The organism is Vreelandella populi (assembly GCF_003989825.1).
GTDB lineage: Bacteria > Pseudomonadota > Gammaproteobacteria > Pseudomonadales > Halomonadaceae > Vreelandella > Vreelandella populi.
In genome coordinates this window covers 113,432-169,186 of the sequence record NZ_RZHE01000006.1, presented here as the reverse complement: position 1 = coordinate 169,186, position 55,755 = coordinate 113,432, and the positions used below count along the sequence as shown (strand labels likewise).

At 54.2% G+C, this 55,755-nt stretch carries 56 protein-coding genes and 1 pseudogene (2 of these 57 only partly in view); 33 read left to right on the top strand and 24 right to left on the bottom strand.

Annotated elements, in window-relative coordinates; genetic code table 11:
* Both ELY25_RS05830 and ELY25_RS05825 read left to right on the top strand, forming a co-directional pair.
* Positions 1-659, top strand: the 3' portion of a protein-coding gene (locus ELY25_RS05830) for an alkaline phosphatase family protein (RefSeq protein ID WP_126950346.1). The gene continues 937 nt to the left of window position 1, outside the view; 659 of the gene's 1,596 nt are visible here — the last part of the coding sequence; its start codon lies off the left edge, out of view; its stop codon occupies positions 657-659.
* A gap of 22 nt (positions 660-681) precedes the next feature.
* Positions 682-2,091, top strand: a complete 1,410-nt coding sequence (locus tag ELY25_RS05825) for a mannose-1-phosphate guanylyltransferase/mannose-6-phosphate isomerase (protein ID WP_126950820.1) — start codon at positions 682-684, stop codon at positions 2,089-2,091.
* A gap of 2 nt (positions 2,092-2,093) precedes the next feature.
* On the opposite strand, the gene ELY25_RS05820 is transcribed toward ELY25_RS05825, so the two are convergent.
* The 3 genes from ELY25_RS05820 to ELY25_RS05810 form a co-directional block, all read right to left on the bottom strand.
* Positions 2,094-3,029 (bottom strand): lysophospholipid acyltransferase family protein, encoded by a 936-nt coding sequence (locus ELY25_RS05820; RefSeq protein WP_126950345.1) that lies wholly within the window; start codon positions 3,027-3,029, stop codon positions 2,094-2,096.
* A 3-nt stretch (positions 3,030-3,032) separates the two neighbouring features.
* Positions 3,033-3,434 (bottom strand): DUF4870 family protein, encoded by a 402-nt coding sequence (locus ELY25_RS05815; RefSeq protein WP_126950344.1) that lies wholly within the window; start codon positions 3,432-3,434, stop codon positions 3,033-3,035.
* A gap of 118 nt (positions 3,435-3,552) precedes the next feature.
* Positions 3,553-3,933, bottom strand: a complete 381-nt coding sequence (locus ELY25_RS05810) for a VOC family protein (RefSeq protein ID WP_126950343.1) — start codon at positions 3,931-3,933, stop codon at positions 3,553-3,555.
* Between ELY25_RS05810 and ELY25_RS05805 the strand changes: the two genes are divergently transcribed.
* From ELY25_RS05805 to ELY25_RS05780, 6 genes are all read left to right on the top strand, one after another.
* Positions 3,932-4,612, top strand: a complete 681-nt coding sequence (locus ELY25_RS05805; RefSeq protein ID WP_126950342.1) for a class I SAM-dependent methyltransferase — start codon at positions 3,932-3,934, stop codon at positions 4,610-4,612. The two genes, ELY25_RS05810 and ELY25_RS05805, sit on opposite strands and share 2 nt — an antisense overlap.
* Before the next feature lie 156 nt (positions 4,613-4,768).
* On the top strand, positions 4,769-6,142 hold the full coding sequence (locus ELY25_RS05800; RefSeq protein ID WP_126950341.1) for an MFS transporter: 1,374 nt from the start codon (positions 4,769-4,771) through the stop codon (positions 6,140-6,142).
* A gap of 121 nt (positions 6,143-6,263) precedes the next feature.
* Entirely contained in the window at positions 6,264-8,051 is a 1,788-nt protein-coding gene (locus ELY25_RS05795) for an acyl-CoA dehydrogenase (RefSeq protein ID WP_126950340.1), read from the top strand.
* A 172-nt stretch (positions 8,052-8,223) separates the two neighbouring features.
* Positions 8,224-9,852, top strand: a complete 1,629-nt coding sequence (locus ELY25_RS05790) for an acyl-CoA synthetase (RefSeq protein ID WP_126950339.1) — start codon at positions 8,224-8,226, stop codon at positions 9,850-9,852.
* Positions 9,853-9,875: 23 nt separating this feature from the next.
* Positions 9,876-10,721: a 3-hydroxyacyl-CoA dehydrogenase family protein gene (locus ELY25_RS05785; protein ID WP_126950338.1), complete on the top strand. Its 846-nt coding sequence runs from the start codon at positions 9,876-9,878 to the stop codon at positions 10,719-10,721.
* A 112-nt stretch (positions 10,722-10,833) separates the two neighbouring features.
* Entirely contained in the window at positions 10,834-11,607 is a 774-nt protein-coding gene (locus tag ELY25_RS05780; protein WP_126950337.1) for an enoyl-CoA hydratase-related protein, read from the top strand.
* A 66-nt stretch (positions 11,608-11,673) separates the two neighbouring features.
* Here ELY25_RS05780 and ELY25_RS05775 read toward each other — a convergent pair whose 3' ends face one another.
* Genes ELY25_RS05775 through ELY25_RS05765 form a run of 3 tightly spaced genes read right to left on the bottom strand, consistent with a single transcriptional unit; the run spans position 11,674 to position 14,870 of the window.
* Positions 11,674-12,684 (bottom strand): L-idonate 5-dehydrogenase, encoded by a 1,011-nt coding sequence (locus ELY25_RS05775; RefSeq protein ID WP_126950336.1) that lies wholly within the window; start codon positions 12,682-12,684, stop codon positions 11,674-11,676.
* Positions 12,685-12,710: 26 nt separating this feature from the next.
* Positions 12,711-13,481 (bottom strand): SDR family oxidoreductase, encoded by a 771-nt coding sequence (locus ELY25_RS05770; RefSeq protein WP_126950335.1) that lies wholly within the window; start codon positions 13,479-13,481, stop codon positions 12,711-12,713.
* A gap of 9 nt (positions 13,482-13,490) precedes the next feature.
* Complete coding sequence (locus ELY25_RS05765) at positions 13,491-14,870, bottom strand: GntP family permease (RefSeq protein ID WP_126950334.1); 1,380 nt, start codon at positions 14,868-14,870, stop codon at positions 13,491-13,493.
* 221 nt (positions 14,871-15,091) lie between these two features.
* Here ELY25_RS05765 and ELY25_RS05760 point away from each other — a divergent pair, with 221 nt between their 5' ends.
* The 5 genes from ELY25_RS05760 (at position 15,092) to ELY25_RS05740 (ending at position 18,654) form a co-directional block, all read left to right on the top strand.
* Complete coding sequence (locus tag ELY25_RS05760; protein ID WP_126950333.1) at positions 15,092-15,781, top strand: glutathione S-transferase family protein; 690 nt, start codon at positions 15,092-15,094, stop codon at positions 15,779-15,781.
* Positions 15,782-15,837: 56 nt separating this feature from the next.
* Positions 15,838-16,377 (top strand): YaeQ family protein, encoded by a 540-nt coding sequence (locus tag ELY25_RS05755; RefSeq protein ID WP_126950332.1) that lies wholly within the window; start codon positions 15,838-15,840, stop codon positions 16,375-16,377.
* 283 nt (positions 16,378-16,660) lie between these two features.
* The gene (locus ELY25_RS05750; protein ID WP_126950331.1) at positions 16,661-17,653 is read left to right on the top strand and encodes a lipid A deacylase LpxR family protein; all 993 of its coding nucleotides are present in this window, start codon (positions 16,661-16,663) and stop codon (positions 17,651-17,653) included.
* A gap of 53 nt (positions 17,654-17,706) precedes the next feature.
* Positions 17,707-18,030: a hypothetical protein gene (locus tag ELY25_RS05745; protein WP_126950330.1), complete on the top strand. Its 324-nt coding sequence runs from the start codon at positions 17,707-17,709 to the stop codon at positions 18,028-18,030.
* A gap of 99 nt (positions 18,031-18,129) precedes the next feature.
* Positions 18,130-18,654: a DUF421 domain-containing protein gene (locus tag ELY25_RS05740; protein WP_126950329.1), complete on the top strand. Its 525-nt coding sequence runs from the start codon at positions 18,130-18,132 to the stop codon at positions 18,652-18,654.
* Positions 18,655-18,757: 103 nt separating this feature from the next.
* Here the strand turns inward: ELY25_RS05740 and yghU are convergent, their stop codons facing one another.
* Positions 18,758-19,618 (bottom strand): glutathione-dependent disulfide-bond oxidoreductase, encoded by an 861-nt coding sequence (gene yghU / locus ELY25_RS05735; protein WP_126950328.1) that lies wholly within the window; start codon positions 19,616-19,618, stop codon positions 18,758-18,760.
* Positions 19,619-19,791: 173 nt separating this feature from the next.
* On the opposite strand from yghU, the gene ELY25_RS05730 reads away from it, so the two are divergent.
* Complete coding sequence (locus ELY25_RS05730; protein ID WP_126950327.1) at positions 19,792-20,487, top strand: aspartate/glutamate racemase family protein; 696 nt, start codon at positions 19,792-19,794, stop codon at positions 20,485-20,487.
* 7 nt (positions 20,488-20,494) lie between these two features.
* Here the strand turns inward: ELY25_RS05730 and ELY25_RS05725 are convergent, their stop codons facing one another.
* Both ELY25_RS05725 and ELY25_RS05720 read right to left on the bottom strand, forming a co-directional pair.
* Entirely contained in the window at positions 20,495-20,920 is a 426-nt protein-coding gene (locus ELY25_RS05725; RefSeq protein WP_126950326.1) for an organic hydroperoxide resistance protein, read from the bottom strand.
* Between the two features lie 116 nt (positions 20,921-21,036).
* Positions 21,037-21,486: a MarR family winged helix-turn-helix transcriptional regulator gene (locus tag ELY25_RS05720; RefSeq protein WP_126950325.1), complete on the bottom strand. Its 450-nt coding sequence runs from the start codon at positions 21,484-21,486 to the stop codon at positions 21,037-21,039.
* Between the two features lie 260 nt (positions 21,487-21,746).
* Between ELY25_RS05720 and ELY25_RS05715 the strand changes: the two genes are divergently transcribed.
* The 3 genes from ELY25_RS05715 to ELY25_RS05705 all read left to right on the top strand — a co-directional run bounded on the left by ELY25_RS05715 (position 21,747) and on the right by ELY25_RS05705 (position 24,219).
* Positions 21,747-22,289, top strand: a complete 543-nt coding sequence (locus tag ELY25_RS05715) for a gluconokinase (protein ID WP_126950324.1) — start codon at positions 21,747-21,749, stop codon at positions 22,287-22,289.
* A 13-nt stretch (positions 22,290-22,302) separates the two neighbouring features.
* Entirely contained in the window at positions 22,303-23,298 is a 996-nt protein-coding gene (gene gntR / locus ELY25_RS05710; protein WP_126950323.1) for a gluconate operon transcriptional repressor GntR, read from the top strand.
* Positions 23,299-23,370: 72 nt separating this feature from the next.
* Positions 23,371-24,219: an MOSC domain-containing protein gene (locus ELY25_RS05705; protein WP_126950322.1), complete on the top strand. Its 849-nt coding sequence runs from the start codon at positions 23,371-23,373 to the stop codon at positions 24,217-24,219.
* Here the strand turns inward: ELY25_RS05705 and ELY25_RS05700 are convergent.
* Complete coding sequence (locus tag ELY25_RS05700) at positions 24,173-25,078, bottom strand: DMT family transporter (protein WP_126950321.1); 906 nt, start codon at positions 25,076-25,078, stop codon at positions 24,173-24,175. The two genes, ELY25_RS05705 and ELY25_RS05700, sit on opposite strands and share 47 nt — an antisense overlap.
* Before the next feature lie 265 nt (positions 25,079-25,343).
* On the opposite strand from ELY25_RS05700, the gene ELY25_RS05695 reads away from it, so the two are divergent.
* Complete coding sequence (locus ELY25_RS05695; protein ID WP_126950320.1) at positions 25,344-25,766, top strand: OsmC family protein; 423 nt, start codon at positions 25,344-25,346, stop codon at positions 25,764-25,766.
* A 177-nt stretch (positions 25,767-25,943) separates the two neighbouring features.
* On the opposite strand, the gene ELY25_RS05690 is transcribed toward ELY25_RS05695, so the two are convergent.
* The 3 genes from ELY25_RS05690 to ELY25_RS05680 all read right to left on the bottom strand — a co-directional run bounded on the left by ELY25_RS05690 (position 25,944) and on the right by ELY25_RS05680 (position 28,141).
* On the bottom strand, positions 25,944-26,381 hold the full coding sequence (locus tag ELY25_RS05690; RefSeq protein WP_126950319.1) for a PRC-barrel domain-containing protein: 438 nt from the start codon (positions 26,379-26,381) through the stop codon (positions 25,944-25,946).
* A 426-nt stretch (positions 26,382-26,807) separates the two neighbouring features.
* Positions 26,808-27,476, bottom strand: a complete 669-nt coding sequence (locus ELY25_RS05685) for a 2OG-Fe(II) oxygenase (RefSeq protein WP_126950318.1) — start codon at positions 27,474-27,476, stop codon at positions 26,808-26,810.
* On the bottom strand, positions 27,473-28,141 hold the full coding sequence (locus tag ELY25_RS05680; RefSeq protein WP_126950317.1) for a CoA pyrophosphatase: 669 nt from the start codon (positions 28,139-28,141) through the stop codon (positions 27,473-27,475). Before ELY25_RS05680 ends, ELY25_RS05685 begins: the two co-directional genes overlap by 4 nt.
* A 92-nt stretch (positions 28,142-28,233) precedes the next feature.
* Between ELY25_RS05680 and ELY25_RS05675 the strand changes: the two genes are divergently transcribed.
* Positions 28,234-28,791 (top strand): NUDIX hydrolase, encoded by a 558-nt coding sequence (locus tag ELY25_RS05675; RefSeq protein ID WP_126950316.1) that lies wholly within the window; start codon positions 28,234-28,236, stop codon positions 28,789-28,791.
* Between the two features lie 6 nt (positions 28,792-28,797).
* On the opposite strand, the gene ELY25_RS05670 is transcribed toward ELY25_RS05675, so the two are convergent.
* On the bottom strand, positions 28,798-29,109 hold the full coding sequence (locus tag ELY25_RS05670) for a YqfO family protein (protein ID WP_126950315.1): 312 nt from the start codon (positions 29,107-29,109) through the stop codon (positions 28,798-28,800).
* Positions 29,110-29,434: 325 nt separating this feature from the next.
* Here ELY25_RS05670 and ELY25_RS05665 point away from each other — a divergent pair, with 325 nt between their 5' ends.
* The 4 genes from ELY25_RS05665 (at position 29,435) to ELY25_RS05650 (ending at position 36,331) form a co-directional block, all read left to right on the top strand.
* Positions 29,435-30,910 carry a TolC family outer membrane protein gene (locus ELY25_RS05665; RefSeq protein WP_126950314.1) on the top strand — a complete coding sequence of 492 codons (1,476 nt, stop codon included), beginning with the start codon at positions 29,435-29,437 and terminating at the stop codon, positions 30,908-30,910.
* Between the two features lie 69 nt (positions 30,911-30,979).
* A complete protein-coding gene (locus ELY25_RS05660; protein WP_126950313.1) occupies positions 30,980-32,257 on the top strand; it encodes an efflux RND transporter periplasmic adaptor subunit in 1,278 nt (425 codons plus the stop codon).
* Positions 32,257-35,442, top strand: a complete 3,186-nt coding sequence (locus tag ELY25_RS05655; protein ID WP_126950312.1) for an efflux RND transporter permease subunit — start codon at positions 32,257-32,259, stop codon at positions 35,440-35,442. The genes ELY25_RS05660 and ELY25_RS05655 overlap by 1 nt, the downstream gene beginning before the upstream one ends.
* Positions 35,443-35,656: 214 nt before the next feature.
* Positions 35,657-36,331, top strand: a complete 675-nt coding sequence (locus tag ELY25_RS05650; protein WP_126950311.1) for a hypothetical protein — start codon at positions 35,657-35,659, stop codon at positions 36,329-36,331.
* A gap of 161 nt (positions 36,332-36,492) precedes the next feature.
* Here the strand turns inward: ELY25_RS05650 and ELY25_RS05645 are convergent, their stop codons facing one another.
* Positions 36,493-37,104: a TetR family transcriptional regulator gene (locus ELY25_RS05645; protein WP_126950310.1), complete on the bottom strand. Its 612-nt coding sequence runs from the start codon at positions 37,102-37,104 to the stop codon at positions 36,493-36,495.
* A gap of 223 nt (positions 37,105-37,327) precedes the next feature.
* On the opposite strand from ELY25_RS05645, the gene ELY25_RS05640 reads away from it, so the two are divergent.
* Together ELY25_RS05640 and ELY25_RS05635 are read left to right on the top strand one after the other, a co-directional pair.
* Positions 37,328-38,359 (top strand): succinylglutamate desuccinylase/aspartoacylase family protein, encoded by a 1,032-nt coding sequence (locus tag ELY25_RS05640; protein WP_126950309.1) that lies wholly within the window; start codon positions 37,328-37,330, stop codon positions 38,357-38,359.
* Between the two features lie 195 nt (positions 38,360-38,554).
* Positions 38,555-40,009, top strand: a complete 1,455-nt coding sequence (locus ELY25_RS05635; protein WP_126950308.1) for a catalase — start codon at positions 38,555-38,557, stop codon at positions 40,007-40,009.
* 46 nt (positions 40,010-40,055) lie between these two features.
* Here the strand turns inward: ELY25_RS05635 and dusA are convergent, their stop codons facing one another.
* From dusA to ELY25_RS05615, 5 genes and pseudogenes are all read right to left on the bottom strand, one after another.
* Entirely contained in the window at positions 40,056-41,120 is a 1,065-nt protein-coding gene (dusA, locus tag ELY25_RS05630; protein WP_126950307.1) for a tRNA dihydrouridine(20/20a) synthase DusA, read from the bottom strand.
* Positions 41,121-41,487: 367 nt separating this feature from the next.
* A complete protein-coding gene (locus ELY25_RS05625) occupies positions 41,488-41,799 on the bottom strand; it encodes a hypothetical protein (RefSeq protein ID WP_126950306.1) in 312 nt (103 codons plus the stop codon).
* A gap of 190 nt (positions 41,800-41,989) precedes the next feature.
* Positions 41,990-42,598: a LysE family translocator gene (locus ELY25_RS05620; RefSeq protein ID WP_126950305.1), complete on the bottom strand. Its 609-nt coding sequence runs from the start codon at positions 42,596-42,598 to the stop codon at positions 41,990-41,992.
* A gap of 14 nt (positions 42,599-42,612) precedes the next feature.
* Positions 42,613-42,840, bottom strand: a pseudogene (locus tag ELY25_RS18140) (helix-turn-helix transcriptional regulator); the annotation flags it as partial.
* A gap of 12 nt (positions 42,841-42,852) precedes the next feature.
* Entirely contained in the window at positions 42,853-43,446 is a 594-nt protein-coding gene (locus ELY25_RS05615; protein WP_335808159.1) for an AraC family ligand binding domain-containing protein, read from the bottom strand.
* A 229-nt stretch (positions 43,447-43,675) separates the two neighbouring features.
* Between ELY25_RS05615 and ELY25_RS05610 the strand changes: the two genes are divergently transcribed.
* A complete protein-coding gene (locus tag ELY25_RS05610; RefSeq protein WP_126950819.1) occupies positions 43,676-44,722 on the top strand; it encodes an SDR family oxidoreductase in 1,047 nt (348 codons plus the stop codon).
* Positions 44,723-44,918: 196 nt separating this feature from the next.
* On the top strand, positions 44,919-45,812 hold the full coding sequence (locus ELY25_RS05605) for a dihydrodipicolinate synthase family protein (protein WP_126950304.1): 894 nt from the start codon (positions 44,919-44,921) through the stop codon (positions 45,810-45,812).
* 18 nt (positions 45,813-45,830) lie between these two features.
* On the opposite strand, the gene ELY25_RS05600 is transcribed toward ELY25_RS05605, so the two are convergent.
* Positions 45,831-46,766 (bottom strand): glycerophosphodiester phosphodiesterase, encoded by a 936-nt coding sequence (locus ELY25_RS05600; RefSeq protein ID WP_126950303.1) that lies wholly within the window; start codon positions 46,764-46,766, stop codon positions 45,831-45,833.
* Positions 46,767-46,890: 124 nt separating this feature from the next.
* Here ELY25_RS05600 and ELY25_RS05595 point away from each other — a divergent pair, with 124 nt between their 5' ends.
* Together ELY25_RS05595 and ELY25_RS05590 are read left to right on the top strand one after the other, a co-directional pair.
* Positions 46,891-48,483: a PQQ-dependent sugar dehydrogenase gene (locus tag ELY25_RS05595; RefSeq protein WP_126950302.1), complete on the top strand. Its 1,593-nt coding sequence runs from the start codon at positions 46,891-46,893 to the stop codon at positions 48,481-48,483.
* 279 nt (positions 48,484-48,762) lie between these two features.
* The gene (locus ELY25_RS05590; protein WP_236995653.1) at positions 48,763-48,951 is read left to right on the top strand and encodes a LysE family translocator; all 189 of its coding nucleotides are present in this window, start codon (positions 48,763-48,765) and stop codon (positions 48,949-48,951) included.
* 34 nt (positions 48,952-48,985) lie between these two features.
* Here ELY25_RS05590 and ELY25_RS05585 read toward each other — a convergent pair whose 3' ends face one another.
* The 3 genes from ELY25_RS05585 to pdxR all read right to left on the bottom strand — a co-directional run bounded on the left by ELY25_RS05585 (position 48,986) and on the right by pdxR (position 52,897).
* Entirely contained in the window at positions 48,986-50,392 is a 1,407-nt protein-coding gene (locus ELY25_RS05585; RefSeq protein WP_126950301.1) for an aminotransferase family protein, read from the bottom strand.
* Between the two features lie 32 nt (positions 50,393-50,424).
* The gene (locus tag ELY25_RS05580) at positions 50,425-51,198 is read right to left on the bottom strand and encodes a sulfite exporter TauE/SafE family protein (RefSeq protein WP_126950300.1); all 774 of its coding nucleotides are present in this window, start codon (positions 51,196-51,198) and stop codon (positions 50,425-50,427) included.
* Between the two features lie 166 nt (positions 51,199-51,364).
* Entirely contained in the window at positions 51,365-52,897 is a 1,533-nt protein-coding gene (pdxR, locus tag ELY25_RS05575) for a MocR-like pyridoxine biosynthesis transcription factor PdxR (RefSeq protein ID WP_126950299.1), read from the bottom strand.
* Between the two features lie 240 nt (positions 52,898-53,137).
* Between pdxR and ELY25_RS05570 the strand changes: the two genes are divergently transcribed.
* From ELY25_RS05570 to ELY25_RS05555, 4 genes are all read left to right on the top strand, one after another.
* On the top strand, positions 53,138-54,067 hold the full coding sequence (locus ELY25_RS05570) for a transporter substrate-binding domain-containing protein (RefSeq protein WP_126950298.1): 930 nt from the start codon (positions 53,138-53,140) through the stop codon (positions 54,065-54,067).
* Positions 54,068-54,161: 94 nt separating this feature from the next.
* A complete protein-coding gene (locus tag ELY25_RS05565; protein ID WP_126950297.1) occupies positions 54,162-54,803 on the top strand; it encodes an amino acid ABC transporter permease in 642 nt (213 codons plus the stop codon).
* 47 nt (positions 54,804-54,850) lie between these two features.
* Positions 54,851-55,516 carry an amino acid ABC transporter permease gene (locus tag ELY25_RS05560; RefSeq protein WP_126950296.1) on the top strand — a complete coding sequence of 222 codons (666 nt, stop codon included), beginning with the start codon at positions 54,851-54,853 and terminating at the stop codon, positions 55,514-55,516.
* Positions 55,509-55,755, top strand: partial view of an amino acid ABC transporter ATP-binding protein gene (locus ELY25_RS05555; RefSeq protein ID WP_126950295.1) — the 5' portion only. The gene runs 521 nt beyond the window's last position; the window shows 247 of its 768 coding nt (coding positions 1-247); the start codon lies at positions 55,509-55,511; the stop codon falls past the right edge of the window. Before ELY25_RS05560 ends, ELY25_RS05555 begins: the two co-directional genes overlap by 8 nt.

The following is a 55,755-nucleotide window of genomic DNA, read 5'->3' as shown; positions in this document are numbered from 1 at the left end:
TGAGTGTCATGCCGGCGATTACCCTCGCCTGGCCGGAGGGCGAAGCCTACGGGTTTGACGATATCGCGGTAGCCGAGGATATTGAATACGCAGGCCCCCCGCTTAACTGGGTGACCATGCCTGACCAGTTCACGCTTGACTACTTACAGCGCCACCTGCTCGGCGATTCGCCCGTCTTTATCCAGATGGCGCTTATTTCAAGCCATGCCCCCTGGACACCTATCCTGCCGGTGATCGACGATTGGGAAACCATCGGCGATGGCACTATTTTCGCGCCTTGGGAGCATGCCGGTGACCCGCCTGAAGTGCTTTGGCAGGATATCGAGCGGATTCGCGATCACTACGCCTGGTCGGTCAACTACGCTGTAGAGGTAACCGGACGCTGGGCCGAACGGGTGGTGGACGATAAAACACTGCTAATCATGCTGGGCGACCATCAACCAGCGCCGCTGATCACCGGCGATGGCGCCAGTGCCACGGTACCCGTGCATATTATCAGTGGCGACCCTGAGCTATTGGCGCCTTTTTACGCCTATGGTTTTGTTGACGGTACCCTGCCAACTCTCGAAAACCCAGAAAAAGCCGCCCGGATGAGCCAGCTGCGTAGCTGGCTTCAAGAAGGGTTTGGAGCAGTAAGTGGAACTGAAGCGGCGCAATAGCTTCGCCTACAAGGACGACACCATGATTCAGCCGGTCATTTTATGCGGGGGTAGTGGTACACGGCTGTGGCCACTCTCGCGTGAACAGATGCCCAAGCAGTTTTTGCGATTAACGTCATCGCAAAGCCTGCTTCAACAAACGCTCGATCGCTTAACAGGCTTAACCACCAGCTCGCCTATTATTATGGGGCATCAGGCCCATCGGTTTTTAATGGCCGAACAGCTGCGCGAAATAGGCCAGGAGGCGCGCATTGTTCTCGAGCCTGAAGGGCGTAATACCGCACCGGCGATTGCCTGTGCGGCGTTATTGGCAAGCGACGCCGGTGAGGACCCGCTGCTGCTGGTGCTACCCGCCGATCACGTTATTGGCGATATGCACGCCTTTCAGGACAGCGTGAATAAGGCTATTAGCCTGGCTGAGGAGGGCTATCTGGTAACGTTTGGTGTCGTGCCCACGCACCCCGAAACCGGCTATGGCTATATTGCCTGCGGGGAGGCGCTGGGTAACGGGCAAAAGCTTACGGCCTTTATTGAAAAACCAAATAGTCAACGTGCCACCGAACTCATTGAACAAGGCAATACGCTGTGGAACAGCGGTATGTTCCTGCTCCGCGCATCTACCTACCTTGGGCAACTTAAGCGCCTTCAGCCCGCTATGCTGGCAGCTTGCCAAAAAGCGGTCAGCCTGGCGCAGCGTGACCTGGATTTTCTGCGCCTTGATGAACAGGCGTTTTGCGACTGCGCGTCAGACTCCATTGATTATGCCGTGATGGAGCACTGCAGTAACGCGGCGGTCGTTTCGCTTGATGCGCAGTGGAGCGATATCGGCAGCTTTGATGCGTTGTGGAATATAGCCACACCGGATGAGGCGGGCAATGTTACTCAAGGCGACGCGCTGCTTGAATCAACTACGGATTCGCTGGTGATTGCAGAGCATCGGCTAGTGGCCACATTGGGCGTCAAGGATCTTATCGTGGTGGAAACCCCAGACAGCGTGCTGGTGGCTCATCGCGACAGGGCCCAGGAGGTCAAGCAACTGGTGGCCGCGCTTACTCAGGCTGGACGCAGCGAGCCGCAGTTGGCACCTCAGGTTCATCGTCCTTGGGGGAGCTTTCAGGCCATTGATACCGGCGGGCGGCATCAGGTAAAGCATATTACCGTCAAACCGGGCGGTCGGCTGTCGTTGCAACGCCACCATCACCGCGCTGAACATTGGGTGGTGGTCAGCGGTACGGCGCGGGTAACGGTCGATGAGCGCTGCTTTCTGGTGAGCGAAAACCAGTCAACCTATATTCCTATTGGTGCGCTGCACCGGCTGGAGAACCCCGGCAAGATTCCACTTGAGCTGATTGAGGTTCAATCCGGGGCATATCTGGGGGAAGACGATATCGAACGGTTGGATGACGTGTACGCCCGCCAAAATGATGAGTAGGCTCAGTAAAGCCGAAAATCGTTGGCATCCGGGTGACCCTGCTGCTCTTCGATCACCTTGCGGTAGCGCTTGTATTCCCATTGGTACTGGGCCGGATCAAGCGCAATGGATGCTTCTACACTTGCGTTCACGCCGCTGGCGGATTGCACCTCATCGGGGCTGTAGACCCGCTCATCGGCATCCAGAAAATGAATCGCAAAGCCGCGACCGGGAAGACGCAAGGCAACGCCGGTGACCACTCTTGCCTGAGTGCGCGCGACCAGCTTGGGTAAAAGCGTTGCGGTGTAGGCATTATGACCATAAAAAGGTGCAAATACGCCGCTGCCCCAGTCGGGTTCCTGATCCGGAAGAATGCCAATGGCTTCACTGCGTTTGAGCGCCTTGAGAAGCGCTGCCACGCCGCGCGGGTTGGTCGGAACCAACTGGGCGCCCATACGCTCGCGGCCATGGCGAATAATTGGCTCAAGCGCGGCGATCTTGGGCGGCTCGTACATGGCGGTAAACGGAAAGTGGCTTGAAAGCCAGAAATTGAGCACTTCCCAGTTGCCAAAATGCGGCGCCAGCACGATGACTCCCCGACCTTCGGCGCGGGCGCTGTCCAGCTTGTCGCGGCCATGAACCTCCACAATGCCCGCTTCAATACGCGAAGGCTCGGCCATCCAGGCATAGCCAAGCTCCATCATGGTGGCGGTAGAGTGGCGCAGGCTCTGCTTGGCGAGCGTATTGCGCTCGTTTTCGCCAAGCGTTGGATAGACAACCTCAAGGTTGAGATCCGTGACCTTGCGCTCGCGCTGGCTAAACCGGTAGACCAGGGGCCCAAGGGTTGAGGCAAACCGCCAGAGCCTTGGCAGGGGCCAGCGGGAAAGTGTGCGCCAAAGCCAGGCAATTGCCTTGGCTTTAGAAAAGCGCCGGGAGAGTGCCGTTGTGTGTTCGGTCATACGTTACAGTAACCAGCTGCCTACATTGCTTGGGGCGCGCTTTTCCTGCAAGCCTTTGAACCCTTTGACGCAGCGGACGATAAACCAGACCGCAAGCGCCAGGAGCAGCGGAAAGCCAATGAGTACCAGCGTTAATACCGAGGCAATAATGCCGTAGAGCAAGCCGATCCAGAACGTACGGATTTGATAGCGGTAGTGTTCGTCCAGCCACGCAGGGCCTTTACCTTGATACATATAGGCGATAATCACCCCGATCACTGAGGTAAAACCCACCACAAAACTTGCCAGATAAAGCACATAATTGACCATGGCAATGGTGGTATCGGGCTCTTTTGCAGGCTCTTTCGTCGTGTACTCGGAGATGATTTCGCCTTCTATCGGCGCTTCATTACGACTGTCGTGCATGTTTTCCTACCCTTTACGGATGAATCAATAAAGCGGATACGCTTTCAGCGCACTATGATACCGTGCGTGGCGCGGCTAAGCATTAGTAGCCAGCCTGAGCAGGTATCCGCGATTATGTCTATCGGGCCGGGCGGCAAATCTCCAGGAGATTCCCATCGGGGTCGCGCAAATAAACCGACTCGATCGCGCCATTGGCTCCCTGGCGGGCAACCGGCCCAAGCTCGACTTCGATGCCCAGTACGTCCAGGTGCTGCTTGAATTCATCCAGCGGCAGCTGGCAGCGCAGGCACAAATCCAGGCTGCCGGGCGTTGGAGTCGCTGAAATGGGTTCAATGTCCGTGTCGGTTTGATGCAAGCGCAAGGCTGTATCGCCAAGCATCAAATCTACCCGCTGGGCATCGCGGTAGCGTACATCAAGCCCCAGAACGCGTGAATAAAAGTCAACTGCGCGACCTATATCCGTCACGGTTACAACAAGATGGTCCAGACCTGTGAGCATGCCACTTTCCTTAATCCAAAACCGAAAATCCGAGAAGACGACGATGCGATGCTGCCCGCTATGCGATGCAACGACTGTTACACACTATCACCAGGATCGTCGTCGTGATTACTACCAGTGTGCCACGTGTCTACTGGTGTTTGTGCCGCCTGAACAGCATTTAAATGCTAGAGACGAAAAAGCCGAGTACGACCGGCATCAAAACTCCCCCTATGATACGGGATACCGGCACTTTTTAGGGCGTTTGTTTACGCCTTTGCTGGCCAAACTGCCCGCCGGCGCTAACGGGCTGGACTTTGGCGCAGGGCCGGGGCCAACGCTTTCTTTAATGTTCGAGGAAGCGGGGCATCCCATGGCGATCTACGATGTCTTTTATGCCCCGGATACCCAAGTTTTAACGCAGCCGTATGCGTTTATTACCGCCACCGAAGTGCTTGAGCATCTGGCCCAGCCAGGCAAGGTGCTTGACCAGCTACTGGGGCTGCTCTTGCCCGGCGGCTATCTGGGGCTAATGACCAAACGGGTAACCACGCCGGCTGCCTTTGCATGCTGGCATTATATCAATGACCCTACGCACGTATGCTTTTTCAGTGAGGCTACCTTCAGGTGGTGGGCGGAAAAACATCAGCTGGCAGTCGAATTTCCTGGTAATGACACCGTTATTCTACGAAAACACTGAACAGTAGGCAGGGGAAGTGAAAAAGCATTGACTTTGTGCTATCCAAAGCAATAATTGCGCGCCCGTTTAATGCCTGCTGGTGGTGTAGGAGGCGAAAATGGTTCTCAAGCAGAATGCGCTTCTTAACAACTCGTTCGGTAAGGTGAGGTTTTTTTCATGTCGCGGCAACTACTGGCCATGGCGCTTGCGCCTCTTCTAGGCCTGTTTATCCTGGGTATTGGCAACGGTTTTCTGGCGACCTTGATCACCGTGCGCCTGGACGCTGCTGGCGAGTCCGCCACGGTGATCGGAATTGTCTCGTCGGCCTATTTCATTGGCCTGGCGCTGGGCGCGATGTTCAACGACCGCCTGCTGCTGCGTATTGGGCATATTCGTGCCTACGGCAGCTTTGCCTCCTTAGTGGCCGTCACGGTGCTGCTTCAAGGACTCTTTTTCGACCCCTGGGCTTGGTTTGTGCTGCGCCTGATTGGCGGCTGGGCTACGGTCGGCGTTTATCTGGTTATCGAGAGCTGGCTTTTGACGGCGGGTGAGCAGAAGGTGCGTGGTCGCTTGCTCGCGCTGTACATGATTTCATTGTATGCCGCAGGCGTCATCGGCCAGTTGCTGCTCGGGGTGACCAACGCCATGGGGGTTACGGCGCCGTTTATGGTGATTGGCATGCTGGCATCACTCTCTGTACTTCCCATGGCGATGATTCCACGAGTGTCGCCCTTGATTGAACACGCCGAGCCGCTGCCGCCGTATCGTTTGATCATGCTGACGCCGACCGGCGTGTTGGGCAGCCTGGGCTCAGGCATGGTGGTCGCCGCTGCCTATAGCCTGCTGCCGCTTTACCTGCAGCGTATTGGCATGAGCGTTAACCAGGTAGGCCAGATGATGGCGCTGGTAATTTTAGGGGCGATGCTGCTGCAGTACCCGATTGGCCGCTGGTCCGACCGGCATGATCGCCAGATGGTTCTTATCGGCATCAGCGGGTTTTGCGTGCTGATTTCGGCGGCCATGCTGTGGTTGCCGCTTTCAACGCCATTACTGGCGGTCTTGCTGTTCCTGCTGGGCGGCGGCGTGTTTGCGCTTTACCCGGTAGCGGTGAGCCACGCGGCCGACCGGGCGCCAGCCGGGGCGCTTGTCCGTATGAGTCAGGGGCTCTTGCTGATCAACTCGATTGGCGCAACGCTCAGCCCGTTGATGATTTCCCCGGTCATGACGGCAGTCGGTGATGCCGGGCTCTTCTGGTCATTTGGCGGGCTCAGCCTGATATTTTTACTGTTCTTCTCCTGGCGGCGTAGCGTTCGCCCGGCGCCCATGCCGGTGGCACCGTTTACGGCCACTACGCCCATGTCTAACGCTGGGGCAGAGCTTGTAATCACCGAAGAGCTGATTCAGGGCGCACTTGAGCACGAGCACCTGGAAGATCTTTCCGAAGCAGTGCCCGATGTGGGAGTAGCCGAGCCAGTGGTGGGTCCGCCTGCCGAAGAGGATAACCATATTGCCTATTACGATGACGTAGAGCAGGTGAGCGTGCGTAAATAAGCCACGGGCTTCGCAACCGGCGTGAGACGTTGGGCTAATGGTGTGGCTAAAGGTGAGAAACTACTATCGGACAGAACGTTTATAACAAACGACTGTTTTATTTTCTCATCGAGGTGTTGCCATGAACCACTACGCCGCGCCGGTACGCGACTTGCGTTTTGTGCTCGAAGAGCTGCTCGGGCATCGCTCGCTCAACCTGCCTGACTTCAGCGATACCACCCCCGACGTCGTGGAAGCCGTATTGGATGAGGCAGCCAAACTTGCAAGCGATGTCTGGGGGCCGCTAAACGCCACCGGCGACCGCCAAGGCGCCAAACGCCAACCCGACGGCAGCGTGACCATTCCGGACGGGTTTGCCGCTGCTTATCAAGCCTACGTTGATGGCGGCTGGAACGGTATCGGCGTATCCGAGGCGTTGGGTGGCCAGAACCTGCCTGAAGTTGTCGCAAGCGCGGTTCAAGAGATGCTTCACGGCGCCAATATGGCGTTGGGGCTTTGTCCCATGCTCACCGCTGGTGCTATCGAAGCGCTGGCCCACCACGGCAGCGAGCAGCTTCAAGCCACGTATCTTCCCAAGCTTGTGGAAGGCACCTGGACCGGGACCATGAACCTGACGGAGCCCCAGGCGGGGTCGGACCTTTCCAAAGTACGCACCAAGGCCGTGCCGGAAGGGGATCACTACCGGATAAGCGGTCAGAAAATCTATATCACCTGGGGCGAGCACGACGCCGCTGAGAATATTATCCACCTGGTACTGGCGCGCAAGCCCGATGCCCCCGAAGGCAACAAGGGCATTTCGCTGTTTCTGGTCCCCAAGTTTCTCGTCAACGCCGACGGCTCGCTGGGCAAACGCAATGACGTTGTCTGCGCCTCTATTGAGCACAAGCTGGGCATCCACGGCTCGCCTACCTGTACATTAAGCTTTGGCGAACAGGGCGGCGCGATTGGTTACCTGGTAGGAGAAGAAGGGCGCGGTCTAAATCATATGTTCACCATGATGAACGAAGCGCGCCATAAAGTGGGCATTCAAGGTATCGGCGTGGCTGAGCGGGCCTGTCAGCATGCGTTGGCTTATGCCCGCGACCGCCAGCAGGGGCGCGTGTCGGCTGCTCGCGGGGGGCAGGAGTGCTCGATCAGCGAACATCTGGACGTTCGCCGTATGCTGCTTTCCATGCGCGCCCGTACCGATGCTCTGCGCGCCTTGGCACTCTACTGCGCCGCGCAGTTGGATACCGCCCGTCACGGCAATGAGCCGAGCGAGCGCCAGGCAGCTCAAGCCCGCGCTGACGTGCTGATTCCCGTGGTCAAGAGTTTTTCGACCGACCAGGCGGTAGAGATCGCATCAACCGGTATTCAGGTGCATGGCGGCATGGGCTACGTGGAAGAAACCGGTGCAGCCCAGTTGTTGCGTGATGCGCGCATTGCACCGATCTATGAAGGCACCAATGGGATTCAGGCACTGGATTTAGCGGGCCGTAAGCTGCAGCGCGACCGGGGCGAGGCGTTCGGCGGTTTGTTAAGAGAAGTGGCCGCCACGGTTGAAAAGCTGAATGCAAATGCTGCATTGGCACCTTTAGGACATGCGCTGGCCGCGGGTCTTGAGGATTTGACCGCTGCCCAACAGCAGGTGCTTGAACAGGGCAGTGACCCTGCAACAGGCCCCGATGCCGTACAAGGCTATGCCACCCCCTTTCTAACGCTAACCGGCCATGTTTTATGCGCTTGGCAAATGGGCTTGGCCGCCCTTAGCGCTCAGGCGGCCGTTGATCAGGGCAGTGCCGACCCTTTCTATACCGCCAAGCTACAAAGCGCTCGCTTTGCCATTACCCAATGGCTGCCGGTGGGGCGTGCTCAGCGGGCGGTAATTGAGGCGGGAATACAGTGTTTAAGTGACTATGAGGTTGCCTAGCCCGCTAATCACCATTGACCGCCGCCTTAAAGGCGGCGGTACTGCTTCTGGACTATATACAGCGCGCAAAGCACCCTATACAACAGTGGCTATCAGCAGATTATAAAAATAGGCGTTTACCGGCTGGGCTATGTTTCAGCGCCGGCAAACGCTGCTTATAAAGGAGCCCTGCATGCCTTCCATCTTTGAACAACATCTTCCCGCGACACCCGCGAACCACGTGGCGCTTTCGCCGCTTACCTTTATGGAGCGTTCGGCTTCTATTTACCCCGATTACCCCGCTGTGGTGCATGGTCAGATTCGCCGTAGCTGGGCCGAAACCTGGGCGCGCTGTCGTCAGCTTGCTTCGGCACTTGAACGGCGCGGCATACAGCCAGGGCAAACGGTGGCCGCCATGCTGCCCAATATTCCAGCCATGTTTGAAGCGCACTTTGGTGTGCCGCTGGCGGGCTGCGTGCTGAATACGCTCAATATTCGCCTGGATGCCGACGCGATCAGCTATATGCTTGAACATGGCGAGGCCCAGGCGATTCTCGTCGACCCCGAGTTTACTGAGGTGATTCAGACGGCCGTTGCCCGGCTTGAGCACAAGCCGTTGATCATTGACGTCGCGGATACAGAATTTCTGGGCGACACCCAGGCGATAGGAGAAGTTGAGTACGAGGCGCTGCTTGCCGAGGGCGATGCGGAGTATGCCTATCGGCTGCCCGAAGATGAGTGGCAGGCCATCTCGCTTAATTACACCTCCGGCACCACCGGCAAGCCCAAGGGCGTGGTCTACCACCACCGGGGCGCTTACCTGAACGCGGTGAGTAATGTGATGGAGTGGGCGATGCCGCACCACCCGGTCTATCTATGGACCCTGCCGATGTTTCACTGCAACGGCTGGTGCTTTCCTTGGACCATCGCGGCCAATGCGGGCGTAAATGTCTGCCTGCGCAGAGTCGATCCTAAAAAGATCATGCAACTGATTGATGAGGAACGCGTTACCCACTTTAGCGGCGCGCCGATCATTCTTAACGGCCTAGTCAACCTGCCTGCCGAAGATAAGCGAGAATTCGATCATCCGGTGAAAGTGACCACCGCAGGTGCCGCGCCCCCGGCATCGGTGATTGCCGGCGTGGAAACCCTGGGTATCGAAGTCACCCATGTATATGGGCTAACCGAAGTGTATGGCCCGGTAACCGTATGCGCCTGGCACGAGGCCTGGAATGAACTGCCGCTGGAGCAGCGCGCCACCATCAAGGCCCGCCAGGGCGTGCGCTACCATATGCTTGAAGCGCTGTGTGTGGCTGACCCGCTAACACTGGCACCCGTACCCAAAGACGGCGACACCATTGGTGAAGTGCTTATGCGCGGCAACACGGTGATGAAAGGCTACCTGAAAGATCCGCAGGCCACCCAGCAGGCCTTTGAAGGCGGCTGGTACCATACCGGGGACCTGGCCGTCTGGCATCCAGACGGCTATATCGAAATAAAGGATCGCTCCAAGGACATCATTATTTCCGGTGGGGAAAATATCTCGACCATTGAGGTGGAAAGCGCTATTTACGCGCATCCCGCGGTAGAGGAAGCCGCCGTGGTCGCCAAGGCGGACGAGAAGTGGGGAGAAACCCCGTGTGCCTTTGTAAAACTCAAAGTGGGCTATGGTGAAGTCACCGAGGCTGACATTATTGCCCACTGTCGCGAGCATTTAGCCAGCTATAAGGTACCCAAGACGGTCGTGTTCAGCGAGCTGCCCAAAACCTCGACGGGCAAGATACAAAAATTCGTACTGCGCGAAGAGGCCAGGCGGCATTAATCAATCAACAAGGAGAGGCGAGCATGAGTGACAGGATCGGCGTGGTAGGCGCGGGCACCATGGGCCAGGGCATTGCCCAGGTGGTAGCGGCCAGCGGGTTTGATGTACACCTGTACGATGTGGCTGAGGAGGCGTTAAGCCGGGCCAGGGCCAGTATTGAAAAGGGCCTGGGCAAACTGGTTGAAAAACAGAAGATTAGCGAAGAGGATAAACAAGCGGCACTTGAGCGCCTCTCGACGACCACTTCTCTTGATGCGCTTGGTGGTTGTGGCGTGATTATTGAAGCGGCCCCTGAGCAGCCAGCCCTCAAGGAAAAGCTGTTTCACGAGTTAAGCAGACTAAGCCCTGATGCCATTCTGGCATCCAACACCTCATCACTATCACTGACCCGCCTGGCAGCCGTATGCGAGCGCCCTGAGCGCGTTGTCGGCATGCACTTTTTCAACCCGGTACCGGTGCTTAAACTGGTGGAAGTGATTCGAGCCGAGCAGACCTCCGATGCCACTGTTCAACGTATCGAACAACTTGCCCAGGCGCTGGGTAAAACGGCGGTTCCCATCGGTGATTCGCCCGGGTTTGCCGTCAACCGCCTGCTGGTGCCGATGATCAATGAAGCGGCGTTTATTGTTCAGGAAGGAGCCGCCACACCGGAAGCCATTGATGACGCCATGAAGCTGGGCGCAGCTCACCCCATGGGCCCGCTGGCGCTGGCTGACTTGATTGGCCTGGATGTTTGCCTGGCCATCATGAACGTGCTGCAAGAAGGCTTTGGCGATCCCAAATACCGCCCCTGCCCACTGCTCAAACGAATGGTGGACGCCGGTTATCTTGGCCGCAAAACGGGGCGGGGCTTTCATCGCTACGATTAAAAAAATAGGCTCAACAAGAGCGCTAAAAGAAGCCATTGCCTGTCAATCAAGCGTTCGCTAGGGTGATGGGCAGAGGCAAGCCTAATATCGCGATAACAATTAAGGAATCAACATGAGCGAAGCAGTGATTGAAAAAACCGATAACGATGGGGTAGTGCGACTGACCATTAACCGCCCCAAGGCACTGAACGCCCTGAACAGCGAGGTGCTTGCCGCGCTGGAAGCCCACTTGGTTGAGCTTGAAGCCCAAGCCAACCTACGCGCCGTATTGATTACCGGGGCAGGCGAGAAATCCTTTGTGGCTGGGGCCGATATTACGGAGATGCGCGATAAGACCCCGGAAGAGGCGCGCGCCTTTGCAAGCCAGGCGCTGCGTACCATCAAGCGTCTTGAAACATTGCCGGTGCCGGTGGTCGCGCTGGTGAATGGGTTTTGCCTTGGCGGCGGCTGCGAACTGGCGCTGGCCTGCGACTGGGCGGTAGCCAGCGATAACGCCGTATTCGGCCAGCCTGAAGTGCTGCTGGGCGTTATTCCCGGCTTTGGCGGCACCCAGCGCCTGCCTCGCCGCGTTGGCCCTGCCATGGCCATCGACCTGGTAACCACGGGGCGCAAGATCGACGCCCAGGAAGCGCTGCGCATCGGCCTGGTCAACCGCGTCATGCCCCAAGCCGAGCTTGAAAACTATGTGGAAGAGCTCACTAAGCAGCTTAAAGGCAACGGGCCGCAATCCGTACGTGGGGCCAAACAAGCGGTTCACGCCGGGATGGATCAGGATCTGGATAGCGCCCTTGCCTTGGAAACCGCCCTATTTGCCGTCTGCTTTGCTGGCGAAGAGCAGAAAGAGGGCATGAGCGCGTTTGTCGAGAAGCGCAAGGCCAACTTTTAAACGCAGGTGTTAGCCAAAAGAAGCGGGCTCATGGCCCGCTTCTTTTATTATTTGACCCTTGGCGCGTTACGGCCAAAGTTCGATAAGCACCTTGCCGGAGGTTTCAGAATCCTTGGCGATGGCGAAGGCGTTCTGAGCATCACTGGCGGGCAGCACATGGGTGATGATGTCATCAAAACGAGGGTCGGCGGCCAACAGTGCAATGGCTTCATTGATTTCATCATAAAAACGGAAGCAGCCACGCATCTGGATTTCCTTAGCTATCAGCGGCGCCAAGGCAAGCGGCTGTGGGGTCGCGGGCATCATGCCGATCTGGGCGATGATACCTGCACGTCGAACCGCCAGAATGGCACCGTTGATGGACGCCGGCACCCCTGTACACTCCAACACCACATCGAAAGCTTCTTGGGGAACCTCATCCACACCTACACGATAGGTATACTGCACGCCGAGCGCGCGTGCCCGTGATAGCGGGCCTTTTAGCACATCAGTAATGCTCACTTCGCTAGCACCTTTGGCGAGTGCCGCCGCCGCGGCGAGTAGCCCGATGGGGCCTGCCCCGCAGACCAGAACACGCTGTCGCTCAACGCCACCTGCCACTTTAATGCCGTGCAGGCCAACCGCCAGAGGCTCGGCCAGAGCCGCCCGCTTGAGCGGAAGGGACACGGGTAGAACCCGCACCATGCCGGGGTCTACATCCAAATACTCGCTCATGCCGCCTTGGGTATGTGGCCAGGTGGAAGCGGAGCCCAGGTAGGCGCCTTCCGGCCATAAGTGCGGCTTGTCCTCGATACCTTGTTGGGGGGTGCCAAAGGTGGCGGGGTGCAGGGTGACTGACGTTCCCGGCGCCAGCTTGCCGCTTGGGTCGTGTTCGACCACGCCGGCCATCTCATGGCCAGGTATCAGCGGCTCGCGCACGACAAAGGCTCCGTTGGCACCTTCATGGTAATAGTGAAGATCCGAGCCACAAATCCCGCCAAACGCCATGCGCAGCCTGATTTTTCCAGCTGCCAGCTCGGGGAGGGCGAGCGTTTCTTCGCGCAGATCCTGTTTACCGTGAATGACTAATGCTTGCATAGCGCTGCTTCCTATGGGGGCGGCCGTTACACGACCGAGGTCATGCCACCGTCAACGAAAATATTCTGCCCGGAGACGAAGCTTGAGGCGTCAGAGCACAGATACACCAGGGTGCCAACCAGTTCATCGAAGTGCCCCCAGCGCTGGGCGGGGGTACGTTTCTCGACCCACTGATTGAACGCCGGGTCCTGCCAGAGTGCGGTGTTCATCTCGGTCTTGAAGTAGCCTGGAGAGATACAGTTGACCTGGATATTGAAACGCGCCAGATCCGCAGCCATGCCCTGAGTGAGCAACGCAACGCCGCCCTTGGTGGCAGAGTAGGGAGCGATGGTTTCGCGGGCCAACTTGGACTGCACCGAGCCAATGTTGATGACCTTGCCCGAGCCGCGCTCGCCCATGGCACGGGTAATTACCTGGGAGACATAAAACAGGCTCGACAGGTTGGTGGCGACCAGCGCGTCCCAGTCGGACGGGGTAAATTCATTGAACGGAGCGCGACGTTGCAGCCCCGCATTGTTGACCAGAATATCCGGCACGCCGTGTTGATTAATCAACGTCTCCAGCGCCTGCTGGGCGGCCTTGGCATCGGTGACATCAAAACTTACGGCCTCAACCTCGGCACCGGTTTCCTGCGCTACGGCGCGGGCCTCTGCTTGAACAAGCGCTAGGTCCCGCCCGTGCAGAATGACGCGCGCGCCCTGTTGAGCCAGTCCCCTTGCCAGAGCATTACCCAGCCCTCTGGATGAGCCGGTTACCAAAGCCAGGCGATCACGAATATTGAACAGTGTCTGGGTCATCACAATCCCCTAAAACAGCATGAAAATAAGGTAGGCGAAAACAAAGCCAACCACGGATTCAAGCGCTTGTTGAACGGTCCAGGTCTTGAGCGTGGTTTTAACATCCATGCCCAGAAGGCGGCCGACCAGCCAGAATCCGGAGTCGTTAACGTGGCCGGCAAATACTGAGCCTGCCGCGGTGGCGACGGTAATGGCGACTACCTGCATGGCGCTGAAGTCCCCGCCAATGACGGCAGGTGCCATCAGGCCAGCCGCGGTTACCAGCGCGACGGTGGCGGAACCCTGGGCCAGGCGCATGATGACGGCAATTATGTAGGCTGCCAGAATGATCGGCAGACCTAAATCGCTAAGCGAGCCAGAGAGCGCATCGCCAATGCCCGAGGCACGCAGAACGCCGCCAAACATGCCGCCCGCACCTGTAATCAGCACCACCGAGCAGATCGGTGCCAGCGCGGAATCCAGTACCTTCTCAAGCGCATTGCCCTCCATACCCCGACGATGACCAAGCACCAGCATGGCCACCAGTGTGGAAATAAGCAGTGCAACGGGCGTGCTGCCCATGGCGCGCATCAGTTGGAACCAGCCCTGACTACTATCCACCGCGCCCACCGAGCGTAGAAAATCCAGGCCGGTGTTCATGAAAATCAGAATCAGGGGTAGCGTCAGCATGAAAATGACGGTGCCCACGGCAGGTGGGTTGGTGATTTCTTCCTCTTTTACTTCACCAAATAGGCTCTTTCCCAGCGGGAAGGGGTAGCGCTTGGCCACAAACTTACCCCACATATAACCGGAGACCCACCACATCGGAAAGGCGATGATCACGCCGGTGAGCATCAAGAGCCCTAGGTTGGCATCATAAAGCTCAGAGGCAGTGACCGGACCCGGGTGAGGAGGCAGGAACACGTGCATCACCGAGAAAGCGGCGGCGGCGGGCATGGCGTACAGAAGAATGGGTCCGCCAAGGCGGCGCGCCACGGCAAAGATGATCGGCAGCATGACGATCAAGCCCGCATCGAAGAAAATCGGAAAACCCATCAGCAGCGAGGCGATACCCAAAGCAAACGGCGCGCGCTTCTCACCGAACAGGTCGATCATCTTGTCGGACAGTACCCGAGCTCCCCCAGAGTATTCGACCAACTTGCCCAGCATGGCACCCAGACCCACCAGCAGAGCAACGGAGCCGAGCGTTCCACCGAAGCTTTGAATCATGGTAGGCACGATGGCTTCAAAGGGGATGTTGGTGGCAAAGGCAGTCAATAGGCTGATCACAATCAAGGCAAGAAAAGCATGGACCTTGAATTTGATGATCAGTATCAGAAGTAGCAAGACGGCAGCGGCGGCAATGCCCAGCAGTGGGCCTGCCGACATCGTTTGCGTCCATCCATCCATGTGCGTGCTCCAGGGTAAGTGTTGTCGAACCGAGTATTGATGTTATCGGTAACATTGTGTCGGCAGCATGTTAGAACATGAAGGCAAGCGTTAAACACACGACCTTGGTTTAAGAAGCTGGAGACTAGGAAGACACAGGCAAGGGGGGGCAGACAAAAGTAGTTGTTTCGAATATATACTTTATCCAGAAGATTCTCTCCTCTGATTGAAAGGACGCTCAAATGCCAGACCTGTATATCGCCAATAAGAATTACTCTTCCTGGTCACTGCGCCCTTGGGTGCTGATGCAAACGCTCGATATTCCTTTTAATGAGCAGCTGGTGCCTTTTAGGGGCGGGTTGGGGGCCAGCCGTGAAGCCTTTACGCGCTTCTCTCCTTCTGGTTTGGTGCCCTGCCTGGTCGATGGCGATATTGCGGTATGGGATTCGCTGGCAATTATTGAGTACGTGGCTGAGCAGCACCCACAGGTATGGCCGAAAGATAAGGTGGCTCGCGCCTGGGCACGTTCTGCCTGCGCAGAGATGCACAGTGGTTTCACCACCCTGCGTGACGAGTGTTCCATGAACTGCGGCGTACGTGTGGCGCTTGATAGAGTGTCGGCCGGGCTCAGCAGCGATATAGAGCGTCTTGATGCGCGCTGGCAGGAGGGGGTTGCACGTTTTAGCGGGCCTTTTTTAGCCGGTAACGAGTTCACTGCGGTAGATGCCTTTTACGCCCCGGTGGTGTTTCGAGTGCAAACGTTTGGCTTGCCGCTAAGCGAAGTATCCCGCGCTTACGTTAAGCGGATGCTGGCGCTACCTGCCATGCAGGCATGGTATCAGGCTGCACTTGAGGAAACGTGGCGCGAGCCGGCACATGAGGCTGATACGTTACAGCACGGCACGTTAACCGCTGATTACCGCAACGCCTGACACCTATCGGGTTAGGCATCAGGTAAACTAACCAAAATTTATCTGTGGATACACCAATGGCTTTAAGTGCGACACCTTATAAAGTAGATATTAATCTCACCGACCTGGATCGCGGAGTGTATGAAACCCTGCGTTTTACCATTGCACGCCATCCCTCTGAAACCGAAGAGCGGATGAGTGCGCGGCTGATTGCTTACGTACTGTGGTACAGCGAATCGCTGGCCTTTGGGCGAGGGCTTTCTGATGTGGATGAGCCGGCGCTGTGGGAGAAGAGCCTAGATGGCCGGGTTCTTCACTGGGTCGAGGTAGGCCTGCCCGATGCCGAGCGCCTGACCTGGTGCTCGCGTCGTGCCGAGCGTGTATCGCTGCTGGCCTACGGACGAATTGATGTCTGGGAAAACAAGGTGTTGCCAAGCGTGATGACGCTTAAAAATGTTCACGTGGCGGCCTTACCTCAAGAAGCGCTGGCGACGATTGCTCAAGGGCTTCCCCGCGCTATTAACTGGGCGGTCATGGTAAGCGAAGGCTCGCTTTATATTACCGATGAAAATGGCCAGCATGAAATCACGCCGCAGTGGCTTTTTGGTGAGCGTTAAGCTTCAAACTTTGATGAGTTCTACTACCCTGTAGGTAGCAATTGGTATTAACAACTGTCATCAACAATTATCATTAAAACTGTCGTTAAAGACTATGGTCAGCCAAGGGCAAAAAACATTCTGTAAGACTTTCAGAATTGCTTCTTCAAAGCAAAAAAATTGGGGAAGGAAAAAAGAATGTTTGCTTGCTATGTTTTTGCACTTTTACATACAATCAGCAATGTTTATTAGCGCCTGTTACAGGCGCTAACGCCTTTTGCCCTCTCTACTCAAGGAACGAGCAATGCATAACCCTCGCCTGCTACGCTGGCGCCAATTTCCTCTCATGGCCGCATTAAGCCTATTACCTGTATTGGCAAGTGCAGATAACAATGTTCTTTCCATCAAGCATGAAAACGACGGAATGGCTAGCAGCGACGATGGCCATTTCACCAGTGGTTTCGAGCTTAACTGGGCGTTTAAACCCAATCCTGAAAACTGGACGCAGCGCCTGGCAACGTCGTTACCTGACAGCGTGATTGGTCAGGCGGATTCGGTGGCTTTTAGGCTGGTGCATCAGATCTACACGCCGGACAATATTGAACGCCTCGAGCTGATTGAAGATGACCGCCCTTATGCAGGTTTGGTGTATGTAGGCATGTCGCTTTATGAGGATATTCCGGTAGGTAATAGTTGGCAGCAGGCAACCGACCTGCACTTGGATGTTGGTCTCGTTGGCCCTTCATCGCTTGCCGATAGCATTCAGCGTGAAGTGCATCGTATCACCAACAGTGACCGGCCTCGTGGTTGGGACAACCAGCTAGACGACGAGCCGCTGCTTAACCTCACCATGCGCCGTCAATGGTGGCATAACGTGCCTTTCGCCGGTAAGCGATTGGCTCACGGCCCAGGCGTCAGCGTTGCGCTGGGTAATCTTAATACCTACGCAAGCGCGGGTTATGGCGTGCGCTGGGGTGATGATGCCAGCGGTATTCCTACGCTCACACCTAACCCAGGCAACCGCGGTCGCATGCTAAGCATGACTGGCTGGCAGTGGTATCTATTTGCCAATGTCGAAGGCTATTACGTAGCGCACAACCTAACGCTGGATGGCAACGTGTTCTCCAATAGCCACTCGGTTGACCGCAAAGAGTGGGTAGGCGAAGCTGCCGCGGGTCTCGCTCTTGCCTGGGATGAGTGGCAGGTGACGTACGCTGCGGTTCAGCGCACGCGTGAGTTCGATGGGCAGGACCAGCAGGACAAGTACGGCGCCATCACGCTTTCAAGAAGCTTCTAGAACAGGCCTGGCCGCGGTAGGTCAGCGCGGCTATCGGCAACTCGGAGGAGCCCATGGCCAATACCTATCCGCATACGCCTGACGGGCGTTATTTCGTGGCTAAAAACCGCCTGTGGCGCTGCACCAATCCTCGTTTGAGTGAGGATGAGCGGCAGACCCATGTCAATGCGCTTATGGATGCCCGCCGTGCGGTGAAGAGTGCCAAAAATCAAGGCGATGATGAAGCGTTGCGTAAGGCTCGTGAGTGTGTGCAGGCCGCCAAGGAGGCGCTTGGCGAACGCGGGCCTGTATGGTGGGAAGACGACGCGCCTGATGAAACTGGCAAGGCGCCGCACAACAGTTCATATGCTGCCTGGTGGGAACAGCAGCACGCCTGACCCGGCCAGATACTGGCGCGCAGCCTGAATAGCCGCTAGCTTGTCAGTGGTAACAGGTTTTCACTCTTCGGCACACTGCGTGTCTGCGACAAGGACGTTATGGATTCTATATTTTTTAACGGTTGGGAAAATCTTTTCCGTACGCTCATTGTGGGTTTGCTGGCATACGGCGTACTGGTGCTGTTTCTACGCCTTTCAGGTAACCGGACGCTTTCCAAGATGAATGCGTTTGACCTTATCGTGACCGTGGCGCTTGGCTCAACGCTTGCGACGATTCTGCTTTCCAAGGATGTTGCCTTGGCTGAGGGCGCACTTGCACTGGGACTGCTGATTTTTCTGCAGTTCGCGATTACCTGGCTAAGCGTACGCAAGCGCTGGGTAAAGCGCCTAGTGACCGGCGAGCCTTTAATGCTGCTTTATCGCGGTGAGTTTCTTACCAAAGCGCTGCGGGAGTCTCGCGTTACCCAGGATGAAGTGCGTGCCGCGATCCGTAGCAACGGCCTTGGGAGTGTAGGCGAAGCGCATGCGGTTATTCTGGAAACCGATGGCTCGTTAAGCGTGGTCAAAGAGGGTGTTTCTCACACAAATTCAAGCCTTGAAGGGGTGCGTCAGTCAAACCGCTAACGTAAGCGGCTGGTGTTCTTCCCTTTTAAATCTCAGTGCTGCGTACAAATCAAAAACGGCCCCTTGGGGCCGTTTTTGCGTTTCTACACTTTCAGCGGCGCCGCTAGATCTTGTCCTGGGTTTTATGCTCGAAATCACTGGCATCGTGGCGTTCGTGCAACTGCTCGCTGGGTTCACCAAAGGTGCGGTTAACCATGCGGCCTCGCTTAACGGCCGGACGGGCATCAATCTCTTCGGCCCAGCGCAGCACGTTCTTGTAAGTGTGGGCTTCCAGAAACTCGGCCACTTCATAAACGCGATTGGTGACCAACGCCCCGTACCAGGGGTGGATGGCCATATCGGCGATGGTGTAGTCATCGCCAGCCATATAGCGGTTGTTGGCTAGATGACGGTCCAGCACATCCAGCTGACGCTTTACTTCCATGGTGTAACGGTCGATAGGGTACTGGTACTTCTCGGGTGCGTAAGCATAGAAGTGGCCAAAGCCACCGCCCAGTATGGGGGCGCTACCCATTTGCCAGAACAGCCAGGAAAGGCACTCGGTGCGCTTGGCCGGGTCGCTTGGCAGGAAAGCGGAAAACTTTTCAGCCAGATAGAGAAGAATGGCGCCAGATTCAAAAACACGCTGAGGCGGATTAGTGCTGTGATCCATCAGTGCGGGGATTTTGGAGTTGGGGTTTACATCCACAAAGCCACTGCCGAACTGATCGCCTTCACCAATCTGTATTAAATGGGCATCGTATTCAGCTTCTTTTATGCCTTGTTCCAAAAGCTCCTCGAGCATAACGGTCACTTTTACGCCGTTGGGCGTCGCCAGCGAGTAGAGCTGCAGCGGATGCTTGCCAACGGGCAGCGCTTTATCGTGGGTTGGTCCTGCAACAGGGCGGTTGATGTTGGCAAACTTTCCGCCATTGCCGGGTTCCCATTTCCAAACGCGTGGTGGGGTATAGGACGTATCGCTCATCATTGCCTCGCTGTTTCGTTAGTGGGTAATGCCTAAAAGTCAGAGTGTTCTATCCTTTGGCATCTTAAGTAATTCCTCGCTAAGTGCTTTATGAGGGTAGTAAGAAATGAGTACAAGAGGGTATGTTATTAGCCGGTTAATAAAATAAATGTATATAGGAACAAGGAGACACAATGCAGGTAATTGGCGTGCTGGGTGGAATGAGCTGGGAATCAACGCAGAGCTATTACCGCGCTCTGAATGAAGGCGTGAAGCAGGCGCTAGGCGGCTTTCACTCAGCCAGGATTGCCATGTTCAGCGTGGATTTCGCAGAAATCGAAGCCTTGCAGCAACAGGGCGACTGGGAGACAGCTGGAAAAATACTCGCTGAAGCTGCCCAGGCGGTGGAGCGGGCCGGAGCTGACTTCTTGCTTCTGGCGACCAACACCATGCATAAAGTGGCTCCAGCCATCGAACAGGCCATTGGGATTCCACTGCTGCACATTGCCGATGCGACGGCCGAGCAGTTAAAACAGGACGGCATTACCTGCGTAGGCTTGCTGGGTACGCGCTTCACCATGGAGCAGGATTTCTATAAGGCGCGTTTGCAGGATAAGTTCGGCATTGAGGTCATTGTGCCGGATGAAGCCGAGCGGACGACCGTGCATCGTATTATCTTTGATGAGCTTTGCCAGGGGGAAGTAAACGACGACTCTCGGCAACGTTATCTTAAGGTCATTGATCATTTGCATGAGCAGGGCGCTCAGGCGGTTATCCTGGGTTGTACCGAGATCGCACTGCTGGTCGAGCAGTCGCATACGTACGTGAAGCTTTATGACACCACCGCCCTGCATGCAAGCAGGGCGGTCGCACGAGCGCTGGGTAGTTAAATCAGAATCAAGCCAGCGTCAGTGTAACGTCAATGTTGCCATGCGTAGCGTTAGAGTAGGGGCAAACAACGTGGGCTTTATCGACCAGGTTTTGGGCCACGCTCTTTTCAAGCCCCGGCAGGCTGATTGTCAGCTCGACTTCAATACCGAAGCCGGTGGGAATGGCACCAATACCTACGCTACCTTCAATGGAGGTGTCCTGGGGAAGCTTTACCTTCTCCTGGCTTGCAACATGCTTCAAGGCACCTAGAAAACAGGCAGAGTAGCCCGCCGCAAAGAGTTGCTCTGGGTTGGTGCCATTGCCGCCTGCTCCGCCCAGCTCTTTGGGAGTGCTAAGTTTTACATCCAGTGCGCCGTCAGAGGATTTGGCTTGGCCTTCACGGCCGCCAGTTGCGGTGGCATGGGCACGGTAAACAACTTTTTCGATAGACATAACAAGTTTCCTTTCCTGCTTCTAATTGAAATACTGCTTTGGCCTTTAATTTATTGCAGCTTTGTTTTGCGCGCAAGATAAATTTCAGTAAATCTTTTCCCTGTGCCTTTTCAAAATTATTGGCCTTTCTGCAAACTATTGCGTAGCTGCACGAGATCGTCTTTTAACTGAGACAGGGTTTCTACCGACTTTTCACTGGTATTAACGATGCAGCTCGGGATATGGCGTGCCTGCTCACGCATTTCACGGCCTTTGTCGGTCAAGAATAGCTCCACAATGCGCTCATCTTGGCGGCTACGCTGGCGTACTAGCAGTTGGTCAGCTTCAAGGCGTTTAAGTAAAGGTGTCAGCGAGCCTGGGTCAGTCAACAGGCGCTTGCTTAACATTCCTACCGTAATACCATCCTGTTGCCACAACACCAACATGGCCAGGTATTGTGGGTAGGTAAGCCCTAACTCCTTGAGAAGCGGTTTATAGATTTTTGTCATCATTAACGAGGTGGAGTACAGCGCAAAACAGAGCTGATGGTCCAACTCCAGCTCACTGCAAGACTCAAATGCGGGCATATCAGCTCCGAAACGGGATGCAATAGGATAATGTAGCGCGCCATGCCTTCGCTTACCAGACCTATACGTTGGTCGTAAAATGCTGGTTTTGTTTTGACACCGCCAAACCGGGTCGCTAGCCTTCCACTATTATGTTACCGGTAACAAGGTCGGTGTTTGTACGCCTCGTTAAATATTCAACTCTGCTATCAATCTGGCATTATGACGACAAAGGTTTTAGAACTAGGGAGCCTAGGTCGCACGTCTGGAGAAATTATCCAATGAATCCCACTTCTTATCGTATTTTGGTCATGGGGGCATCGGGGTGTGGGAAATCCTTGATTGGCAAACAGGTCGCATCCTCACTGGGGGCTGCCTTTATTGACGGCGATGACTATCATCCTCCCGCTAACGTGGCCAAAATGGCCAGCGGAACGCCATTAAATGACGATGATCGCCAGGGGTGGCTTGAGACACTGGCCGAGCTGTTTGCAAAATATCGTCAGCAGGATAAGACCGTGATCATTGCTTGTTCAGGATTAAAATGGCGTTACCGTGACTGCCTGCGCAAAGGCGATCCCGCGCTTAAAATTCTGTTTTTGGAAGGCAGCCGCGACCTGCTGCGCGAACGTCTGGAAACGCGGGAAGGACACTTTTTTAAAGGCGAGAATATGCTGGCCAGCCAGTTGGCCGATCTGGAGTCACCGGGAAACGATGAAGCCTTTACCGTCTCCATTGAGCTTTCTCCCGAGCAGATTGTGAGCCGATTTACCGACACGCTTGGCAACTTTTCAAATCGCACGCCAGGCGCTCCATTGCTATAGAGGCCGTAGCCGTTTGAAGAAAAAAAGACCCACGCTACAAGATATTGCTGACCAGGTGGGGGCCACCAAAATGACAGTCAGCCGCTGTCTAAGAGCACCGGAAACCGTTTCACAAGGGTTGCGTGAACGCATTTTCAGCGCGGCAGAAAAGGTGGGCTATATCCCCAACCGGGCCCCCGACCTGCTTTCCAGGGCGACTAGTCACTCTATTGGCGTACTGGTGCCCTCGTTGACCAACCAGGTATTTGCCGACGTCATCGTCGGCATTGAGGCATATGCCGAGCCCGCTGGTTACCATTTAATGCTTTCTCACTATGGCTATAGCCCGGAACTTGAAGAGCGCAGCTTGGCCTCGCTGCTTTCCTATAATGTAGATGGGATCATTCTTTCGGATCGTAATCACACCCAGCGCAGCCTGCGTATGCTGGAAACCGCCGGCATTCCTGTCGTAGAAATCATGGACACCCACCGCCCGCCGTTACAGCAGGCGGTGGGCTACGATAATGTTAACGCCGCCTTTGACATGGTCAGTGAAATGATTCGCCGCGGTCGGCGCCGGGTGATTTATCTGGGGGTACGGTTGGATGAACGAACCCGTCAGCGCGAGCAGGGTTACCATCAGGCCATGCAAGCGCACGCCTTGACGCCAGTCGCGCTCCATAGCAGCCAGCGTTCCTCTTATAGCGTCGGGTCGGCGCTTTTAAAGCAGATTTTAAGCGATTACCCTGAAGCAGACGGCATTTTTTGTACGAACGACGATGTGGCCGTAGGGGCGTACTTTGAATGCCAACGTCAGGGAATCGATGTGCCTGGGGAGATGGCCATTGCCGGTTTTCATGGCCATGATGTCGGGCAAGCGATGACGCCACGCCTGGCTAGCGTAATTACGCCGCGCCAGGCAATTGGTGAGGCGGCAGCTAAAGCCTTGCTGGCCAGCATTCAGGGGGAAGCACCTGCTGGTAACGTCATTGATCTTGGGTATCGTATTGAAAGCGGCGGTACGCTTTAGCTTTTCAAGCGGGGCTAGCGATAAGCATGCTAACTGGCTAGAGTGGCTTATTTCGTTTGTGCCGAGGCTATCGTGAAGGTCGTTCAACTCAATATTTACCCGGTTAAGTCTTTAAAAAGCATCAGCCTTCAGCAAGGCGAGTTACTGTCGACCGGGCTTGCCTGGGATCGCCGGTGGATGCTGGTTGATACCCAGCAGCGGTTTGTTACGCAGCGCCAGTTGCCCGCCTTGGCAACGGTAGAGGTGGCGTTAACCGCTGATGCGTTAGTGCTTTCGCATCCAAGCGTTGCGCCTATTTCCATACCGCTTGAAGAGCCTCAGGGCAACCTGCGTATCGTCCATGTCTGGGAGGATCACTGTAAGGCCTGGCCTGAAAGCGAAGCGGTTTCCCGCTGGCTGGAAGACGCACTCGGCGAGCAGGCAAAAGGCCTGACGCTTGTGCGTTTTGCTCCTCAGTTCAAACGCTCGGTGGAAGCGGACTTTCTTGAGGGGGAAGAAGCCCATACGCATTTCTCCGATGGATACCCCTTCCTGGTGACGTCAACCGGCTCCTTGCAGGCGCTGAACGATGCTTTGGAAAAGAGCGGAAGCCAGCCGGTACCCATGGACCGTTTTCGGCCCAGTATCGTAGTTGAAACCAACGAGGCCTGGGCGGAAGATCGCTGGAAAACGCTTCAGGCAGAAAACGGCGGCTTCACATTCACCCTGCGTAAGCCCTGCAAGCGCTGCAAGATCACCACGGTAGACCAGCAAACCGCCGAAGTGCGCGAGCCTGCCGAACCGCTTAAGACCCTGATTGCCCTCAAGACCCAACCCGCATTAAAAGGCGGCTATTTCGGCCAAAACGCGACCCTTCAGATGGGGGAGGGAAGCACTATTCGTGTGGGGGACGCGTTGGTAGCGGTGAACCGCGAGTCCTGAGTCGCAACAGCTTGATGGCGATGGCAGTGCCTAGCAGTGTGATAACCATGCCAGCAATTACCTGAAGGCTTAGGGTTTCCCCAAGCAGCAGATAGCCCCACAAGAGTGCGCTCACAGGTACCAGAAAGGTAACGGTCGATGCGGCCGTGGCGCCAGCGCTGGCTAAAAGGCCAAAGTAGAGCAGGAAAGCCAGCGTGGTGCTGAGTGTGGCAAGTGCCAATGCGTTGCCCCAGGCAAGCGAGCTGATCGGCTCGCTTGGCCATAGCCACACGCCGGGAATCAGAAGCATTAGGGCTGACATCGCACAGCTGCCCGCCGCCAGTACCCGAACGGGGAGATGGCTCAGACGTGTTTTCGAGTAATTGCCTGCAATACCGTAGCAAAGCGTTGCGGCCAGTACGGCAAGAATAAACCAGCCATCACCTCCCAAGGCAAAGTCCAGCCGATTGGCAGACAGGACGTAGACGCCCAGCAAGGCAAGCGCCAAGCCAATATATTGCTGACGCTGAACCGGCGTTGCAAAAAATAAGGCACCTAGTAACGCCGTGAAAATAGGCGTTGTCGCATTGATTAATGACGTAAACCCCGCTTCCAGACGTGTAGTCGCCAGCGCTAACAGGGAAAAGGGAAGAACGTGATTGAACAGCCCCAGAAACAGCAGCGGCCCTTTGTGCTGCCAAATAAGGCGCAGATAGTGAAGGCTTAGCAGTAGCGGGACCAGCAATAGTGCACCGACCCCCATACGAATAAGCACCAGAGGAACGGCGCCGAACTCGGGCGCTGCGACGCGCATGAAAATAAAAGATAGCCCCCACAGTGTAGAGAGCAGTATCAGGCGTAGCGCATCGGCTGCTGACATTGGACGTCCTTGGCAATTTATCTTTTTACCCTTTTAGCCAGCATAAGGGTGATCGCGCAACGAGGAAAGCCAGCCGTCATTTCCGCTAATATCCCAGCTTGTTGGGGTAAGTCTGGTGAGTTGGGTTCGGCAGTTGGCTTAAAATCAGCTACGCTGAGTAAGGCAGCCGACTTGTTCAAGAACGAGCGGCTCTTTAACCCAGTTGATCAGGTAGGAGCCATATTGATCAAGCTGGCTGATAGCTATCTGTACACAAGGAGTTCTCATGGATCGTAAAGCTAGCGCACGTTGGGAAGGTGGACTTAAAGACGGTCAAGGTACCGTTAAAACCGAGAGCGGCGTTCTGGATGCCAATTACTCGTTCAAAAAGCGTTTTGAAGACGAAAAAGGCACCAACCCGGAAGAACTCATTGGTGCCGCACATGCCAGCTGCTTTTCAATGGCATTGTCAATGATTCTGGGTGATAAAGGGTATACCGCTGATTCCATTGAAACCAGCGCAAGCGTTACCCTGAAACAGGATTCTCAAGGCTTCAGTATTTCCAAAATTCATCTGGACGTAGTGGCTGAAATTGATGGCGCTGATGAGTCCAGCTTCCAAGAAGCCGCTGAAGCTGCCAAAGCCAACTGCCCGGTTTCAAAAGTTTTAAATGCTGATATCAGCATGACTGCCAAACTAAAAGGTTAATGGTTTAGCAACACAATAGCGCCACGTAAAATTACGTGGCGCTTTATTTTGTCTGGTGTTTGTTAGCCTATCTGGCTATTGAATTTGCTGCTAATATTTTATGTTGAAGCCGATATTAAAACGGCATAAAAAAAGCCTTGGCAAATGCCAAGGCTTTTTGAGACTAACAATAACCGATTAGTTATTGGTGTTCGCGTCGCGGTCAAACTCGTCCGCTTCTTCAAGTGCTTCTTGAGAAGCGTTTACACGAATTTCGTAGTTGTCGTTGTCTTGGTTGTGAGTCAATTCGAGTGAATCCCACTCAATAGCTACATCCTTCTCACCCATACCCAGGAAGCCGCCAACGCCGATGATAACAGCTTGAATTTGGCCGTCTTCATCAATAATCAGGTCATTGATGGTACCGATGTTTTCATCGTCTTCAACGGTGCTTTGAACATTGTTGCCCGTCAGCGCGTCGGCGTAAAAGGTGCCTGTCGGAGCAGTGGTCAGATAGGTTGCTTCAACGGTAGTGGTCGTTGTAGCAGTGTTCTCTTGGGCGGATGCGGTACCTGCTGCCAGTACGAAAGCTGGAACCATCAGAGTACCCATAACAGCGGATTTGATCATTTTCATAACTCATGCTCCTTGCACTTGTATGTAGGCGTAACGTTTTACGTCGATACCTAATTCAATTAATAGCAGATGAATATGATTGTTACCGAATCTTTAAACATGGGCCTATAATGCCGGTTTAAAATTTAGTAACGCTTCTTTGTGATTAACATCACTCCCTGAAGCTTCAATCCTTACACAACATCCTGTCGTGCTTTCAACTGACTATTACTCCTAAATGTGTTGCCACTTTCTAACTTCTTGCGAACAACTACGGGGATAGTTTCGCGGTCAAGCGCTGTTCTGCGCTGAGACACTTATTACTGTAGTTGCTGTGACCAAGTTTTCAATGTTTTTGCTAAAAAATTATTAAATCTTATTTCTATACAAGCAGATAGGTATAAAAAAAAGCTAAGTATTATTTCAGTCAGCCTTGCCCAGCCGCTGTTATCTCGCGGGGTCCAGCACGCCGCCTAACGAAGCGTTACGTCTAAACCAGCCGGCAATACTTGCCCTGGGTAGACGGGTAGGCAGTACTTCGTGGGGAATAGTTTCCGATAAAAAGCAGGCGAACGTTCCGGCTTCAGGGATCACGCGGGCAATCTCCTTATGCGGAGCATCCGGGTGATAAATCACCATTTCACCACCGCCACCAACAGGCCAGTCAGGGTTCAAGTAGCCCACGGTAGAGATGACCCGGTTAGCGCGGCCGCGAAAGCTGTCCAGGTGGCGCTGATAGAAAGCTCCTGCAGGGTAGTGGGCAAAATGTGCTTCGTACTCGAATAAGCCTAGAAACAGTGCCTGATTGAGCGATTGTTGAAGCTCCCCCATGGCATTCAGGTAGTAACGTTGAGCCTCGCTTTCGCGATCAAGCCAGTGAATGGCATCGCCGCGAATGTCCTTGCGCAGATGATGCTGGTTGCCTCGCCCAATACCAGCCTCTTCAAGCGCGTCGTGCTCTGCCATATGTAAGAGTTCGTCATGCAGGGCCTTGCAAAGGTCACGATTGATAACGTCCTGGCCGACATACCAGCCTTGCTCAACCAGGGCATCCACAATGGCCACTTGAGCGGTGGGGGTAAATACTGGTGAAGAAGAGACGTTAAAAGCCATCATTTACGTATGCTCTTGGGTATTGCCTGATGCGCCTCAGGCTGTTGAGAAAGCCGGCTTTTACGTTCCGGATAGTGCTGCAACGTTCCGGAAGGTTGCTGAAACAGGTCAATGGACATGCCAAATCCCTCAGCCAACAACTCGACAAGCATCATCGCTGAAAGCCCCCAGATGACATGGCCGTCCACGTGGTAGCTGGGTACGTAATGGGCAACGCCATCAACGGTAATCACGTCGGTATGCGTACGCCGGTCTTCCAGAAAATGGCTAAGCGGAACTTCAAAAATGGCGTCTAGTTCGCCGGGGTCGGCAACCAACGGCAGGTCGGGCGGAATGATGCCCACCCAGGGTGTCACGCGAAGGCCATGCAGCGAAATCACATCCGAGAGCCTGCCCAACGGCTCAACCTGTGTAGGGTCCAGCCCAATTTCTTCCTGGGCCTCACGCAGGGCCGTGGCGTAAAGATCTCTATCTTCGGGCTCACGCTTTCCGCCGGGAAAGGCCACCTGCCCGCTATGGGTGCTCAGGTGGTTCGCCCTGCGCGTAAACAGGAGTGTAGGCGAGGCGCGGTCAACCACAGGGATCAACACAGCGGCTTCCAACATCTTGAACTGATCCAGCCGTTTCGGGGAGAGCAGTTGCAGCTTTTGGCGCAGATTCTCTAACATGGGGTATCCAATCACTTTGTCTCTTTTTACCCAGCCGTGGTAACACGCGTCAAGCACGCGGTCATCTTGGCCTTAAGTCCTAGGAACACGCCATGAATTTTTGCAGCCAATGCGGTGAAAAAGTACGCTTTGCGATTCCTGAAGGCGACGACCGGCCGCGTTATCTATGTGATGCCTGCGGCACCATTCATTATCAAAACCCTCGTATTGTGGCCGGTACCCTGCCGGTGAGTGGCACAAAAGTACTGCTTTGCAAGCGCGCTATTTCCCCGCGCAAAGGCTACTGGACGCTGCCCGCCGGGTATATGGAAAATGCCGAAACCACCCAGCAGGCCGCTATGCGGGAAACCCGCGAAGAAGCCCATGCCGAGGTAATGCTAGGTGACCTTTATACCCTGATTGACCTGCCGCATATCAATCAGGTGTACATGATTTTTCGTGCAGAGCTTACGGGCGGCTTTAGCGCCGGGGTCGAAAGTCTGGAAGTGGCCCTGTTTGACGAGCATGAAATCCCCTGGGATGCGCTGGCCTTTCCCACTATCGAGCGCACGCTGCGCCACTTCTATAACGACCGGCCACAAGATCATTTCCCGCTTCGCACAAGTACCATCACGCCGGAAGACCGCGAACGCTATTTTGGAAGCGCTTAGGGTGGATTACAGATTGGCCAGTTGCCAGGCATCGTAAGGCACTTCTTCATAGGGGTGGGCAAGCTTTAGCGCCGCAATGGCAGCATGAATGTGGTCGTCATCACATACAAGCTCCACCTTGAGCTCTTCCACATGCTCAAGAGTCCCCACCTTGCCGATATGCGGGTCGGCACCTTCAAGCGGGCGGAACTGACCGGTGCCACGGGTTTGAAAGCAGCAGGCCTCATAATTGCCCATGTGGCCAGCACCGGTTGCAAACACCGCCTCCTTAACACTTTCGGCAGCATCGACAGGGACAAAAAACGTTAACTTATACATGGCTCTCTCCTGTGAAAAAGGCACGCTGACATAATAGTGGATAGTGCTTATTGGCGCTGGCGCATCAGGAAGAGGCCAAGTGCATAGCTCTGCGAGTCAGGCGTGGCCTATTACATTGGGTGAAATAGTATAACTTTGAATCAAAAAAAGCGGTCCCATACCATGCTTTGGTCTAAGTTAAGGGGGCGCAGCTTGACAATTATGTGTACATACAATTAGGCAGACTTCAAGTCTAGCATACATACATGAATGTAACTATAATGCCACTCTTTGTAAGATGGCTGGCGAGCAGCATCACCCTTCGTTGACACCTAGAGGCACTTCCATGCGACTGGCACACTGGGCAGTCAATGCCCCTTTACGACCCTTGCTATTGGCAGTTTTAACCGCATCTGTTGTGCTGCCTGCCCAGGCGGCTGACCTTGTTACCATTACCCGCGATGCATTGGATAACAATGCCTCATTGAATTCTGCACGTGCTCAGTACTCCGGTGTGGAAGCTGCCAGGGATGTAGCGCGAGGCGGGCTGTTGCCGCAGGTCAATGCGTCAGGCAACGTGGTACATCATGAGCAGTTTGAAAGCCAGTCATCAGCCAGGGCGGTGCCCGATACCGGTGTGGGAGCTGGTGCCGATGCCGGGGTAGGCCGCGGAGATGAAGATCGCTTTAACAGCCTGTCACTCACCTTGGAAGCCACCCAGGTGCTCTTTAACGAAGTAACGCGCCAGCAGGTGACTCAAGCCGAGCGCGAGATTGATCAGCAGGTGTATCTGCTGGCCGCCACCGAGCAGCAGCTCTTGATTGATGTGGCGAGCGCTTACTTCGATATCCTGCGTGCCAACGAGGTGCTGGAAGCGCGGCAGTCCCAGGAACGTGCCATTGGACGCCAGTTGGAGCAGGCCAGCGAACAGTTTGAAGTGGGCCTGATTGCAATTACCGAAGTGGAAGAGGCGCGTGCCAGCTTCGACCAGTCGCGAGCGGATCGCATCGCGGCAGAAAGCAATCTTCAGGTTGCCTTTGAAGTGCTTGAGCAGTTGACCGGCCAGCGGTATGCCGATATCGACTCTCTGGGCGATATGCCCGTTGCCTTGCCTTCGCCGACTGACCGCGACTACTGGGTCGAGCAGGCCATCCAGCGTAACCCGCAGGTGCTTGCTCAGCAGGCAGGTATCGAAATTTCCCGTGTGGGTGTCGATATTGCCCGCGCTGGCCGCCTGCCCACCTTCCAGGCGTTTGCCAACTATCAGCATGCCGATAATGACATCGACGCCGTTCGCGGATATGACGCCTCAAGCCAGGTGGGCATATCTGCCAACCTGCCTATCTACACCGGCGGCAGCACCAGTGCCAGCATTCGCCAGGGCACCTATCAGCTGGAAAGTACTCAGTACGAGTTTGAATCACAGCGGCGTACCACCATCCAGCAGGTACGTTCGCTATATACCCAGGTAAGCAACAACGTCGAAACGGTTGAAGCGCGTCAGCAGGCCATCGTATCTACCCAGAGTGCACTGGAAGCCACTCGGGCGGGCTATGAAGTCGGTACTCGTAACATTGTCGATGTATTGAATGCCGAGCAGAACTACTACAACGCTATCGCCAACTATGCAGAAGCCCGTTATGACTATGTGGTGAACCTTCTCTCGCTGCGCCAGCAGTCAGGCCTGCTCGACGTGCCAGCCATTGAAGAAGTCAACGCTTGGTTAACCGGCGAGCAGGTCAGCTTTACCCTGCCAGACGGCGGTGAAGACAGCTATCAGCGTGCCATGGATATTGGGGCGCCGCCCACGCCTGGCATGTAACCGTCGCGAAAGTAAAAGTATTGCAGCGTCGTTAGTCAACGTTTCGAGAAGATCAAGGGAACCCAACGTATGAGAAAGGTGATTCACTCACGCCGAGCGAGTCTAGTCACGCTGATTGCCGCGCTAGCGTTAACGGCCTGTGGCCAGGAACAGCCTCAAGAGCAACAGGGCGGGCAGCAAGAAGCGCCGCCTCATAAGGTGGAAGTAGCGGAAGTCGCTCGTCAGGATATTCCGTTAAATAAATCCTATCCTTCGTTACTGCGTAGCGATAGCGAAGTGACGCTGGTGGCGCGGGTTAGCGGCTACCTAGAAGAGCGTCATTTCGAACCGGGCCAAATGGTAGAAGAAGGCGACTCGCTTTATACCATCGAGCCTGACCTTTATCAGGCAACGGTCAATCAGCGTGAAGCTGACCTGCAGAGCGCGCGCGCCGAGTATTCTCGCGCCCAGCGCGATGCCCAGCGCTTTGAGCAGCTTTTAAGCCAGAACTCCGTCAGCCGCCAGCAGTATGACCAGGCGCAGGCCGAGCAGCGCGTGGCCCAAGCCAACGTTGCCCAGGCAGAAGCTGCATTGACCAGCGCCAATCTGGACCTTGGCTACGCCAACATGACAGCGCCGGTATCCGGCATGATCAGCTTGAGCCAGATCAACGTAGGCAACTTTGTCACTTCCGGAACCGAGCTTGCCACTATTACGCCGCTGGACCCGCTGGAAGTACGCTTCCAGCTGCCCCAGCGCGATGCGTTTGAGCTACGTCGTCAGTTAGGCGAAGCCGGTGATGCCTCAGATATTACCGCGCGCCTGCGCGTGCCGGGTCTGAGTGGCGCAGACGACTCAGAGCTTGAAGGCCGTTTAGGGTTTCTAGGCTCGCGGGTTGATAGTGGTACCAGCACGGTCCAGGCATCGGCCACGTTTGATAATCCTGACGGTGACGTACTGCCCGGCCAGTTTGTACGGGTTCGCCTTGACGGCTTACGCCGTTTTAACGTGATTGCTGTGCCTGAAATTGCGGCAACACAAGGCTTGATGGGCCCACGGGTCTTTGTCTTGGATGAAAACAACCAAGCGCGTGAGCGCACGGTTCAACTAGGCGAAGTTGCTGGCCCTTGGCAAATTATTGCCGATGGTCTCGAAGAGGGTGATCGCGTCATCGTGGGTGACCCGGCAGGTATTGAGCCAGGAATGACGATTGATCCACTGGCGTTTGATGGCAATGCCGATGAAGTGGTTGAGCGAGTTGAAGAAGCGGAAGCTCAAGAGCAGCAAGAGCAAGCCGACGCTGCTTCCCAGACGACTGAAGGTGCTGGTGGTATGCCCGCAGGTGAAGGGGAAGAGGGTGCCCAATAATGAATATCTCTAACTTCTTTATCAGTCGTCCGATTTTCGCCACGGTACTGGCGATTATCCTGACGCTGGTAGGTGCCATGGCCATGCGGATACTGCCCATCGAGCAGTATCCAAGCGTTGTGCCGCCCACCGTTTCCGTTCAGGCCCAGTTCCCGGGTGCTGATGCTGAAACCGTTGCGCAAACGGTAGCGGCGCCGCTTGCCGAAGCGATCAATGGTGTTGAGGACATGCTGTACATGACCTCCAACAGCGCGGATAACGGCATCATGAGCCTGAGCGTGGCATTTAATATAGGCACCGATGGGGATATCAACACCATCAACGTCAATAACCGCGTGCAGGGAGCCCTTTCCCAGCTGCCTGAGCAGGTGCAGTCCCAGGGTGTCACGGTTGAGCTGCGCTCTGATTCTATCCTGATGTTGATTGCTTTGACGTCTCCTAATGGCGACTACAACAACGTTTACATGCAGAACTACGCCACTCTTAACGTTCTCGACGAACTGCGCCAGGTACCGGGCGTAGGTAATGCCGAGGTATTAGGCGGCGGTGAGTTCGCCATGCGTATCTGGATGGACCCTGACAAGCTGGCGCAGTACGACTTGACGCCCAGCGAAGTGGCCAGCGCCATTCGCGCGCAGAACACGGAAATCCCTGCGGGTAACCTGGCGGCAACGCCCCAGGGAGAGCCGCGCGCCTATACGTACACAATTACCGCAGGCGGTCGCCTGTCGGATACCAACGATTTCCGCAACATCTATTTGCGCACCAACCCTGATGGTTCGTCACTGCGCCTTGAAGATGTAGCTCGCATCGAACTGGGTGCCTCGTTTTACGGTATTGATGCACGCCTGAATGGCGCCACCATGACGCCCATCATCATTAACCAGCAGCCTGGCGCCAACGCCTTGTCGACAGCGGATGCAGTTCGCGAGACCATGGCGGACCTTGCCAATCGGTTCCCGCCAGGGCTTGAGTATGTAACGCCTTACGACACCACGCAGTTTATCGACGCATCGGTGGAGACGGTATTCCATACCTTTATTGAAGCCTTCCTCATCGTTATCGTTATTCTGTTCATCTTTCTACAGAACTGGCGTTTCACCGTCATTGCCATGTCGGTGGTGCCGGTCTCGGTCATTGGTACCTTTGCCGGGTTCTACCTGTTTGGCTTCTCTATCAACCTGCTGACCCTGTTTGCATTGGTGCTTTCGATAGGGATCGTGGTGGATGACGCGATACTTGTCGTTGAAAACGTCGAGCGTGTGCTTAGTGAAGAAGATGATATTTCTGTTCACGACGCAACGATTCGTGCCATGAAAGAAGTTGGTGGGCCGGTTATTGCTACCTCTTTGATCATGGCCGCTGTTTTCGTACCGGTTGCCTTCATGGGCGGTTTTACCGGGCAGATTTATCAGCAATTCGCGATAACCGTGGCGATATCCGTAGCGCTATCAGCGGTGATGGCATTGACCTTCACGCCAGCGCTTTCCGCCATCTTTATTAAGCACAACCTGCACCATACCCGCCAGTCAGCATTCAAGCGGGCAATCACTACGCCGCTGCGCCTGTTTGACCGTATGTTTGCGGGTATCACCGCGGTCTACATGTGGTTTGTTGTCAAGCTGGTGCGCTTTTGGGTGATAGCGCTAGCACTGACGGTGGCCGTTGGCGCAGGCTCTTACTGGCTATACGCCAATACGCCTTCAACGCTGGTGCCAGAAACCGACCAGGGCATCGTGTTGGTGAGCGTCTCGCTACCTGATGCCGCCTCGCTTGACCGTACCCAGAACTACATGGCAAAGCTCAGCTCTGCGATTGAAGATATCCCTGGGGTACAACACTCCTCAGCGATAGCGGGTTACGATATTTTGGCAAGTGCGGTAAATACGGCGCGCGGGATTATCTTCGTCAATATGGTGCCGTGGGGGGACCGCGAGCTAACGGCTGGCAGTTTGGTCGGGCAGATTATGCAGTTAGGGGCTAGCATTGACGGCGGTTCTGCCATGGCCTTTAACGTTCCGCCCATTATGGGACTTTCCACCACCGGTGGTTTTACCGGCTACCTGCAGTCGTTTGATGGCGCCTCGCCCCGTGAGCTTTATGAAGCTTCTCTGCAAATCATGGGTGCCGCTAATCAGAACCCAGCGTTAAATCAAGTGTTTACCACGTTTAACGTTAACGTACCTTCCTACCGGGCTGAAATTGATCAGCAAAAAGCCTTGAGCTATGGCGTGGCGCTGGAAAATATCAACTCGGCACTTGCCAATACCTTTGGTAATGGGTTTGTTAATTTCTTTAGCTACCAAAACCGTAACTTTCAGGTGTATCTGCAAAACGAAGATGAATTCCGTAAAACGCCGGATGATGTGAGTAGCGTCTACGTGCGCGGTGGAAACGGCGAGCGTATACCGTTATCTGAATTCGTTACGCTGGAGCGCCAGGTCGGTCCCTCGGTAGTATCGCGGTTTGGGGTATATACCGGTGCGCAATTCCAGGGTGGTGCGGCGCCTGGCTATAGTTCGGCACAGGCCATCGAAGCCATGGACCAGGTCGTAATGGACACGCTAGGCCCCAACTGGGGAATGGGGTGGACCGGTACGGCTTATCAGGAAGCCAACCTGGGTAATACGGCAACGCTTGCCATCGTGTTCGGTATGATGATGGTGTTCCTGATCCTGGCTGCTCAGTACGAAAGCTGGTCGCTACCGCTTGCAGTACTGACTGCCACGCCCTTTGCCTTCCTGGGCGGGATCGGAGGTATTGCTCTGCGCGGATTGGATACCAGTGTGTACGTGCAAATCGGGATGCTGGTGGTCGTGGGTCTGGCGGCGAAGAACGCCATCTTGATCGTGGAATTTGCCGAGCTGCAGCGTAAAGAGCAGGGCAAGACGATTCGCGAGGCGGCCATTACCGCAGCGGAACTGCGCTTCCGGCCGATCGTCATGACATCGCTTGCGTTCATCTTTGGTACCTTGCCGCTGGCCTTGGCGACAGGCGCCAGTGACGTCAGCAGCCACCATATCGGTACCACGGTTGCCGTGGGTATGGCGTCGGTTGCGATTCTGGGCAGTCTGTTTATTCCCAGTTTCTACGCCATGATTGCCACTGTCTCCGACTGGCTCTACCGCAAACGGCATCCCAATCGCGATAGCCAGAAGCCAGCACTAGAGCATGACCAACAGTGATGGTTGATTAAAAACGCTAAGTGGTCAATGAGCGGGTGTTGCCTTTAGGCAGCACCCGCTTTTTTTATGTTGAGATGACACGAATCAAGACACTCAAAGGCAGAGAAGAATAGTTTGGTCTACGCTAAAAGAGATTAATCGTTTTCAGCTTGAACTAATAAAATCATCGCAAGCGAAAACAGCACCGGGTGATATGCCTGGAGGAGGACACGCCATGCAACCTATTGTTTCTGCTACACTGCAGTTCCCAACTATCGTGTTTACTATTCTAATCGCTCTGCTAGCGCTCTATTGGCTATTAGTGCTGCTTCGTATAGCGCCGCTTGAGCTATTTGAGCGTGACAGCCTACGTGATGATCATATGGCCAGCACGCTGGTATCGTTGGGGTTTGCGGGTGTACCCGCAACGCTTGCCTTGACCTTTCTAGTGCTGATTGCCGGAAGCCTTTCACTTGCCACGGAGCTTTTGGCGCTACGCTGGATATCGCTGGGGATGCTGCGGGTTCCGGTAGGCGTTCTGGTCGTGTGGCTGTCGTTTGCGATTGCCTCACCCGTCGCGGCGCTGATATGTCATAGCTTGCATCGCGGGTTGCACCGCTATCAGCCATTTACAAGGCGTTGCCTGCTAGGCGCCACCGTAATTGTATCAAGCCGCGAGGGTGAAGAGTTTGCCCGGGCGGTGATTGATAACGAGCCCAATAGCCATGTAAGGCTGCACTGCAAGGAGGGTGATTGCCCACAGGAAGGAGAGCGTCGGGTATTAGTTAAATACCTGGCTCAAGAGGGCACTTATCGCAGCGTCAGTGAACAGAAGTATCTGGATACACGTGTGCGCATCAACCGTTTACGCCTGCGTCATAAACACCACCATGCGGGCTATTCAGCCTGAACAATAGGTAATTATTGGGCGCTTGAATCTATAGCATTGAATCGCGTGCGTTAAAATTGGGATCGGTATTGGCTGCCAGTTTGCGCACGTGTATTAAAGCAAAGCGCCCATAAAGAATACCTAAAGCGAGCGCTCATTCTAATCGCCGCGAATACTAGCCATTAGCGGTGCATGATACGTATCAGCGTATCGATCAGCTCGCCGCCGCGCTGGCGAATGGAGAATGCATCAGGTGTGCGCAACCAATCGTGAAAAAGACCGCCAAGCACCGACTGCATCATGCGGGTCGCGACTTCAGGGGTTAATTCTTCACGCAGCAGCTGCTGATGTTCAGCTTCCTTGAACACGGCCAGCATTTCGGAGAAACACTCTTCACCGATTTCATCCTGCATGGCGAGTGGATTGATGTCGCTAAAAAATTCGCAGCGATGCAGCAAAATCGACAGGATACGCTGGTGAGAAGGTTGCTCAAGACGTGCCAGACCAGCATGACAGGCAAGCCGAATCGCTTCCATCGGGGAAATCTTTTCATCGGCTTTACTGACGGCTTCCATCAGCGACTGGAATGGCATGCGTACGCGTTCCACCAGCGCCATAAACAGGTCGCCCTTGTTTTTAAAATGCCAGTAGACCGCGCCACGGGTCAATCCCGCATGGCGTGCAACCTGCTCAAGAGACGTACGTGCGACACCCTTTGCAAAAAATACCTCCTCGGCAGCATCTAACAGCGCTTCACGAGTAGCAGCCGCTTCCGCTTTGGTCTTTCTTGCCATGGAAACGCAACCTCAGTAAGAACATGGGATGTCTATATTTTATCCGAAACTGCATGGTTTTTACATTCAAAACTGTATGGATAGATGATTAAACCCATAGCTTGTGTTATCAAACCTGCATACCTCAAGCACATAGATTCAATACGTGCGATAGGCTGATAGTCATGAGCTAAACAAAGCCATACGTATGATGGTTAATCACGCTGAAAAAAGGATACTCAAGATGGCGCGAGCACCTTTTCAACTTGCTGGGCACACTATACAGCCTGGGCAACGTTCTCAAATCGATGTGCCGGTAGCGCGTCTCTATACTCATACGCCACTACATATTACGGTTGAAGTCGTCCACGGGCGCAAAGAGGGGCCCGTTATATTGGTATGTGGCGGAATTCATGGGGATGAAATCAATAGCGTTGAAATTGTCCGCCGCTTGCTACGCTCAAAAGCGATTAACAGTTTGCGCGGTACTTTGATTGCCGTCCCCGTGGTTAACGTGTTCGGTTTTTTGCAGCAAACTCGCTATCTGCCTGACCGGCGTGATCTCAACCGCTGTTTTCCGGGCAGTGAAAATGGCTCTCTGGGCGGGCGAATAGCCGCGCTGTTCCGTGAGGAGATTGTGGATCAGGCCACGCATATCATCGACCTTCACACCGGGGCGATCCACCGCACTAACTTGCCACAAATTCGCGCGCAGCTAAGCCCGGGCAGTGAAACTGAGCGTATGGCGGATGCCTTCGGCGCGCCTGTCATACTCAATGCCGAGCTGCGCGAGGGCAGCCTGCGCCACTATGCGCAAAATCGTGGCATTCCTGTGCTGACTTATGAGGCAGGCGAGGCGCTTCGGTTTGATGAATGGGCCATTGCGCCTGGCGTGCGTGGGGTATTACGCGTAATGCGCCGCTTGAATATGCTCACCGGCGAGCAGCGCCGCCGTTCACCCGCGCCCGCTGAGCTCGCCAATGGATCTAGCTGGGCGCGAGCCCCCATCGACGGCATTTTAAGGCCTCGGACCAGGCTGGGTGCTCGTGTAGCCAAAGGGGAAGTGCTGGGTAAAGTCGCTGACCCGTTTGGTAATCAGGAGGAGGAAGTCATCTCCATGGCCGATGGTATTGTGATTGGCATGAGTCGGCTACCGCTTGCCAATGAAGGCGAGGCGCTTTATCACATCGCCCGCTTTGATGAGATTGAAGAGGCGGAAACCGCCATGGAAAGTTTTCATTCAAGCCTGACACCACCTCCCGACGCGCTGTATTAATCACGTTATGCGAAAAGCCTATCGGCACAATAAATAAGCAATTCAGTTAGATAAATGGCGTAATGTCACGCCCTTTACTATACCTGTGAGGGAGTCTTATTAGCTTAAATTAAAAATAACAACGACTGCTCAATACGTAGATTTTATAAACACGGCGTTCAGGCGCCGTGCCGGCCGTGACATGGAGGAAAGGGAATGACGAGCGGTAATTCAAAACATACGACCACGGGTGCAGGTATTCCGGTTTCAAGTGATGAGCACTCGCTTTCGGTAGGGCCAGATGGCCCCATTGTGCTACACGATCATTTCTTAATGGAGCAAATGGCGGCCTTCAACCGGGAGATGATCCCCGACCGTCAGCCTCATGCCAAAGGTAGCGGCGCCTTCGGCCACTTTGAAGTCACTCATGATGTTAGCAAGTACACCAAGGCCAAATTTTTAAAAAAGGGCACCAAAACCGATGTGTTGATCCGCTTTTCAACCGTGGCGGGTGAAAGTGGCAGCCCGGATACCTGGCGTGACCCTCGGGGTTTTGCGGTGAAGTTTTATACCGAAGAGGGCAACTTCGACATGGTGGGTAACAATACCCCCGTGTTCTTCGTTCGCGACCCCATGAAGTTCCAGCACTTTATCCACTCGCAAAAGCGCCGCGCCGATAACGGCCTGCGTGATCACGATATGCAGTGGGATTTCTGGACGTTAGTACCTGAGTCCGCTCACCAGGTGGCCTGGCTGATGGGCGACCGCGGCGTACCCGCTACGTGGCGGCATATGAACGGCTACTCCAGCCACACCTATATGTGGGTAAATGACGAAGGTGAACGGTTCTGGGTGAAGTACCACTTCAAGACCGACCAAGGCATCAAGTGCATGACCCAGGAGCAGGCCGAGCAGATGGCTGGTAACGATGCGGACTATCACCGCCGTGACCTGTTTGAAGCCATCAAGCGCGGTGAGTATCCCACCTGGACGCTGCATATGCAGATCATGCCTTTCGAAGACGCCAAGATGTATCGCTACAATCCTTTTGACCTCACTAAGGTGTGGCCCCACGATGACTACCCGTTGATGGAAGTGGGTAAGCTGACCCTTAATGAAAACCCCACCGACTTCCATAGCCAAATCAATCAGGCGGCTTTTGAGCCCAACAATATGGTGCCCGGGACGGGGCTTTCACCCGACAAGATGCTGCTGGCGCGTTCGATCTCCTACGCCGATGCCCATCGGGCTCGCCTGGGAGTGAACTACAAGCATATCCCGGTCAATACGCCTAAATGCCCGGTTAATAGCTATACCCAGGGCGGGGCGATGCGAATTCATCACTCAACTGACCCAGTGTATGCTCCGAACAGCAAAGGCGGCCCCAAAGCCGATGGAGAGCGTTTCCCGGAAGATGCCGTATGGGCGACCAGCGGTGAGTTTGTGCGTACCGCTTATACCTTGCGTAAGGACGATGACGACTGGAGCCAGCCTCACACGTTGGTGCGTGAGGTAATGGATGACGCCGCGCGTGATCGTTTGGTATCTAACGTGGTGGGCCACCTGTCGAATGGCGTTACTGAGCCCGTGCTGGAGCGCGCCTTTGAGTACTGGCGCAATATCGATCAGGAAGTCGGTGAGCGTATTGAGAAAGGCGTGCGCGGCAACTAAGCCCTGATTAAAACAGGTTAATCACCGCACACCGCAGCCCGCTACGTTAAAACGTGGCGGGCTGTTCTTGTTGTTGCGCATGCTCTTGCACACGGGGCTCGGGCGAGGGTTCGCTAACCAGCCCGATGGCATCATCAAACAGGCGCAGCCCGGCGCCTTCCTTATGGGCATGTTCTGACAGAAGACGCCGAAAACGCCGGCCACCCGGGCAGCCCTGAAAAAGCCCCAACAGGTGGCGTGTAATATGGTTAAGCTTCGCGCCTTCATCCAATCGCTGCTGAATATACGGGCGAAACGCCCGGGCCGCCTCAACACGGCTAGCCGCCGGGCCGGGAACGCCATAAAGTAGCGCATCGACCTCAGCCAGTAGCCAGGGGTTTTGGTACGCTTCTCGGCCAATCATCACGCTATCCACATGCTCAAGCTGAGCTTGGCACTCTTCGAGCGTTTTAATCCCGCCATTGATGCCGATATGCAGCTCAGGGCGATCCTGCTTTAAGCGGTGCACGCGCGGGTAGTTGAGTGGCGGCACGTCGCGGTTCTCTTTGGGCGATAAACCTTTCAGCCACGCCTTGCGCGCATGCACGGTAAAGGTGCCACAACCGGCGTCCGCCACTATATCGATAAAGCGCGCCAGGTCGGCGTCTTCATCCTGATCATCAATCCCGATACGACACTTCACCGTCACCGGAATCGATACCGTGGCCTGCATGGCGCGCACGGCTGCGGCGACTTTTTCCGGGTAACCCATCAGGCAGGCGCCAATCATGTTGTTCTGCACCCGGTCGCTTGGGCAGCCCACGTTCAGGTTGACCTCATCGTAACCCCACGCCTCAGCAATCGCTGCGCACTCGGCAAGCTCTCCAGCATCGCTACCGCCAAGCTGCAGGGCAATCGGATGCTCCACGTCGCTGTAACCTAAAAACCGCTCACGCGGCGAGCCGTGTAAGATGGCGCCCGTGGTAACCATCTCGGTATACAGCAGCGCCCGTTTGGTTAACGTGCGCGCAAACGCCCGGTAGTCCCGGGTTGTCCAATCCATCATGGGTGCCACAGAAAAACGGCGTGCCGCATCTGCTGGGGTTAACGTATTTATATCAATCACTTGCATCTTAATGACGCTGTGTAAATATACATATTTAATGTCTTTTAATACTGCATATAACCATACTGGGTGTACCCGATTCGTACCTTAAGCACAGAACCACGCATTTATCTAAAAAGGTGGTACACCATGGCGATGTATCAAAAGCGGGGGAGTTCGTTGGCGGGCAATTGTACGCAAGAAAGGGTAACTAGTACAAAGCAAGACGTTTTCTACCAAGGTACGTACTCAGGCATAGGCGGCCCGGGCTCGGCTCCTAATGTCGGCACCATCTTTAAATGCATAAAAGAGAATTAAAAAGACCGCCTATAAAGGCGGCCTTTAATTGGCCCTATGCTGTGTAAAGAAAAGCGTGAGGGGTTGCGGGCGTAAGCTACTCGCTCCCTTGAGGGTCGGCTTCATCAGACTTCTTATCAATATTGTCTTTATGAGCGCGCTTTTCCTTGACCACCTGAGTGCCTGAATATGGCGCGGTCTTGCCAGAGGTATTGTGGCCAGGCTCTGAACGGGATTCTTCGCTTTTCTGGTTATCAACGTTTGCGTCTGGCCGATAAGGGCGCGGCTCTTCATGCTGTGAGGCTTTTTGCGGGGTATCAGCGTCGCGAGGGGTGTCTTTATCAATCACCTGCTTGGCTTTTTGAGCTTCCTCACTCTTGTTTCGTTGTCCATCCGATCCATGGTTCATATCGTAACTCCTGTGCTTTCCTGGTGTTCGCTTTGAAAAGCCAAATGACTTTTCCACCTCATAGCCTAGAACAACCCTTGGAAAACTGCAGGTACAAAAAGCACTGTTAGGGGCTTTCATGCAATGTCATTCATGGCGATACATTTACATGTTGGGTGGTAAAGAGGCGTAAAGTGGATGAATACCTCTTTTATTCGCCCACCAAAACTACCCAAACATGCTCATAACCAATAGAAAGCGCAACACCTACCAGTAACAAGGCCATCAGCTGATTAAAGCGTTTGAAAAAGGCGGGGTTGTTAATTCGGCTACCCACCAGGCTGCCTACCAAGATGTAGCTTCCCGGGGCGCCTGCGGCAAGAAGGGCCAATCCCAGCGACCAAACCACCAAGTTAGCCCCTTGAATGCCAGCAGCGGGAAACTGCAGGGTGGCAATGGGCAGGGTTGCCACAATGCCTTTAGGGTTAAGCAGTTGCAGAACCAGCCCATCGCGATAGCGTAGCGTCAGCGGTGGTTGGGAAATCGAATCGAGCTCCACGCGTGCTTTGGCGATGTGTACCGCCAGATAAATAATATAAGCACAGCCGACAACGCTTACTGCTATCAGCAGCCCGCCATTGATCCAGGCAGCACCGGCCCAACCGAAGAGTAAAAATAACAGTAGCATCGCCGTGCCTACGCCCAGGCAAAAACCCAGCGACGTTCTCGTCTGTCCGTTCATACCGGCATTCAAGCCTAGAAAATTCACCGGCCCAGGGGAATACATTACGCCTAAGGCGTAAGCAAGAATGGCTAGCATAAAAATCTCTCTGTTCAGCGGATAAGATGGCGCTGATATTGGTAGGGCGTTACGCCATATATGCGTTTGAAGCGCCGGTTAAAATGGCTGAGGTCGGTAAACCCATATCGGAATGTCACCTCGCTAAGCGATGCGCCATTTTCAAGGGCACTGCACGCTGCGTTAACCCGGCAATTGATCACGTATTGGTAGGGCGTGATGCCTAGCTGTTGGCGAAATAGCCGCAAGAAATGAAACTTCGAAAGATGCGCCGCCTAGCTGATGGCTTCAAGCGATAAGTCGCTATCCAGGTGCGCGTGAATATACTCTTTCGCCAAGCCAAGGAGCGTATCGGGCCGGGTGCTGGTACGCCCAGGCTGAAAAGCACCGCCCAGTTGGGTGATCCGCTCAACGACTTGGTAGAGCGCATTTTCCTGGTCGATCTGGCTGCCCGTTGCCATGGTAATAAGCCGGGCAACCTCTGTTATCCGCTCGCGTAGCGCCTTGTCTTGCACCTGCGTAGTATCGAATCGAAAGTTAGCGGCTGTTTCCTGGCCCAGGGCGTCGTCAAACAGCGCCTTCACCTGATCGGGATGAACATACAGCATGACGTAATCGAGCGTGTGATTGCCGCCTGGCTGGCCATCATGAACGTCATCGGGATTAAAGATAATCACGTTGCCCGGCGGGCTTCGGTGATATTGCCCGCCGCTGAAAAAATCCTGGCGGCCCGAAAGCGTCACTCCGAAGGCGTACTCTTCATGCGCGTGAGGGTCATAACGAAAATCGAACATCGCTGCCTGTAACACTTTCAGTGTGGGTATATGCTGGCTTTTAGTGAACTGAAAGCGGCTTGCCGATTGCCCCATTGCTAAGCCCCCTTATCTAAATTGCATAGCGCTAGTTTAGCGCCTACGCCTTGGCGCAGCTTGTACAAAATTGCGCTTTACGAGCATCGGCTACTCATTTTGCACGGGTTTGTAATCTTGCTAATTAATACTAAAGTCAATAGAGCCTATGTTCTGACCTGCGTACTGGAGACTGCGCTAGGCCAGTAAACGTTTAAATCCAAGCACTGCTCAATACACGGAGGTTATGGTGAAACCGATCAACTCGTTCGACCCTTCACGCCGCCAAGTCGTCGGTGGGTTAGCGACCGGCATGGTCGCGGCCATTGCCGCACCCGCTTTCGCTCAATCATCCGCTTCTTCTCAAGCCGCCAGCACTGGCGCGGCTGGCGCAAGCTCTACAGGAGGTTCCATGCCACAGAAACAAGATCCCACTAGCCAATATCCCGCACCGCCGTTCTCTGAACAGCCGCAGGATTGGCCAGGCCTTGCCAGTGAAATGGACCCGCGACCTGACCACGGTGAAGAGAGCTACCGCGGTAGTGGCCGTTTGGAAGGCCGAAAGGCCCTGATTACCGGTGGTGATTCAGGTATCGGCCGGGCAGCCGCCATTGCCTATGCCCGCGAAGGTGCGGATGTGGCGATCAATTACCTGCCCGAAGAAGAGTCCGATGCGCGGGAAGTGATCGAGCTGATCGAGGCCGAAGGGCGTACCGCCGTGGCGATCCCCGGCGATATTCGTGACGAAGCTTTCTGCAGCGAGTTGGTGGAAACGGCCGTACAGCAGCTAGGCGGGCTGGATATCCTGGTCAACAACGCCGCACGCCAGCAGTGGAAGCCGTCGATTACCGACCTTAGCCACGACGACTTTGACGCCACCATGAAGACCAACCTGTACGCCATGTACTGGATTACCCAGGCGGCCATGCCTCATCTGGAAGCCGGTGCGGCCATCATCAATACGTCCTCGGTCGTGGCCTATGATCCGCCCAAGATCCTGCTGGATTACTCCATGACCAAGGCGGCGATCATCGCGTTTACCAAAGCCCTTGCCAAACAGTTGGGTGAGAAGGGTATTCGCGTGAACGCAGTCGCTCCCGGTCCATTCTGGACGCCTCTACAACCCAGTGGTGGTCAACCCCAGGAAGCCGTGCAGAGCTTCGGTGAAGATACCCCCCTTGGCCGCCCTGGCCAGCCGGTAGAGCTTTCGGGCGTTTACGTGCTGCTTGCCTCGCAGGAATCCAGCTTTACCACGGGCAATGTGTATGGCGCGGCCGGTGGTAGTGGTCATCCTTAAAACTAGCTAGTATCCCGGCCCCGCGGGGATGTATAACGCTGGGCCGGGCCTTCTTTACTCATTCTCCTGTCGATTTTCGCCTAGCTATCCTCGTGTCATATTGTCTGGTAATTTCAGACGTATTTCGTCTGAAGATGATCGGCATACTTATCATGACGGTTATCAACAAGCGCCTTCATTTTAAGGATAGCTGCCCATGTTTACCGGCCTGAGTGCATTTCCATTGACGCCCATGAACGAGCAGGGGATTCGTGAGGACGAGTTTTCCGGTTTGGTAGAACTCCTGGCCAAGGCGCAGGTGGACTCTATCGGCGTGCTGGGCTCAACCGGTAGCTATGCCTATCTCAGCCGAGAGGAGCGGGCTCGCGTTGCCCGGCTGGCGGTCGACAGCGCAGGCGATGTGCCGGTGATTGTCGGCATTGGCGCATTGCGCACGCGCGATGTTCTGGCATTAGCAGAAGATGCCCAGCAGGCAGGCGCCAGTGGCGTACTGCTGGCGCCGGTTTCTTATCAAAAGCTGACCGATGACGAAGTGTTTAGCCACTATGAAGCGGTCTGCCGTTCGCTAAGCGTGCCGCTATGTGTTTACGATAATCCGGGTACGACCCACTTTGAGTTCAGCGATGAGCTGCATGGCCGCATTGCTCAGTTACCGCAGGTGCAGTCTATCAAGATCCCGCCGGTCAGTACGGATCTCAACGCTGCCCGCGAACGGGTTAAGCGGTTGCGTGCCTTGGTTCCAGAGGATGTCACTTTGGGTATTAGCGGCGATGTCGTCGCGGCCACCGGTCTAATTTCGGGGTGCGATAGCTGGTATTCCGTGCTAGGCGGGCTATTTCCTGAAACGGCGCTGGCGATTACCCGCGCCGCCCGGGCAGGCGATGCCCAAACAGCTCAGCGGCTGTCGAACGAACTGGAGCCGCTATGGACGCTTTACCGCGAATACGGCGGGAGCCTGCGGGTCATCGCGACGGTGGCCGAAATACTGGGTAACGTAAGTAGCCCTAGCCTGCCGCTACCGCTGGAAACCTTGCAGGGCGACGCGCGTAAAAGGGTAGAACAGGTGATCGAGCAGCTTAAGTGGGACTAGAGGCTTCTATTAAGCGCGTTATTCAACAAGCTCGATCAGGCGGTCCGGGTAGTCAGTGAACAAACCATCCACACCCCAATCGATTAGCTGCTGCATCTCATCAGTATCGTTCACCGTGTAGACGTGCACCGCGAGGCCATTTTCCTGGGCCTGGCGAACGAAGCTTTCATTGATGACGTCTTCGCCGTCATAGAGATAGTTGGTGCCCAGGCCGACCGCATACTCGGCCACCGCCAGGAAATCCTCATTGGTGATCTCTTCAGGTCCCGGCGTTACGCCGGTCCACTCGGTCAGGCGCGCTTCGTTCTTTTCGTCCGGCGAGTACCACACCAGCTGAATCAGCGGGATATCCGCATTCAGCTCGTGAATCTTCAAAAGACTTTCCTGATCGAAGGACTGGATCAGCACGCGTCCGGTATTAATCATGTCGTAGGCTTCCAGGCGGCGAACCAGTCCCGCTTCCACACCCGGGTTAAGTTTTGGTGATTTGGTTTCCAGATAATAACGGGCATCTTGGCCGAAGCGGTTGAAGACCTCCTCGAGCGTTAATATCTCGGCACCGATGAAAGCGGCATCCGCCTGGTCAGGGTAGGCGTCGTTAAACCACGATCCCGTATCCAGGTCTTTAAGCTCGGCAAGCGTATAGTCGTTAATGTGGCCTTCGCCATTGCTGGTGCGCTTAAGAGTACCGTCGTGAAAGGCCACTAGTTCACCGTCGGAGGTCATCTGAATATCCAGTTCCAGATAGTCCGCTCCCCAATCGTGAGCTAACTCCAACGCCGCCATACTGCTTTCTGGAGCATGTCCGCTGGCGCCGCGATGCGCAATCACCTGAAACGACTGTAGATCTTTTAGCTGCTGCTCCAGCGCAGCGGTTTCTGCTGACGCAGTAGAGGTGGTAGCAGCAGCGAAAAGACCTAACGACACAGCGGCAAACAATGGATATCGTTGCATGAGAATTCCCTTGGTTGAATTTACGATCAACCCTACTGGGTTTATTTCATGAATCCAAACCAAATTTAAAAGACAGTAATTTGCATAACAAGCCAATTGCTTCCCTTTCAATTGAGGCGCAACGATGACAAACAAGCCTGGATGGATATCTACAATAATCAGCTTTCTTATCGCGTTACTCGTTGGCATTGTGTCAGGAAGCGTCATTCAAACGCAGATTAACTTAGTCGCGCTTCAGGATATGGGAGTGGAAATACCCATGGGCCTGTGGCTGACGACAACACTGCAAGACCTGCTCACGTTCGCGCCTGTTTACGCATTGCTGTTCTCGGTAGGCTTTTTGCTTTCGCAATTGCTCGCGGTGTTTATCGCTCACCGTTTCGGCAGCCGTTTTCAAGCATTGCTGAGTATTGTGGGGGCGGTATTAGCACTGACGCTTACCTTTACGGTCGTCGATACTTTCGCCCCGATGCCGACGCTGATCGCCGCCACGCGAGAAACCCTGGGATGGGGATTAATGCTGATAAGTGCGGTGCTGGCCGGTGGGCTGTTTGCTTGGTTAAGGGCTCGCTCGATAAAACGCGCGCATCGCTCTGGTGTGGCAAGCCTGGCATTGATGTTTAGTGTGAGCGGCTTGGCCTGGGGCGCACCAGCGGTACATGCGCAAGACATCCCCCCGTATCAGATCACTACCATTGCCGAAGGGTTGGAACACCCTTGGTCACTCGCCTTTCTTCCGGATGGGCGCATGCTGGTCACTGAGCGGCCAGGGCGTCTGCGCTTATTAAGCTCTGATGGTGAAACGCTTATTGAATCTATCAGTGGCGTACCCGAGGTTTACGCATCGGGCCAGTCTGGGCTATTTGACGTGCTGCTCTCACCGCAGTTTGAAAACGACAGCCAGCTGTTTCTAAGCTACGCCTGTGGTAACTGGGAAGCTAACCATACGTGCCTGGCCCGCGCGGTATTAACGGAAAATAGCTTAGAAGACGTTACTGAAATATTTCGTGTACAACCCGCTAAACGGGGCGACGCCCACTATGGTGGACGCTTGGCTTGGCTACCAGACGAAACATTGATACTGACTTTGGGCGACGGCTTTGACTATCGCGAAGAAGCGCAGAATCTGGATAACCACATAGGCACGCTTGTGCGTCTCAATCGTGATGGTAGCGTGCCAGACGATAACCCTTTTGTTGGCGATGACAAAGCTCGCCCAGAAATCTACAGCTATGGTCACCGCAACGTGCAAGGGCTGGTGGTAGACACCGAGCATCCGCGCGTGATCATTCACGAACACGGCCCGCGCGGCGGTGATGAAATTAATATCATTAAAGCAGGCGCTAATTACGGCTGGCCGATCGCCACTACTGGCCTGGATTATACCGGTGCTCGTGTAACGCCTTTCCAAGAGTACCCCGGCACCGAGCCACCGCTGCTGGAATGGACGCCCTCGATTGCCCCTTCGGGCATGACGCTTTATACAGGTGAGCTATTTCCGCAGTGGCAGGGTGACTTGTTCGTTGGCGCACTGGTGAGTAAAGAAGTACGCCGGGTAAGGCTTTCCGAAGACGGAACTCAAGCCGAGGATAGTGAAGGGATGTTCGGAGGACCAGATGAGCGTATCCGTGATGTACGTACCGGGCCCGAAGGCGCTATTTATTTACTCACCGACAACCCGGCAGGCCGAGTACTGCGGGTAACGCCAGCACCGTAAGATGCTAGTGAATATCTAGCAGGTTTAGTTGAGCGGAGCTATGGGCGTCACTACTTTGGTTACTGCTGATTTAAAGCCTACGTAAGGATGTGGCAATAAAACTGCAAGGAGCTTTACTTGAATACGCTGACCTAGCTGACCTAGCTGACCTAGCTGACCTAGCTGACCTAGCTGACCTAGCTGACCTAGCTGACCTAGCTGACCTAGCTGACCTAGCTGACCTAGCTGACCTAGCTGACTTACGTTGGCGTTACCTTTGCTTTGATCATTTAGCCACAGTTGATTCAGTTCGTAATCCTGGCGGTAACCTGGCTGGTGATCGATTTCACCTTGATGTCGACCTATGCAGGCCTTGGCTCCAGCATCAGCCGCTGGTTCCAAAGCCTGCATCGTTATAAATGCTTTAATCGGGCCACCGGCGGCTTATTTATCGCCGCCGGGGGGACGTTAATGGCGTCTAATCAGTAAAGGATGTGAAGGAGGTTAATTTTGTTGGACCATTTTATGTCGCGGCTAACCCTTGGACTTGCATAACGTTTTCAAATGCTTGATCAAGTAGATCGACAATATGGTCTATATCCTGCACTGTGGCAGTTAATGCGGGGCTGAAATTAAGGATATTGTTATAGCCAGTCAAGCTTCGATTAGTGCGCCCAATGAGTAGCCCCAGCTTTTTACATTCTGCCGCAATGGCTATGGGAACTGCTTCATCAACCGGCTGCTTGGTATGTCGATCCTCTACTAGCTCAATACCTGCAAAGAGTCCTTTACCGCGCACGTCGCCGATGATGGGATATTTAGCGGCCAAGCGCTGGAAGCCATTTAGCAAACGCTCACCCATGGCTGCACTGTTCTCAACCAATCCTTCCCGCTCAATAATAGTGAGATTGGAAAGGGCCGCTGCCTGGCCGGCCAAACACCCACCAAAGGTAGAAATATCCCGAAAATACCCCAGCGTATCTCCGGGAGCTTCCTGAAGTAATGTATAAATTTTTTCCGTGGTCACGGTGCATGAGATAGCGGCGTATCCAGAGGCAACCCCCTTCGCCATCGTTACAATATCTGGCTGGATATCATAGTGTTGGTAGCCAAACCATTGACCGGTTCGGCCAAGACCACATACGACTTCATCCATGATCAATAGTATGTTATGCCGTTTGCAAATCTCGCCAACTTTTTCCCAATAACCCTCAGGGGGAGTGATGATCCCGCCGCCAGCGGTAATAGGCTCCAAAATAACCGCGCCAACGTTATCCGGCCCCTCTCGAAGAATTGTTTGTTCTAAAGCTTCGGCGGCTTGCAGGCCGTAATTTTCCGCATCTGAGTATTGGTTACGGTATTCGCAGCAGTGGGGAAACTCTATGAAATCGGGGACAAAAGGGCCGAATTGAGCTCGCCGTTCTGATTGACCTGATGCTCCCAAGGTTGCCAGCGTGGTACCGTGATAATCTCGTTCTCGATAAAGAATTTTGTGTTTTTTACCTTGATAGTGCTTATGGCTAATTTGCCGAACCATTTTGAAGGCTTTTTCATTGGCTTCTGAGCCTGAGCTTGAATAATACACGCGACTCATCCCTGGCATGTGCTGTAACAACTTAGCGGCGAATTGCGCGGCGGGCTTACTGGCCATTGAGCCTGCAAAATAGTTAAGTTCGATAAGTTGCTGATAAACTGCGTCGGCAATTTCCTTACGTCCATACCCGACATTAGTGACCCAGACACCTCCCGCTGTAGCATCTAGATACTCTTTGCCCTCGCTGTCCCAAAGGCGTAGCCCTTCGCCGCGGACAAACATGGAAACACCCTTTTCTGCTGCAGCACCGGGCGTTAGATGATGCCAAACATGGTTCTGGTCATAGGCTTTAAGTGTGTCGATATGTTGGCCATCATGGTTGGTGAGAGCTGTCATTTGATATCTCCTATAAAAGAGGCTGAAGCGGATTAGAAGGACGACGATGAGAGAAAAATTGTCCATAGTTCGCTGGCTAAGACCCATAGCGCCATCACGACTAATAAAGGACTGACCGTCTTTCGGTAAGACACAGGCGGATAGCGCTGAAAGCAACGCTGACCAACTGATGCGCCCAGTAACGCCGCCGGTAACAGGGCTGCGCTAACGGTTAATGTTGGTAAGGAAACGGCACCGTTTAAGGCGTAGCCCATGACGGCGGTAGCGCTCGCGGCGATAAAAAACAGAATGGCGGTTGCCCTTGCTCGGGCAGCATCTAACGTGGTGTGCATTAAGTAGAGCATTAGCGGAGGGCCGCCCGCTGATGCAATGCTCATGGCAAGACCAGAAACAGCACCTGCAGGAAGTGCCATTGCCAAGTCGCGACGCCTGGAGAGAGCAATCGTACCAGGGCGACAAAAACTGGCTAAGGCACCAAGTAAGCAAAGTGTGGCGATCAGCAATTTAGCTGCACCGGCAGGCAGTGACGCCAATGCTAGAGGACCTGTTAAGGAAAAAGCCAGCATAGGGGGGGGCAAGCGGGCAAGAATTTGCCGATCGGCAAACTGCCATGCGTATTTCAGTAGCCCCAGTGCACCTAAAAGGTCAAGCAGTAGTACCACCGCGATGACTTGAAGCGGAGGTAAAACCCATAAAAGGCCTAAGGCGAGCGTTATTGAGAAACCAAAGCCGGCATAACCTCTGACTGCTCCTGCCAGGAATGTCAGCGTCAGGCTAGGTATCAACCAATCCGCGTCTATTGCCATAACTACCTCTCTGTTAGTCGAACCATGACCTTAAGAGGGAAGGCGGCAAAAGCTCTAGAGCCAGTTATTTACTATTGGTGTGACATCTCATGTCCGCTAGTCGCTAAATCTCTGCCTGAATGGCGTAGTGCGTGCAGGTAGATGAAGCGGGCGTAATAAAGAGTCGTTAATTGCAGGCTGAAAGCAGACACGCATCAGCAAACTGTTGAATGCCGGGGACTATCTGTTCAGTGCTAATAGCTTGAAATCCGAGCCTTAAAAAATGGCGCGGCGGAGCCGAATCGAAAAAATGCTGGAAGCCAGGCTCAATCAGTACCCCATGTTGAGAGGCTTGCCAAGCGAGGCGCTGGGTATCCAAGCTGGCCGGTGTTTTGAGCCAAAAGGCACTGGCCCTTGGGCTACTGTGACAGGCAAATTCGGGAATATATCTCTCTAGCGCCTCACGCAGCGTATCCCGGCGACGATCAGTATCGGCGGTATGCGTTTTTAGATGGCGCTCATAGTGCCCTTGAGCGATAAATTGCGCTACCTGCTGTTGAGAGCCGCCAGGAGGGTGACGATACATCAAACGCCTTAACGCCCGCATTTCGTCAATAAGGTCCGAGTCTGCCACTATATAGCCAAGCCGTAACCCAGGCGCAAAGGCTTTTGAAAAGCTGCCTAGGTAAATAACCCGCTGACTGGCAAGGCCTGCTTTTAGAGCGGGAAAAGCATTTTTATCGCCGTGTAATTCAGCATCATAATCGTCTTCAATAATGATTTGATCATAACTAATGGCTTGCTGGATCAGCGAGTGACGACGACCCTGGCTCATTGTGATGCCCGTAGGGACTTGATGACTGGGAGTTATGTATAGATAGTCACAGCGAGTCGAAGCTTCGCTCAACACCATCCCCTGAGAATCTATTTGATGAAACTCGATGGATGCGCCGAAGTGTTGGAAGACGTTGGCGGCCTCTCGATAGCCCGGGTTTTCCATTCCCATTTTGCTGCGGCTATCCAACAGCAGTTTAGAAAGCATATACAGCGCGTTTTGAGACCCCAGAGTAATCAATATTTCATCGGGCTGGGCGAAGATGCCCCTTCTGGGCAGCACACGCTTGCATAGCTGTTCGATTAGTAGTGGGTCATCTTGATCGATGCGGTCATTTAACCAGTTTTTATCTCGCGACCCGCTGAGTAGCCGCCGGGTAACGCTGCGCCACTGTGGAAGAGGGAATTGCTGCGTATCTAACTGACCATAGATAAAAGGGTAGGGGTAATTACGCCAGTTGCTGGGCTTTAGAATTCCTTCATAGCGGCTTGGCCGTTGGGTCAAGCGGCTGTGCCAATTTGGTGCAATATGCGTATGTTTATCCCTTAAAGCGTGCGGTTGCAGCGTGCTTTTAAGCATTCCGCTTCGTCTGGCTAACATAACGCTTTCTGGAGAGGCTGACGGTAACGCTGCTGGGTAATAGTCGGGGTGCAAGTAGTAGCCGCTGCGCGGGCGGCTAACGATATAGCCATCATCCGTCAACGATTCGTAAACAATAGCCACCGTATTGCGAGAAATACCCAATTGATGAGAGAGCTTTCGGCAGGAAGGCAGGGCTTCATCACTGGGGAGACTACCTGCATGTATCGCTTCCAATAGCACAGTTCTTAGCTGTTCCTGTAAACAACGATCATCGTTTTTCTGTACAGACACACCAATCATCATAAGCAAACCCTCGACACAGTAGGGTAACCGCTAAGTGGAAGCGCCATTTGCTTGCTAGCAATCGCTTTTGCAAAACTTTTCTCCATCTGTGCCAAGCATATTTTATGCCACTAACTGTCCTATGAATGTTTTGTAACTGGCTCTAAGCAGTGTGAGTAGAAAAATCTAAGGTGGAAATCGCTGGGGGCATTGCTCAGCACCGGTTGAAATCACGTCAATATTCATCAAGGAAAACGAGCCATGCACACTATTTCCAATGCTGTACCGCTTTCCTGGAGCGGCTCTAGTCAGACAAAGAGCACGTTATCGACAACATACTACTCATTAAAAAAAGGAGCGTTGCTAGCGATTGGCAGTTTGGCAATGGGAGCTTCATTAATGTCGCTTGCAGCTGATTTGCCGGAGGTAGAAGAGCGGGGTTATCTGCGTGTCGCCACAGAAGATAACTATGCTCCCTTCAATTTTATGAGTGGTAATGATCCCGACGGCTTTATTGCAGATGTGCTTGTCGAATTAGAAGCGTACGCAGATTTTGAGATTCGGCAGGAAATCCTGCCCTGGACAGGGCTGTTAGCGGCTGTATCTAACGGCCAGTATGATGCGGCAATAACAGGCGCATCCGTTTCTGATGAACGGTTGCGGGTATTCAATTACGCACCGCCTTTTGCGTCAGCGCAGCACTTTTATATTAAGCGTGCTGACGATGACAGTATCAATAGTATTGCTGACCTAGATGGTAAAACAGTTGGCGTACAAGCGGGCAGTGTATTGCTAAGCCGACTCCCTGAACTTGAAGCCATGTTGGAAGAAAGTGGTGGAAGCTTGGGGACTGTTATGGAATATGAAGCTTACCCAGAAATTTATGCTGATCTCGCAAATGGTCGTCTCGACTACGTTATTAACTCAGCAGTACCGGTTAATGATCTTATCAATGAACGGGGCGATATCTTTGCAGCAGGGCAAGCTGTTTCCGGTCCTGGCTTTGTTGCCTGGCCAGTGCCCAAAAATAGCCCTGAGCTATTAACTTACCTAACTGACTTTATGGCTCATTTAAGAGACTCGGGTCGCTTGAAAGAACTCCAGGAGGTCTGGTTTGGGGAGTCATTTGATGACCTGCCAACCACGCCTATTACCAGTGTGGCTGAGTTTCACGAAATGGCAGGCATGTAATCCTCGCCTAATACGGTATGCACCTTTTACTCAGGCACTTCACGGCATGTTTGCTTAGCGGGCAGGCATGCTGTGATCCAAAAGGAGCGATGCGATGGATGGTAATGCGTGGGGCTTGCTGTTACAGGGCGCCTGGACCACAGCATGGATATCGGGAGTTTCCATTCTATTAGGCGTATTCCTGGGGTTAGTAGTAGCCCTCTTGCGGTTGGCAAAGATCCCTTTTTTAGACCAGTTGCTGGGGGCTTATATCAGTCTCGCTAGAGCAACGCCTTTAGTTACCCTTATTTTATTTATCTTCCTTTCGGGCCCGACATTGGGCATTAATTTAAATCGAAGCACCGCCGCCATTATGGCGTTAACGCTTAATACAACCGCTTTTAACGCGGAAATATGGCGCTCTGCTTTTAATAATTTCTCTAAGGAGCAGCGCGAGGCAGCAATGGCTGTTGGTATGACCCCGTGGGTGTACTTTCGCCGAATTATGTTGCCTCAAACCGTTATTACAAGCCTGCCGAACCTTGTCAACGAGATGTCATTTTTGGTGAAAGGAAGCCCCGCTATTGCCGTGATTGGTATCGTTGACCTAACCCGCGTCACCAATCGAATTTCCGCCGTCACGTATGACCCATTACCCCCTATTTTGGCCGCAGGTGCCCTTTATATGGCAATGATAGGGCTATTGGTTTGGGGCCAACGTATAGCAGAGCGCAAGGCTAACCGCTTGGCAATGTAGCTGGAGTGCAACGTTATTAAAACAGTGCATAGCTATAAGGGGAATAAATGAGTAACTGGGAAATTTTATGGGCCTCGCGTGATGTGTTCTGGCAAGGCTTTGGTAACACGCTAACCATATTTTCGATATCGGCAGTGCTCTCTTTTCTGTTGGGAAGCCTACTGCTTTTCTCAATGGAGGGCGTCAGGCCAAGATTGAAAATACCGCTGCGTATCTTTATCGATGCAATGCGAATGCTGCCTTTCTTGATTCTTGCTTACCTCTTTTACTATGGCCTGCCTAGTGTTGGCATACGCATGACCGCATGGCAGGCAGGCGTACTGGCCCTGGTGCTCTACCATGGCGCGTATTTTGCAGAAATTCTACGAGGTAGCCGGATAACGCTTTCAAGCGGTCAGGAAGAAGCCGCGATTGCTCAAGGGTTTTCACGTCCAACAATGTTTCTACGAATTATTTTGCCACAGCTAGTGCTTAGAACACGGGGAGTGATGGGTAATCAGCTAATTATCCTATTAAAAGATACTGCGTTTTTAGTGATTATTACCGTACGAGAGTTAACTGCTGCTGCCAATAGTTTATCGAGTACGTACTTTATTCCTATGGAAGCTTTTATTGTGGTAATCGGTTTTTATTGGATGATTAGTTTGGCGCTGGAGCAAGGTATCCGTTTCCTGGGACGTATTGGCGAGAAGAGAGGGTTTAACAATGCCTGAGCAACCAGAGGTCAGTATTCGTAATTTATCAAAGAGTTTTGATGGCATCGAAGTACTACGTGATGTCGACTTAGAAGTAAAAAGTGGTGAAGTAGTTAGTATTTTGGGGTCGTCGGGTTCAGGAAAGTCGACGTTACTTCGCTGTATAAATTGGCTGGAAACCCCCGATCGAGGTGAAATCCGTATTAATGGAGAACGGATTGGCCTACAGGATAAAACTCAAAAGCCGATGAGTCGAC

Bases quoted from the DNA above. Each gene is read 5' to 3' on its own strand.
- ELY25_RS05715 (WP_126950324.1), top strand. From the start codon at position 21,747: ATGAATCCCACTTCTTATCGTATTTTGGTCATGGGGGCATCGGGGTGT.
- ELY25_RS05615 (WP_335808159.1), bottom strand. From the start codon at position 43,446: ATGGGGCAATCGGCAAGCCGCTTTCAGTTCACTAAAAGCCAGCATATA.
- ELY25_RS05810 (WP_126950343.1), bottom strand. From the start codon at position 3,933: ATGCTCACAGGTCTGGACCATCTTGTTGTAACCGTGACGGATATAGGT.
- ELY25_RS05725 (WP_126950326.1), bottom strand. From the start codon at position 20,920: ATGTCTATCGAAAAAGTTGTTTACCGTGCCCATGCCACCGCAACTGGC.
- ELY25_RS05650 (WP_126950311.1), top strand. From the start codon at position 35,657: ATGCAACCTATTGTTTCTGCTACACTGCAGTTCCCAACTATCGTGTTT.
- ELY25_RS05560 (WP_126950296.1), top strand. From the start codon at position 54,851: ATGAGTAACTGGGAAATTTTATGGGCCTCGCGTGATGTGTTCTGGCAA.
- ELY25_RS05600 (WP_126950303.1), bottom strand. From the start codon at position 46,766: ATGCAACGATATCCATTGTTTGCCGCTGTGTCGTTAGGTCTTTTCGCT.
- ELY25_RS05625 (WP_126950306.1), bottom strand. From the start codon at position 41,799: ATGAACCATGGATCGGATGGACAACGAAACAAGAGTGAGGAAGCTCAA.
- ELY25_RS05765 (WP_126950334.1), bottom strand. From the start codon at position 14,870: ATGGATGGATGGACGCAAACGATGTCGGCAGGCCCACTGCTGGGCATT.
- ELY25_RS05815 (WP_126950344.1), bottom strand. From the start codon at position 3,434: ATGCACGACAGTCGTAATGAAGCGCCGATAGAAGGCGAAATCATCTCC.
- ELY25_RS05750 (WP_126950331.1), top strand. From the start codon at position 16,661: ATGCATAACCCTCGCCTGCTACGCTGGCGCCAATTTCCTCTCATGGCC.
- ELY25_RS05635 (WP_126950308.1), top strand. From the start codon at position 38,555: ATGACGAGCGGTAATTCAAAACATACGACCACGGGTGCAGGTATTCCG.
- ELY25_RS05640 (WP_126950309.1), top strand. From the start codon at position 37,328: ATGGCGCGAGCACCTTTTCAACTTGCTGGGCACACTATACAGCCTGGG.
- ELY25_RS05675 (WP_126950316.1), top strand. From the start codon at position 28,234: ATGAATTTTTGCAGCCAATGCGGTGAAAAAGTACGCTTTGCGATTCCT.
- ELY25_RS05670 (WP_126950315.1), bottom strand. From the start codon at position 29,109: ATGTATAAGTTAACGTTTTTTGTCCCTGTCGATGCTGCCGAAAGTGTT.
- ELY25_RS05730 (WP_126950327.1), top strand. From the start codon at position 19,792: ATGCAGGTAATTGGCGTGCTGGGTGGAATGAGCTGGGAATCAACGCAG.
- ELY25_RS05690 (WP_126950319.1), bottom strand. From the start codon at position 26,381: ATGAAAATGATCAAATCCGCTGTTATGGGTACTCTGATGGTTCCAGCT.
- ELY25_RS05665 (WP_126950314.1), top strand. From the start codon at position 29,435: ATGCGACTGGCACACTGGGCAGTCAATGCCCCTTTACGACCCTTGCTA.
- ELY25_RS05695 (WP_126950320.1), top strand. From the start codon at position 25,344: ATGGATCGTAAAGCTAGCGCACGTTGGGAAGGTGGACTTAAAGACGGT.
- ELY25_RS05585 (WP_126950301.1), bottom strand. From the start codon at position 50,392: ATGACAGCTCTCACCAACCATGATGGCCAACATATCGACACACTTAAA.
- ELY25_RS05605 (WP_126950304.1), top strand. From the start codon at position 44,919: ATGTTTACCGGCCTGAGTGCATTTCCATTGACGCCCATGAACGAGCAG.
- ELY25_RS05820 (WP_126950345.1), bottom strand. From the start codon at position 3,029: ATGACCGAACACACAACGGCACTCTCCCGGCGCTTTTCTAAAGCCAAG.
- ELY25_RS05825 (WP_126950820.1), top strand. From the start codon at position 682: ATGATTCAGCCGGTCATTTTATGCGGGGGTAGTGGTACACGGCTGTGG.
- ELY25_RS05595 (WP_126950302.1), top strand. From the start codon at position 46,891: ATGACAAACAAGCCTGGATGGATATCTACAATAATCAGCTTTCTTATC.
- ELY25_RS05700 (WP_126950321.1), bottom strand. From the start codon at position 25,078: ATGTCAGCAGCCGATGCGCTACGCCTGATACTGCTCTCTACACTGTGG.
- ELY25_RS05760 (WP_126950333.1), top strand. From the start codon at position 15,092: ATGCCAGACCTGTATATCGCCAATAAGAATTACTCTTCCTGGTCACTG.
- ELY25_RS05660 (WP_126950313.1), top strand. From the start codon at position 30,980: ATGAGAAAGGTGATTCACTCACGCCGAGCGAGTCTAGTCACGCTGATT.
- ELY25_RS05805 (WP_126950342.1), top strand. From the start codon at position 3,932: ATGCCACTTTCCTTAATCCAAAACCGAAAATCCGAGAAGACGACGATG.
- ELY25_RS05655 (WP_126950312.1), top strand. From the start codon at position 32,257: ATGAATATCTCTAACTTCTTTATCAGTCGTCCGATTTTCGCCACGGTA.
- ELY25_RS05795 (WP_126950340.1), top strand. From the start codon at position 6,264: ATGAACCACTACGCCGCGCCGGTACGCGACTTGCGTTTTGTGCTCGAA.
- ELY25_RS05770 (WP_126950335.1), bottom strand. From the start codon at position 13,481: ATGACCCAGACACTGTTCAATATTCGTGATCGCCTGGCTTTGGTAACC.
- ELY25_RS05720 (WP_126950325.1), bottom strand. From the start codon at position 21,486: ATGCCCGCATTTGAGTCTTGCAGTGAGCTGGAGTTGGACCATCAGCTC.
- pdxR (WP_126950299.1), bottom strand. From the start codon at position 52,897: ATGATGATTGGTGTGTCTGTACAGAAAAACGATGATCGTTGTTTACAG.
- ELY25_RS05685 (WP_126950318.1), bottom strand. From the start codon at position 27,476: ATGATGGCTTTTAACGTCTCTTCTTCACCAGTATTTACCCCCACCGCT.
- ELY25_RS05680 (WP_126950317.1), bottom strand. From the start codon at position 28,141: ATGTTAGAGAATCTGCGCCAAAAGCTGCAACTGCTCTCCCCGAAACGG.
- ELY25_RS05790 (WP_126950339.1), top strand. From the start codon at position 8,224: ATGCCTTCCATCTTTGAACAACATCTTCCCGCGACACCCGCGAACCAC.
- ELY25_RS05645 (WP_126950310.1), bottom strand. From the start codon at position 37,104: ATGGCAAGAAAGACCAAAGCGGAAGCGGCTGCTACTCGTGAAGCGCTG.
- ELY25_RS05780 (WP_126950337.1), top strand. From the start codon at position 10,834: ATGAGCGAAGCAGTGATTGAAAAAACCGATAACGATGGGGTAGTGCGA.
- yghU (WP_126950328.1), bottom strand. From the start codon at position 19,618: ATGAGCGATACGTCCTATACCCCACCACGCGTTTGGAAATGGGAACCC.
- ELY25_RS05620 (WP_126950305.1), bottom strand. From the start codon at position 42,598: ATGCTAGCCATTCTTGCTTACGCCTTAGGCGTAATGTATTCCCCTGGG.
- ELY25_RS05580 (WP_126950300.1), bottom strand. From the start codon at position 51,198: ATGGCAATAGACGCGGATTGGTTGATACCTAGCCTGACGCTGACATTC.
- ELY25_RS05800 (WP_126950341.1), top strand. From the start codon at position 4,769: ATGTCGCGGCAACTACTGGCCATGGCGCTTGCGCCTCTTCTAGGCCTG.
- ELY25_RS05745 (WP_126950330.1), top strand. From the start codon at position 17,707: ATGGCCAATACCTATCCGCATACGCCTGACGGGCGTTATTTCGTGGCT.
- ELY25_RS05775 (WP_126950336.1), bottom strand. From the start codon at position 12,684: ATGCAAGCATTAGTCATTCACGGTAAACAGGATCTGCGCGAAGAAACG.
- ELY25_RS05565 (WP_126950297.1), top strand. From the start codon at position 54,162: ATGGATGGTAATGCGTGGGGCTTGCTGTTACAGGGCGCCTGGACCACA.
- dusA (WP_126950307.1), bottom strand. From the start codon at position 41,120: ATGCAAGTGATTGATATAAATACGTTAACCCCAGCAGATGCGGCACGC.
- ELY25_RS05785 (WP_126950338.1), top strand. From the start codon at position 9,876: ATGAGTGACAGGATCGGCGTGGTAGGCGCGGGCACCATGGGCCAGGGC.
- ELY25_RS05740 (WP_126950329.1), top strand. From the start codon at position 18,130: ATGGATTCTATATTTTTTAACGGTTGGGAAAATCTTTTCCGTACGCTC.
- ELY25_RS05755 (WP_126950332.1), top strand. From the start codon at position 15,838: ATGGCTTTAAGTGCGACACCTTATAAAGTAGATATTAATCTCACCGAC.
- ELY25_RS05570 (WP_126950298.1), top strand. From the start codon at position 53,138: ATGCACACTATTTCCAATGCTGTACCGCTTTCCTGGAGCGGCTCTAGT.